Annotated in this window: 64 protein-coding genes, 26 tRNA genes, 3 rRNA genes and 1 other annotated feature (2 of these 94 running past the window's edge); of the genes, 11 read left to right on the top strand and 82 right to left on the bottom strand. The window is 35.9% G+C overall.

What is annotated here, in order from left to right:
* The 3 genes from H9L18_RS01285 to H9L18_RS01275 form a co-directional block, all read right to left on the bottom strand.
* Window positions 1-826 carry the 5' portion of a hypothetical protein gene (locus tag H9L18_RS01285; RefSeq protein WP_126795949.1) on the bottom strand. Its footprint begins 647 nt before the window's first position, so only the first 826 of its 1,473 coding nucleotides appear in the window; it begins with the start codon at window positions 824-826; its stop codon lies beyond the left edge, outside the window.
* A gap of 9 nt (window positions 827-835) precedes the next feature.
* Window positions 836-1,048: a preprotein translocase, SecE subunit domain protein gene (locus tag H9L18_RS01280; protein WP_126795951.1), complete on the bottom strand. Its 213-nt coding sequence runs from the start codon at window positions 1,046-1,048 to the stop codon at window positions 836-838.
* A gap of 194 nt (window positions 1,049-1,242) precedes the next feature.
* Window positions 1,243-1,830 (bottom strand): recombinase family protein, encoded by a 588-nt coding sequence (locus tag H9L18_RS01275; protein ID WP_126795953.1) that lies wholly within the window; start codon window positions 1,828-1,830, stop codon window positions 1,243-1,245.
* 246 nt (window positions 1,831-2,076) lie between these two features.
* Between H9L18_RS01275 and H9L18_RS01270 the strand changes: the two genes are divergently transcribed.
* Both H9L18_RS01270 and H9L18_RS01265 read left to right on the top strand, forming a co-directional pair.
* Window positions 2,077-2,832: a leucine-rich repeat protein gene (locus H9L18_RS01270; RefSeq protein ID WP_126795955.1), complete on the top strand. Its 756-nt coding sequence runs from the start codon at window positions 2,077-2,079 to the stop codon at window positions 2,830-2,832.
* 514 nt (window positions 2,833-3,346) lie between these two features.
* Entirely contained in the window at window positions 3,347-4,219 is an 873-nt protein-coding gene (locus H9L18_RS01265; RefSeq protein WP_126795957.1) for a hypothetical protein, read from the top strand.
* A 193-nt stretch (window positions 4,220-4,412) separates the two neighbouring features.
* Here H9L18_RS01265 and H9L18_RS01260 read toward each other — a convergent pair whose 3' ends face one another.
* From H9L18_RS01260 to H9L18_RS01245, 4 genes are all read right to left on the bottom strand, one after another.
* Window positions 4,413-5,417: an Abi family protein gene (locus H9L18_RS01260; protein WP_126795959.1), complete on the bottom strand. Its 1,005-nt coding sequence runs from the start codon at window positions 5,415-5,417 to the stop codon at window positions 4,413-4,415.
* Window positions 5,418-5,513: 96 nt separating this feature from the next.
* Complete coding sequence (locus H9L18_RS01255; RefSeq protein ID WP_126795961.1) at window positions 5,514-6,086, bottom strand: tyrosine-type recombinase/integrase; 573 nt, start codon at window positions 6,084-6,086, stop codon at window positions 5,514-5,516.
* A 184-nt stretch (window positions 6,087-6,270) separates the two neighbouring features.
* On the bottom strand, window positions 6,271-6,804 hold the full coding sequence (locus tag H9L18_RS01250; protein ID WP_126795963.1) for a hypothetical protein: 534 nt from the start codon (window positions 6,802-6,804) through the stop codon (window positions 6,271-6,273).
* Between the two features lie 34 nt (window positions 6,805-6,838).
* On the bottom strand, window positions 6,839-9,196 hold the full coding sequence (locus H9L18_RS01245; RefSeq protein WP_126795965.1) for an nSTAND3 domain-containing NTPase: 2,358 nt from the start codon (window positions 9,194-9,196) through the stop codon (window positions 6,839-6,841).
* Window positions 9,197-9,407: 211 nt separating this feature from the next.
* On the opposite strand from H9L18_RS01245, the gene H9L18_RS01240 reads away from it, so the two are divergent.
* Window positions 9,408-10,607 carry a tyrosine-type recombinase/integrase gene (locus H9L18_RS01240; RefSeq protein WP_126795967.1) on the top strand — a complete coding sequence of 400 codons (1,200 nt, stop codon included), beginning with the start codon at window positions 9,408-9,410 and terminating at the stop codon, window positions 10,605-10,607.
* A 104-nt stretch (window positions 10,608-10,711) separates the two neighbouring features.
* Here H9L18_RS01240 and rpsI read toward each other — a convergent pair whose 3' ends face one another.
* From rpsI to rpsL, 40 genes are all read right to left on the bottom strand, one after another.
* Window positions 10,712-11,104 carry a 30S ribosomal protein S9 gene (rpsI, locus tag H9L18_RS01235; protein ID WP_086340814.1) on the bottom strand — a complete coding sequence of 131 codons (393 nt, stop codon included), beginning with the start codon at window positions 11,102-11,104 and terminating at the stop codon, window positions 10,712-10,714.
* A 13-nt stretch (window positions 11,105-11,117) separates the two neighbouring features.
* Entirely contained in the window at window positions 11,118-11,561 is a 444-nt protein-coding gene (gene rplM, locus H9L18_RS01230; RefSeq protein WP_126795969.1) for a 50S ribosomal protein L13, read from the bottom strand.
* Between the two features lie 156 nt (window positions 11,562-11,717).
* Window positions 11,718-12,461, bottom strand: coding sequence for a tRNA pseudouridine(38-40) synthase TruA (gene truA / locus H9L18_RS01225; protein WP_126795971.1), 744 nt, complete (start codon window positions 12,459-12,461; stop codon window positions 11,718-11,720).
* A 76-nt stretch (window positions 12,462-12,537) separates the two neighbouring features.
* Complete coding sequence (locus H9L18_RS01220; protein WP_126795973.1) at window positions 12,538-13,335, bottom strand: energy-coupling factor transporter transmembrane component T family protein; 798 nt, start codon at window positions 13,333-13,335, stop codon at window positions 12,538-12,540.
* The gene (locus tag H9L18_RS01215) at window positions 13,325-14,197 is read right to left on the bottom strand and encodes an energy-coupling factor ABC transporter ATP-binding protein (RefSeq protein ID WP_126796042.1); all 873 of its coding nucleotides are present in this window, start codon (window positions 14,195-14,197) and stop codon (window positions 13,325-13,327) included. The genes H9L18_RS01220 and H9L18_RS01215 overlap by 11 nt, the downstream gene beginning before the upstream one ends.
* Window positions 14,173-15,015 carry an energy-coupling factor ABC transporter ATP-binding protein gene (locus tag H9L18_RS01210; RefSeq protein WP_126795975.1) on the bottom strand — a complete coding sequence of 281 codons (843 nt, stop codon included), beginning with the start codon at window positions 15,013-15,015 and terminating at the stop codon, window positions 14,173-14,175. The genes H9L18_RS01215 and H9L18_RS01210 overlap by 25 nt, the downstream gene beginning before the upstream one ends.
* A 292-nt stretch (window positions 15,016-15,307) precedes the next feature.
* The gene (gene rplQ / locus H9L18_RS01205; RefSeq protein WP_126795977.1) at window positions 15,308-15,694 is read right to left on the bottom strand and encodes a 50S ribosomal protein L17; all 387 of its coding nucleotides are present in this window, start codon (window positions 15,692-15,694) and stop codon (window positions 15,308-15,310) included.
* 30 nt (window positions 15,695-15,724) lie between these two features.
* Entirely contained in the window at window positions 15,725-16,663 is a 939-nt protein-coding gene (locus tag H9L18_RS01200) for a DNA-directed RNA polymerase subunit alpha (RefSeq protein ID WP_126795979.1), read from the bottom strand.
* Window positions 16,664-16,744: 81 nt separating this feature from the next.
* Window positions 16,745-17,134: a 30S ribosomal protein S11 gene (gene rpsK, locus H9L18_RS01195; protein ID WP_126795981.1), complete on the bottom strand. Its 390-nt coding sequence runs from the start codon at window positions 17,132-17,134 to the stop codon at window positions 16,745-16,747.
* Between the two features lie 29 nt (window positions 17,135-17,163).
* Entirely contained in the window at window positions 17,164-17,529 is a 366-nt protein-coding gene (gene rpsM / locus H9L18_RS01190; protein ID WP_126795983.1) for a 30S ribosomal protein S13, read from the bottom strand.
* Window positions 17,530-17,547: 18 nt separating this feature from the next.
* Window positions 17,548-17,661, bottom strand: coding sequence for a 50S ribosomal protein L36 (rpmJ, locus tag H9L18_RS01185; RefSeq protein ID WP_071457744.1), 114 nt, complete (start codon window positions 17,659-17,661; stop codon window positions 17,548-17,550).
* Between the two features lie 32 nt (window positions 17,662-17,693).
* A complete protein-coding gene (gene infA / locus H9L18_RS01180; protein ID WP_071457745.1) occupies window positions 17,694-17,912 on the bottom strand; it encodes a translation initiation factor IF-1 in 219 nt (72 codons plus the stop codon).
* Between the two features lie 205 nt (window positions 17,913-18,117).
* Window positions 18,118-18,771, bottom strand: coding sequence for an adenylate kinase (locus tag H9L18_RS01175; protein WP_126795985.1), 654 nt, complete (start codon window positions 18,769-18,771; stop codon window positions 18,118-18,120).
* A 57-nt stretch (window positions 18,772-18,828) separates the two neighbouring features.
* On the bottom strand, window positions 18,829-20,127 hold the full coding sequence (gene secY / locus H9L18_RS01170; protein ID WP_126795987.1) for a preprotein translocase subunit SecY: 1,299 nt from the start codon (window positions 20,125-20,127) through the stop codon (window positions 18,829-18,831).
* Window positions 20,127-20,567 (bottom strand): 50S ribosomal protein L15, encoded by a 441-nt coding sequence (gene rplO, locus H9L18_RS01165; RefSeq protein WP_126795989.1) that lies wholly within the window; start codon window positions 20,565-20,567, stop codon window positions 20,127-20,129. Before rplO ends, secY begins: the two co-directional genes overlap by 1 nt.
* A gap of 42 nt (window positions 20,568-20,609) precedes the next feature.
* Window positions 20,610-20,789, bottom strand: coding sequence for a 50S ribosomal protein L30 (rpmD, locus tag H9L18_RS01160; RefSeq protein ID WP_126795991.1), 180 nt, complete (start codon window positions 20,787-20,789; stop codon window positions 20,610-20,612).
* Window positions 20,790-20,800: 11 nt separating this feature from the next.
* A complete protein-coding gene (gene rpsE / locus H9L18_RS01155) occupies window positions 20,801-21,301 on the bottom strand; it encodes a 30S ribosomal protein S5 (RefSeq protein ID WP_126795993.1) in 501 nt (166 codons plus the stop codon).
* Between the two features lie 20 nt (window positions 21,302-21,321).
* Window positions 21,322-21,678, bottom strand: a complete 357-nt coding sequence (rplR, locus tag H9L18_RS01150) for a 50S ribosomal protein L18 (RefSeq protein WP_126795995.1) — start codon at window positions 21,676-21,678, stop codon at window positions 21,322-21,324.
* Window positions 21,679-21,705: 27 nt separating this feature from the next.
* Window positions 21,706-22,242, bottom strand: coding sequence for a 50S ribosomal protein L6 (gene rplF, locus H9L18_RS01145; protein ID WP_126795997.1), 537 nt, complete (start codon window positions 22,240-22,242; stop codon window positions 21,706-21,708).
* A gap of 29 nt (window positions 22,243-22,271) precedes the next feature.
* On the bottom strand, window positions 22,272-22,670 hold the full coding sequence (rpsH, locus tag H9L18_RS01140; RefSeq protein WP_126795999.1) for a 30S ribosomal protein S8: 399 nt from the start codon (window positions 22,668-22,670) through the stop codon (window positions 22,272-22,274).
* Window positions 22,671-22,704: 34 nt separating this feature from the next.
* A complete protein-coding gene (locus tag H9L18_RS01135; RefSeq protein ID WP_010754753.1) occupies window positions 22,705-22,890 on the bottom strand; it encodes a type Z 30S ribosomal protein S14 in 186 nt (61 codons plus the stop codon).
* A gap of 18 nt (window positions 22,891-22,908) precedes the next feature.
* Complete coding sequence (gene rplE, locus H9L18_RS01130; protein WP_126796001.1) at window positions 22,909-23,448, bottom strand: 50S ribosomal protein L5; 540 nt, start codon at window positions 23,446-23,448, stop codon at window positions 22,909-22,911.
* Window positions 23,449-23,474: 26 nt separating this feature from the next.
* The gene (gene rplX, locus H9L18_RS01125; protein ID WP_126796003.1) at window positions 23,475-23,786 is read right to left on the bottom strand and encodes a 50S ribosomal protein L24; all 312 of its coding nucleotides are present in this window, start codon (window positions 23,784-23,786) and stop codon (window positions 23,475-23,477) included.
* Between the two features lie 34 nt (window positions 23,787-23,820).
* Complete coding sequence (gene rplN, locus H9L18_RS01120) at window positions 23,821-24,189, bottom strand: 50S ribosomal protein L14 (protein ID WP_126796005.1); 369 nt, start codon at window positions 24,187-24,189, stop codon at window positions 23,821-23,823.
* 48 nt (window positions 24,190-24,237) lie between these two features.
* Window positions 24,238-24,504, bottom strand: coding sequence for a 30S ribosomal protein S17 (gene rpsQ, locus H9L18_RS01115; protein WP_126796007.1), 267 nt, complete (start codon window positions 24,502-24,504; stop codon window positions 24,238-24,240).
* Between the two features lie 23 nt (window positions 24,505-24,527).
* Window positions 24,528-24,719, bottom strand: coding sequence for a 50S ribosomal protein L29 (gene rpmC / locus H9L18_RS01110; protein WP_086340792.1), 192 nt, complete (start codon window positions 24,717-24,719; stop codon window positions 24,528-24,530).
* Window positions 24,709-25,143, bottom strand: coding sequence for a 50S ribosomal protein L16 (gene rplP / locus H9L18_RS01105; RefSeq protein ID WP_126796009.1), 435 nt, complete (start codon window positions 25,141-25,143; stop codon window positions 24,709-24,711). Before rplP ends, rpmC begins: the two co-directional genes overlap by 11 nt.
* 2 nt (window positions 25,144-25,145) lie before the next feature.
* Window positions 25,146-25,802, bottom strand: coding sequence for a 30S ribosomal protein S3 (rpsC, locus tag H9L18_RS01100; protein ID WP_126796011.1), 657 nt, complete (start codon window positions 25,800-25,802; stop codon window positions 25,146-25,148).
* A 13-nt stretch (window positions 25,803-25,815) separates the two neighbouring features.
* Window positions 25,816-26,163: a 50S ribosomal protein L22 gene (gene rplV, locus H9L18_RS01095; protein WP_126796013.1), complete on the bottom strand. Its 348-nt coding sequence runs from the start codon at window positions 26,161-26,163 to the stop codon at window positions 25,816-25,818.
* Between the two features lie 18 nt (window positions 26,164-26,181).
* Complete coding sequence (gene rpsS / locus H9L18_RS01090; RefSeq protein ID WP_126796015.1) at window positions 26,182-26,460, bottom strand: 30S ribosomal protein S19; 279 nt, start codon at window positions 26,458-26,460, stop codon at window positions 26,182-26,184.
* Window positions 26,461-26,505: 45 nt separating this feature from the next.
* Window positions 26,506-27,339, bottom strand: a complete 834-nt coding sequence (rplB, locus tag H9L18_RS01085; RefSeq protein WP_126796017.1) for a 50S ribosomal protein L2 — start codon at window positions 27,337-27,339, stop codon at window positions 26,506-26,508.
* Window positions 27,340-27,371: 32 nt separating this feature from the next.
* Complete coding sequence (gene rplW, locus H9L18_RS01080) at window positions 27,372-27,659, bottom strand: 50S ribosomal protein L23 (RefSeq protein WP_126796019.1); 288 nt, start codon at window positions 27,657-27,659, stop codon at window positions 27,372-27,374.
* Complete coding sequence (rplD, locus tag H9L18_RS01075; RefSeq protein WP_126796021.1) at window positions 27,659-28,282, bottom strand: 50S ribosomal protein L4; 624 nt, start codon at window positions 28,280-28,282, stop codon at window positions 27,659-27,661. The genes rplW and rplD overlap by 1 nt, the downstream gene beginning before the upstream one ends.
* Window positions 28,283-28,306: 24 nt before the next feature.
* Complete coding sequence (rplC, locus tag H9L18_RS01070) at window positions 28,307-28,942, bottom strand: 50S ribosomal protein L3 (protein ID WP_126796023.1); 636 nt, start codon at window positions 28,940-28,942, stop codon at window positions 28,307-28,309.
* Between the two features lie 20 nt (window positions 28,943-28,962).
* Window positions 28,963-29,271 carry a 30S ribosomal protein S10 gene (gene rpsJ / locus H9L18_RS01065; protein ID WP_126796025.1) on the bottom strand — a complete coding sequence of 103 codons (309 nt, stop codon included), beginning with the start codon at window positions 29,269-29,271 and terminating at the stop codon, window positions 28,963-28,965.
* A 220-nt stretch (window positions 29,272-29,491) separates the two neighbouring features.
* Window positions 29,492-30,202: a hypothetical protein gene (locus H9L18_RS01060; RefSeq protein WP_126796027.1), complete on the bottom strand. Its 711-nt coding sequence runs from the start codon at window positions 30,200-30,202 to the stop codon at window positions 29,492-29,494.
* A 155-nt stretch (window positions 30,203-30,357) separates the two neighbouring features.
* Complete coding sequence (gene tuf / locus H9L18_RS01055; protein WP_126796029.1) at window positions 30,358-31,545, bottom strand: elongation factor Tu; 1,188 nt, start codon at window positions 31,543-31,545, stop codon at window positions 30,358-30,360.
* Window positions 31,546-31,669: 124 nt separating this feature from the next.
* On the bottom strand, window positions 31,670-33,757 hold the full coding sequence (gene fusA, locus H9L18_RS01050) for an elongation factor G (RefSeq protein WP_126796031.1): 2,088 nt from the start codon (window positions 33,755-33,757) through the stop codon (window positions 31,670-31,672).
* Between the two features lie 86 nt (window positions 33,758-33,843).
* Entirely contained in the window at window positions 33,844-34,314 is a 471-nt protein-coding gene (gene rpsG / locus H9L18_RS01045; protein ID WP_126796034.1) for a 30S ribosomal protein S7, read from the bottom strand.
* A 48-nt stretch (window positions 34,315-34,362) separates the two neighbouring features.
* A complete protein-coding gene (gene rpsL / locus H9L18_RS01040; protein ID WP_126796035.1) occupies window positions 34,363-34,776 on the bottom strand; it encodes a 30S ribosomal protein S12 in 414 nt (137 codons plus the stop codon).
* Between the two features lie 280 nt (window positions 34,777-35,056).
* On the opposite strand from rpsL, the gene rpiA reads away from it, so the two are divergent.
* Both rpiA and gpmA read left to right on the top strand, forming a co-directional pair.
* The gene (gene rpiA, locus H9L18_RS01035) at window positions 35,057-35,737 is read left to right on the top strand and encodes a ribose-5-phosphate isomerase RpiA (protein ID WP_126796036.1); all 681 of its coding nucleotides are present in this window, start codon (window positions 35,057-35,059) and stop codon (window positions 35,735-35,737) included.
* Between the two features lie 19 nt (window positions 35,738-35,756).
* The gene (gene gpmA, locus H9L18_RS01030; RefSeq protein WP_126796038.1) at window positions 35,757-36,443 is read left to right on the top strand and encodes a 2,3-diphosphoglycerate-dependent phosphoglycerate mutase; all 687 of its coding nucleotides are present in this window, start codon (window positions 35,757-35,759) and stop codon (window positions 36,441-36,443) included.
* An 18-nt stretch (window positions 36,444-36,461) separates the two neighbouring features.
* Here the strand turns inward: gpmA and brnQ are convergent, their stop codons facing one another.
* From brnQ to H9L18_RS00880, 30 genes are all read right to left on the bottom strand, one after another.
* Entirely contained in the window at window positions 36,462-37,808 is a 1,347-nt protein-coding gene (gene brnQ, locus H9L18_RS01025; RefSeq protein WP_126796040.1) for a branched-chain amino acid transport system II carrier protein, read from the bottom strand.
* A 76-nt stretch (window positions 37,809-37,884) separates the two neighbouring features.
* Window positions 37,885-37,956, bottom strand: a tRNA-Glu gene (locus H9L18_RS01020).
* 20 nt (window positions 37,957-37,976) lie between these two features.
* Window positions 37,977-38,064, bottom strand: a tRNA-Ser gene (locus H9L18_RS01015).
* 14 nt (window positions 38,065-38,078) lie between these two features.
* A tRNA-Ile gene (locus H9L18_RS01010) sits at window positions 38,079-38,152 on the bottom strand.
* An 18-nt stretch (window positions 38,153-38,170) separates the two neighbouring features.
* Window positions 38,171-38,241: transfer RNA gene (locus tag H9L18_RS01005), tRNA-Gly, on the bottom strand.
* A gap of 14 nt (window positions 38,242-38,255) precedes the next feature.
* Window positions 38,256-38,328 (bottom strand) — tRNA-Phe (locus tag H9L18_RS01000).
* Window positions 38,329-38,336: 8 nt separating this feature from the next.
* Window positions 38,337-38,409, bottom strand: a tRNA-Asp gene (locus H9L18_RS00995).
* Window positions 38,410-38,412: 3 nt separating this feature from the next.
* Window positions 38,413-38,486, bottom strand: a tRNA-Met gene (locus H9L18_RS00990).
* Between the two features lie 11 nt (window positions 38,487-38,497).
* Window positions 38,498-38,587, bottom strand: a tRNA-Ser gene (locus H9L18_RS00985).
* A 12-nt stretch (window positions 38,588-38,599) separates the two neighbouring features.
* Window positions 38,600-38,671, bottom strand: a tRNA-Glu gene (locus tag H9L18_RS00980).
* A gap of 20 nt (window positions 38,672-38,691) precedes the next feature.
* Window positions 38,692-38,779, bottom strand: a tRNA-Ser gene (locus H9L18_RS00975).
* Window positions 38,780-38,793: 14 nt separating this feature from the next.
* A tRNA-Ile gene (locus H9L18_RS00970) sits at window positions 38,794-38,867 on the bottom strand.
* Between the two features lie 18 nt (window positions 38,868-38,885).
* Window positions 38,886-38,956: transfer RNA gene (locus H9L18_RS00965), tRNA-Gly, on the bottom strand.
* Window positions 38,957-38,970: 14 nt separating this feature from the next.
* Window positions 38,971-39,043: transfer RNA gene (locus H9L18_RS00960), tRNA-Asp, on the bottom strand.
* 3 nt (window positions 39,044-39,046) lie between these two features.
* Window positions 39,047-39,120 (bottom strand) — tRNA-Met (locus tag H9L18_RS00955).
* Between the two features lie 11 nt (window positions 39,121-39,131).
* Window positions 39,132-39,221 (bottom strand) — tRNA-Ser (locus tag H9L18_RS00950).
* 24 nt (window positions 39,222-39,245) lie between these two features.
* Window positions 39,246-39,319: transfer RNA gene (locus tag H9L18_RS00945), tRNA-Ile, on the bottom strand.
* Window positions 39,320-39,338: 19 nt separating this feature from the next.
* Window positions 39,339-39,412, bottom strand: a tRNA-Met gene (locus H9L18_RS00940).
* Between the two features lie 10 nt (window positions 39,413-39,422).
* Window positions 39,423-39,496: transfer RNA gene (locus H9L18_RS00935), tRNA-Pro, on the bottom strand.
* A gap of 14 nt (window positions 39,497-39,510) precedes the next feature.
* A tRNA-Arg gene (locus H9L18_RS00930) sits at window positions 39,511-39,584 on the bottom strand.
* A 17-nt stretch (window positions 39,585-39,601) separates the two neighbouring features.
* Window positions 39,602-39,687: transfer RNA gene (locus tag H9L18_RS00925), tRNA-Leu, on the bottom strand.
* An 11-nt stretch (window positions 39,688-39,698) separates the two neighbouring features.
* Window positions 39,699-39,770 (bottom strand) — tRNA-Gly (locus H9L18_RS00920).
* 9 nt (window positions 39,771-39,779) lie between these two features.
* Window positions 39,780-39,852: transfer RNA gene (locus H9L18_RS00915), tRNA-Thr, on the bottom strand.
* A 14-nt stretch (window positions 39,853-39,866) separates the two neighbouring features.
* A tRNA-Leu gene (locus H9L18_RS00910) sits at window positions 39,867-39,948 on the bottom strand.
* A 9-nt stretch (window positions 39,949-39,957) separates the two neighbouring features.
* Window positions 39,958-40,030, bottom strand: a tRNA-Lys gene (locus H9L18_RS00905).
* Window positions 40,031-40,039: 9 nt separating this feature from the next.
* Window positions 40,040-40,112, bottom strand: a tRNA-Val gene (locus tag H9L18_RS00900).
* 11 nt (window positions 40,113-40,123) lie between these two features.
* Window positions 40,124-40,239, bottom strand: a 5S ribosomal RNA gene (gene rrf, locus H9L18_RS00895).
* Window positions 40,240-40,320: 81 nt separating this feature from the next.
* Window positions 40,321-43,233, bottom strand: a 23S ribosomal RNA gene (locus H9L18_RS00890).
* A 187-nt stretch (window positions 43,234-43,420) separates the two neighbouring features.
* Window positions 43,421-43,493: transfer RNA gene (locus tag H9L18_RS00885), tRNA-Ala, on the bottom strand.
* Between the two features lie 84 nt (window positions 43,494-43,577).
* A 16S ribosomal RNA gene (locus H9L18_RS00880) occupies window positions 43,578-45,135 on the bottom strand.
* The 16S, 23S and 5S rRNA genes sit together here with 26 tRNA genes alongside, the layout of an rRNA operon.
* 462 nt (window positions 45,136-45,597) lie before the next feature.
* On the opposite strand from H9L18_RS00880, the gene croR reads away from it, so the two are divergent.
* The 6 genes from croR (at window position 45,598) to serS (ending at window position 52,104) form a co-directional block, all read left to right on the top strand.
* Window positions 45,598-46,287, top strand: a complete 690-nt coding sequence (croR, locus tag H9L18_RS00875; protein WP_126795775.1) for a response regulator transcription factor CroR — start codon at window positions 45,598-45,600, stop codon at window positions 46,285-46,287.
* Window positions 46,277-47,437, top strand: a complete 1,161-nt coding sequence (locus tag H9L18_RS00870; protein WP_126795777.1) for a sensor histidine kinase — start codon at window positions 46,277-46,279, stop codon at window positions 47,435-47,437. The genes croR and H9L18_RS00870 overlap by 11 nt, the downstream gene beginning before the upstream one ends.
* Window positions 47,438-47,534: 97 nt before the next feature.
* Window positions 47,535-48,797 (top strand): serine hydrolase, encoded by a 1,263-nt coding sequence (locus tag H9L18_RS00865; RefSeq protein WP_126795779.1) that lies wholly within the window; start codon window positions 47,535-47,537, stop codon window positions 48,795-48,797.
* A 91-nt stretch (window positions 48,798-48,888) separates the two neighbouring features.
* A complete protein-coding gene (locus tag H9L18_RS00860; protein WP_126795781.1) occupies window positions 48,889-50,184 on the top strand; it encodes a serine hydrolase domain-containing protein in 1,296 nt (431 codons plus the stop codon).
* 23 nt (window positions 50,185-50,207) lie between these two features.
* Window positions 50,208-50,507 (top strand): MazG-like family protein, encoded by a 300-nt coding sequence (locus H9L18_RS00855; protein ID WP_126795783.1) that lies wholly within the window; start codon window positions 50,208-50,210, stop codon window positions 50,505-50,507.
* A gap of 37 nt (window positions 50,508-50,544) precedes the next feature.
* Window positions 50,545-50,763 (top strand) — a binding site (T-box leader).
* Window positions 50,764-50,826: 63 nt separating this feature from the next.
* On the top strand, window positions 50,827-52,104 hold the full coding sequence (gene serS, locus H9L18_RS00850; RefSeq protein WP_126795785.1) for a serine--tRNA ligase: 1,278 nt from the start codon (window positions 50,827-50,829) through the stop codon (window positions 52,102-52,104).
* Window positions 52,105-52,209: 105 nt separating this feature from the next.
* On the opposite strand, the gene guaB is transcribed toward serS, so the two are convergent.
* The 5 genes from guaB to H9L18_RS00825 all read right to left on the bottom strand — a co-directional run.
* Window positions 52,210-53,694, bottom strand: coding sequence for an IMP dehydrogenase (guaB, locus tag H9L18_RS00845; protein WP_126795787.1), 1,485 nt, complete (start codon window positions 53,692-53,694; stop codon window positions 52,210-52,212).
* 124 nt (window positions 53,695-53,818) lie between these two features.
* Complete coding sequence (locus H9L18_RS00840) at window positions 53,819-54,517, bottom strand: DUF1129 domain-containing protein (protein ID WP_126795789.1); 699 nt, start codon at window positions 54,515-54,517, stop codon at window positions 53,819-53,821.
* Between the two features lie 24 nt (window positions 54,518-54,541).
* Window positions 54,542-55,642, bottom strand: coding sequence for a redox-regulated ATPase YchF (gene ychF / locus H9L18_RS00835; protein WP_126795791.1), 1,101 nt, complete (start codon window positions 55,640-55,642; stop codon window positions 54,542-54,544).
* A 19-nt stretch (window positions 55,643-55,661) separates the two neighbouring features.
* Window positions 55,662-55,853, bottom strand: coding sequence for a DUF951 domain-containing protein (locus H9L18_RS00830; protein WP_126795793.1), 192 nt, complete (start codon window positions 55,851-55,853; stop codon window positions 55,662-55,664).
* A gap of 187 nt (window positions 55,854-56,040) precedes the next feature.
* A protein-coding gene (locus tag H9L18_RS00825; protein WP_126795795.1) for a ParB/RepB/Spo0J family partition protein crosses the window boundary here: on the bottom strand, window positions 56,041-56,290 show its 3' portion. It continues 647 nt past the right edge of the window; only the last 250 of its 897 coding nucleotides appear in the window; its start codon lies beyond the right edge, outside the window; it ends in the stop codon at window positions 56,041-56,043.

Below are 56,290 nucleotides of genomic sequence, written 5' to 3'. Positions count from 1 at the left end.
TCATTAATTTAGTCGTTTCAATTTTCTTGAACTCTAGTTGACCATTATCATCTGTTACATTTCTAAGCCCTGCATCATAAATATTAACAAATGAGTCACCATATCTATTATCAGAATCTTTAATAACAGTAAAGTAACCATTTTGATTAATATCACTAACAGATGAACCAGTTTCTGTTTTATAGTTGCTTTCATGAAAGTCATTCGCTTTTAAATGAGCATAAGCTTGGTTTTGATTGTTAACAAATTCCGTTTGAGCAAATACATTATATTCATTAGCTACCTGAGTCATTAATCTTCTTCCATTTGTTTGACTTTCAGTCATTCCAATACTTATCGCATCTAGATATCCTTCACGATTAAAATAGGTCGCATAAATCGCATCTTCTTCATTCAAAGTAACGGCTGTTCCACTAATATGATTTTGTCTGTCGTGTGTTGTAGCTAATGATTCTTTAGCACTAGGAAAAGAATAAGTAGTTTCTAGCATATTTAACTCTCCATCAAATACATCTATATCATCAGCTCTATCTGCAACTAGTAGCCCATTTTGATAAAAAACTCTATCATAAGTAAAATCTGTAGTTTTAGAAATAATACTTTGTTTCTCTTCAACCTTAACTTCTTCACCAACTGGTTCACTTAACTTTCCTTCAGTCGTTTTCCCTTCTTTTTCCAACTCTGAAATACTCACTTCTTTGGGTTTTATTTCTTTGGCATTTATTTCTTTTTCACTTTTAGAAAAAGCGTAAACACTCCCACCAAGTAAGATTGTAGCAATACAACCACTAATAATCATTTGTTTCTTAGTCCATTTAATTTTCATTTTCACACACTACTTTCTCTTTATTAAATAAGTAATAACTGATAAAACAACCACGGCTAAAATAACCATTCCAATATTTTTTATTATTAGGTCAAGTATAAAAATGGTAAGTGATATTCCTGCAATGATTAAGATGACCCACAGAATACATCCACAGCCTTTTTCCTCTTCATCAGGCACTTCAATAATTTCTTGAAACATCCTTCCTGTTTTATAAGCCATATTACTGCTCCTCTCTTAGATAGTATCAGTAAAATACCAACGATTATTAAGGTACACAAAAATAGCCTCATTCATCAACTCTATTTGTTGATAAATCAGACTTTTGTCGTTGTTATTTTTTTATTTATTTAATCCGTAAAAATCGTTGGATACTTACATATTAATTTGTTATTCACTTAGCATTCTATCAATAGTTAATCGTCTTTGCAAGTGGCTTTACGACTCAAGTTATGCTTCTTTGCGATTGTATAAACTGTTTTTTCACTTACATCTGTTCTTAAGGCAATATCTTTAATTCTTAGTTTTTTATTTTTGTATAATCTCAATATTTGTCGTTCTTTCTGATAACTTATTTTAGGTCTTCCTAGTGGTTTATCAGTTCTTGCTAATGCCTCTTTCGTTCTAATACTGATATTCTCAGCTTCAAATTCAGCTATTCCTGCAAGAACAGTATAAAATAATCTTCCTGATGGTGAGCTCGTATCAATTGATTCTTGAATGCTTTTGAGATATATACCTTTCTCGCTTAGCTCACTCATTAGATTCACCAATTGTTTAGAAGACCTACTTAATCGTGACAGATTATAAATTAGTAAAGTATCTCCTTTTTCTAAAGAGCTTAAAGCTTTTTTCAATTCTGTTCTATCTTCTTTTCTTCCACTGATTTTTTCTGAATATACTTTATTTGGTTCATAATATTCAAACGCTTTTAATTGAACTTCCAATCCCAAATCTTGTCCCATCGTACTTGTTCTTGCATATCCTACCACTTTATTATTCATGTTAAAACACTCCTTTCATTGTTATTTTATTTATTCATTGTATTTACTGATTATTTTTTAACAACTACTTTACTTTTCTAAGAATAGGCTTTAATTAACTATTTCTATCTAACATATCAATCCTTTTATTAACCTTTATATGATATCCAAATTTTAATATAACTTTCATCGTTGTTATAATTAAAGTATAGTAACTTTCATATAATTAAGCAATTTTGAACAACATAAAAAATAAGGAGGTCATTTATGACAGAAGGAAGCAATCAAGGTTTGCTTGTCATCGTAGCCATTATTATATTTGGAATATTTGTAGCCATTAGCTATTTACTGTTTCAAGATAAATTACATGTTGGCTTATCAGAAATTTTCGAGGATGGATTAGAACAAGCTAGTGATACTTTAAATAATACTAGCAATATTAAATCTGAAAGAGAAGATGAGACGTATATCTACGCTAAAATTAGAGAAGCTAGTCCTGAAAAAAATGAAACTGAAATATGGGTACAGGCAGAAAAATTAAAAAATGGAACATTAGAAATTATCAAATCTAGTATTAAAGATGCCGATTATAGTTCTGGATTCAAAGAAATGACAGGTGATTTAATATTACCTGATAAAATTGACGGAAAAAAAATTACGATTATAGGTTATGGTGCCTTTAGATTTTCGAAATTCAACGGCAATTTAAAACTCCCTGTTAATTTGATTACTGTTGAAGAGATTGCATTTTATGATTCACTCTTTATTGGAACTCTCAGTTTACCAAACTCATTAAAAGGCATTGACAGACATTCTTTTACAAAGGCTTTATTTACAGGAACTTTTGATTTAAAGAATCTAAATTATATTCAAGCATATGCTTTTCTTGATACAAATTTTGATAGAGTCGTTAATGACAATATCGGAATATCTAATGACTCTAACGAAGAACGCCCTACAAAAGGAATACATAAAAAATCAATTAGAATGGTTAATGGTAGTTATTATCATGGAAAAAAATAGTATTACTATGAATTATCTGAATCAGAAATGGTTCAGATATTTTTAGAAAATATAAGATGGATACTTTAGTAGATTATCATTTTGAATGGATAGTTATGAGAGGGATAGTTTAAAGAAATCCAATTATTTTTTTATAATATTTTAACCCTACATCATCCCTACTTTCTATGTTACATTAATTTTTCACAGTCCATTCAGAAACCCTACACTTAAAAACAGTCTACTTTATAGACAGAATCATTTTAATTTGTGTATGAATAATTCAAATTGACAAATATTTGAGGTGGTTTCCCTAATGATAACTTTAGGCAAAACTTTTAAGATAACTTTCAACGAACTTTTCAAGTTTTTATCAAAAAGCTTAATACAGCAAGGGAAACCCTCATGAGTATCAAAAAAAATACAATACCCTATAAAAAATTAAAATTTTATCCTTATCATAATTTTCTAAATAAATGGATAGTTTGGTCTTCAACTAATCATGTGAGAGGGATAAAAAAATTGGAGGAAAGGAATGAAACATAAAACAAATATCAGAGCGATAAATAGTGAAGAACTTTTACAAATAATTGATAACTCTAGTGGAATCTATGAATCAACACTTGTAAAACTACTACAATGTAATCGCATCAGTTTAGAAAGTCGTTTAAATACCTTAGAAAAAAATGAATTAGTATCTAAAAAGAAAATCAATAAAAAATTTTACTACACTAAAAAATACGATATCAACAACATATTGAATTTTGATTTACAAGCAGATGCTACTCAAAACTTATTAGGTAGGTCATTATATACAGAGCATAACCAAATTATTGATGATAATAATGAAAAGAAATTATTTTTAGAATTATTTAGTTCCACTCATCAAAGAAACGAATCTATTATAAATAAAGCTAATGAATTATTAAATAAAACAAATTCTTCTAAACAAGATTATTTTCAACAATTCTTTTCGTTCTATACGTTCAAAGTTCCAATAATCATTTCAAGTATGATTAATACTAATGACTTTTATCGTACAGTAAGCCTAGATAATATTGAATTATTAGCTATTAAATCAGAAGAACAGATTCTAAAAGTAACTGAAAAGTTAAAAGATTTAACCTATGTCAGTAACTTTGAAAAGAACAACTTTATTAGAGAGGACATTCTTCTCTATGTTCAAGAGTTGAATAGTACTTATTATTTTTCTAAAAGTAATGGTAAGTATACTTTGAATGAAATAAAAGATATTATTGATTTTATTTACTACCTATCTAATTATTCTGTCTCTGAAAAAACTGTTTATTTCTCTAATAATAAGAAGAAATTTAAAGAAATGTACCACTTATATTTAAAAAGTAGTGAGAATAAAAAAAAGTTTGATACACGTAAGAAGTCTATTTAATTTTTTAAGAATACAAAAAAAGTAATTTACTAAAGATGACTAAGCACATCTTTGGTAAATTACTTTTAATTATATGCCATAACGCCTAAGTCACATAAATGATTCTTAGAACGCGATGTCTATGGGCTATAACCGACACCTTTCCTTTATTAATCTATCATATCATACTTAGAAAATATTCTAAAGTAAAAAATTAAATAGTATTTAAAGATTTTTCTAAAAATTTAAAAATCTTTTTTAATTTTTTATGATTATAATAATATTTTGAATTTAATTTTGCTCTACATAAAAAACTTTTTATTTCTTTTCTTCTAGAATACACCATCTTCTCACTATTAATATATTCTTTATATAAAATTACCAAACAAAAAATATCATGTATTTTAGTATGTTCTAGCAATGCAATATATTGCGAATGTTCTTTTCTATTACTTGGACTACTAATATTAAGTGAAGTTAAATATCCTTTAACATTAGAAGAAACAGTTAAACTACCAGAATGAATTTTATTAGAAATATTCATTATTATTGGTCTATTGTGGGAAGAAGCATTTCTAATTCTCTTAATCATAATTAGCAATTCATTAGCATTCTTATAATAAAGATAATTATTTTTGTGGGAAGTTACATAAAATTCAATAAAAGCAACAAGTTGACCAAAACTAAGTTTTTCAATCAAAACCCATGCAGGTACTCTACTTTTCTTAAAATACTTACTAGATAATTGATATTCATAATCATTTGAATCATGGACTTTAAATATTGTTCTTGAAAGAATATCATTATAAAATTTAGGTATGTATTTACTACCATAACGCTTTTGTAAAACTAATTGGTGCTGATTAAATTTTTTTCTCTCATAATTGTCAAACTCTGTAACTATTGAATATCCATCTTCTGTACTATCCGTGATATCATTTATTAATGATTTTTTTAAACTATGTTCTATATCAAGACATAATTTATTAAACAATTGTCTCATACGCATATCTATAATTGATAAATCATACAAATGAGCAAAATCTAAGTCTACATACTTATTGCTAGACGTTTTTCTAAAATTTCTTTTGTAGCAAGTTAATTTATAATAATAACTATTTTTTTCTAATATTTCATATGCTGCATCTTCAGATATGAAATTAAACTTTATGTCTTTCGTCTTTAAATGTGAAATTTGGTCTTTCCTAGCTAATTTCATTCCGATACCACCATCTTATTTATTACCAATAATTATACATGACGAAAACATATTTCTCAATTATATAAAATAGTGATTATACAAATCAACTCACTATCAATTTAATGGGTTAAAATCGTCTAAACTTTCCTTTATTTGCTCATCTTCAATCCCTATATATCTGAGAGTTATCGCTTGGCTGCTATGATTGAGAATAGTCATAAGTGTCGGTAAGTCCTTAGTTTTCTGATAGTAGGCATAGCCAAAAGTTTTCCGCATTGTATGAGTCCCTATATAATCAAGTTCTAAGTCTTTTGCAACCTTTTGCATGATTTTATAGTACTGATGTGTTGCAAGCGGTTTAGTGTTATCTCTAGGACTTGGAAACAACCATTCGCTCTCTCCATCATGTTCTTGCTTAAGATAAATAATAATTTGATTAGTTAATTGCATTAGATTCAACGTTCTCTTTTTATTGGTCTTAATCTCAATGATATTTGTCTCGACTCTATTCTGAACATCAGATACCTTTAAGTTTAGAATATCTGAAATCCTAAGCCCTGTGAAGATACCGATGCAAAATATTAAATAATCTCTCTCAGGATGTTTTGTTTGTCTCAGTTCTTCAGTAAATGTTTTTAAAATTTGTTTCTCTTTTATCGGTTTGACATTAATTATTTTTCGTGTCATAACACTCCTCCCTGTAACAATTTATTAAGGATACTTTTATATAGTTTTTACACCATACACTCCATTCACTTATCTACTCCACTTAGAACATTGGTGTATCAACATTCTAAATGGACAGAAAGAAAATTAGTATCCATAATTTCGTTATAGCAAGTATTTATATTAATTTCAAATTTGAGTATTTTTATTTAATATTATTTTTTAATTCGATTTCAAGTGACTTAAGTTTATTAGAACGAAAACCTGTTGCTAATTTAGCACGTTCCCAATCAAATTTCAATAAGTTCTCTAATGCTGATACTTGCTTAGAGATACTGGTGTCATTTTTAAATATATCTAATACTTTCTTATCAATACTATTATCAGATGGTAAAGGATTTAGATTGGCTAAAACAATACTTTTACACTTTTGATGCCTTTTCCCACCTTTTTCAAGGTCATTTTCCCTTAACGTAATTAATACTTTTCTTAAACTACTTCTCCATTCTCTCCTATCTTTCGATGTATACTCTAATTTTTTTGTATGAAAATATGAAAATATCGTCCAAGTTAATGTTAATATGGTTGCTAGACCTAAAAGTAATTTAACACTTTGTTCTAGTACTTTTGGATTAACTTTTAGTGAGTTAATAAATACACTAATAACAAGTAAAAATAAAGTTGCAAAAATCAATAGGAATGAACTAAATATAATTACACGTTTCATTTTAATTTCCACTAATTTCCCCCTCTTTTCCGATGAATAAATTTTTCTAATATGTTAATCTATTAAACATATCATCAATAACACCTTCATTATTATCTACATTATCAGTGTATCTTTCCTCGTACTCATATTCATATTCAGGTTCATTTACTTCATTTATTTCATACCTTATTCTTTCATACACTTCGTTTGAAATTTCATTTAATAATTCATCAACTACCTCTTCTTTTATTTGTTCTTTCTCCTCATCATTTTCAAAGAAAGAATCATTTATGAAAACAAAATATTTATCTACAGTTTCAGCAAGTATATCACTAGCTTCTGTTAGCATTACATCTTTTATTGCATCTATATTATCTTCGACAAGTAGATATTGAGGTTCTTCAAAGAACAAATTTCCATAAAGATTCCCCCATGATTCATCTATAATTGATTCATAATCAGAAGCTAATTCCCATTCTAGTGTAAGAGGTAATTCTTCAAAGAATACATTTTTAAGTTTGTGACTGTAAGGTGTTTTCTTTATTAATATACAAGCAGTTTTAAAATCAATAATTGTTATATAATTTTCAAAAAAATTTTCTTCCAATAAAATACTGTCAAGTTGATAAAATTCAAAAAACGACTCTGTTAGTAGTTTGGTCAATACCTCGCTAAATTTTTCAATTGACGGTATATCTGACACATCCTTTATACTACATAAAGAGAGATGTACATTTTCTATTAGAGATTCATCCAATATTTGGTTATTTATTAATTCTTCCAAATAATAATAATAGATACTCCCTTCCATACTTTTTAATTTATTGAATCCTTTGTTATATAAGAATTTACGAATTAAATCATTTTCTGTATCTAGTCTATTTATATTGCTAATTTGTTCATAATAATTAGAGTAATTAACAATGTTTGCTAACTCAATTGGATTCAAACTAATGCTTTTTTGAATATAATCATTAATTGAGGGGTTTAAAACAGATATAAAAATTTTCTTTCTTTTTTTAGAATATGATTGTATAAGCAATGATTTTGTGAGCCTAACTAACACAGTCTCAAAATTATTAATTGTTGTATCAATATTATCAAGTTTCTTTATCCTATTATTGAATGCAATTTTTAAAACTTCTTTATTAACTTTAGTATCACTCAACGAATATAAAGTATTCATAAAAATTCTGTCAATCTTATCTAATCTATTCTCAAATTCATCCTTCCATACATCTTCTGGATTGTCTAATCGCCCTATAATAAAGCTAAAATATTCATTAGGTTCTACAAATTCGAGATTTCTTGAATTCGTAACAAATTCCATAATACGTGGATTATAATTTTTATGGTTTATAATTTCTTTATACTGTTTGTTGTAATAAATAGTTTTACAATATTTTTTCCCTATATTATTAAAATACAAATGATTATACAGTATCTTAGCTTTTTCAAGTACAGTTATCTGATTTAAATCAATTGTATATTTTTTTAAGTCATAATTTTCAAAAGTATTTTGAAAAATTTGTGATTTGTAAAAAGCCTCATTAAATATTGTAATTCTAGAATTTAATATAATCTTTTTATTTTTACTTCTAATTATTTTTGACAATAACGTTTTCAACTCATTTGGCTGTTTATCATCTAATTTTAAATAGTGTTGTCCTAAAAAATCGTCTAATAAAATTACTTCAGAGGTACTTTTTTCATATAAGGATTGTTTAATTTTCCCAATATCATTACTAGAAACATAACGAATACTGTATCCTTTATTCACATAATACAATAGTAACATTTCAGAAATTGTACTCTTACCTACTCCTGGTGCTCCTAGTAGAATTAAAGCATTATATTTTTCAAATATTTTTAATGAATCATGAAAAGCCTTTGTATCAACGTAAAGCTCTTTCTTTTTTTCTATACTATCAAGAAGTTCTTCAGAGTCTACTAATATATCATTTTCCAACATCAGTTCCAAAACATTAGTAGCATTTAACCAAAGTTTAAAATTTTTTCTAACTATATCTGTATTATTTTCATCTGCTAAAAATTTATCTATATCTTCTTTCCCCCACACATGGGAAGTATCTAGCATATATTTTTTAAATATCTTTACAATATCCTGTTTATTTCTTAATGTCAGACTATTACTCGTCATTACATAGTATTTTTCAATTGTCTCTATTTTTTTTATTTTTTCCAACTCTTTATTTAAAGAAGTCATCAAGCTACTTGTAGAACTTTTAGAGTAATGCTTTACTTGAATTATTTCTTTTTTTTCTTTATCGCAAATATCTATACCACCATCACGTCCAGCTGAAAAGGTAAAATATTCACGTTTATTTCCTTTAAATTTTTGAAAAATATCTCTACAGAGTAGTTCAAATTCATAATCATTTAACATTGTATAATCAAACATTTTAACTTCCTCTTTCTAAACCTTATTTCTTTATTTTAATTAACCAAATAACCTACTAGTTAAAGTATAGTCCATAGATGTATTAATCGCTAGAATCATTACAGATAACTTTCTTCGTAATTTTTATAATCTTAGTTGTATATTTTTTTATTTTAAAGGTATACTGACTTCAGTATTGAACTCTAGCTCGCAAATCTAGGAGGAAATACGAATGGCAATAATTAAAACAAAGAATGGAACTTATAGGTTGAGAATGTACAGGTCGAAAGAAGTTCAAGAAATAACAAAAGAACCAAAACTATTTGAAAAAACATTTAAAACAAAAAGAGAAGCACGAGAAGCTGAAAAGAATTTTAATATAAACACTTTTAATATTCTAAATGATTATATAGAAGAAAATTCAGACGATATTCTTTTCAAAGATTTTTATAACGATATTTGGCTAGATGATTATATTGATGGTCACCTTTCAACTAGAACAACTGCTCCAACAATGGCGACTATCAAAGGAACTAAAGATATTTTTAGAATACATATACTTCCAATACTTGGGGACTATTCATTAAATGAGCTGAACGAAAATAAAAGTTTAGTTATAAAAAAGATGAAGAGAAAATCTATAGAATACGCTAACTTTAAAATTATTAGAAGCTACGTTAATTCGATTTTTGATTGGGCTGAAGAACTTGAGTATATTGATAGGAATAACTTAACTAAATCATTATCTAGAATTCGTTCAGTGAAGAAAGAGCATTTAAACTCAGCTAAAAAAGAAGAAGATTTATATTTAACGAAAACACAGTTACAGGAATGGGTTAAAGCTTTTGAATATGACTATAAAAACGACTTACTACCTATGCAAGACTATCTACTTTTTATTCTCACTTTAATTCTTGCAGATAGAAAATCAGAAACATATGCTTTAAAGTGGAAAAATATTAATTTTGAGACCTCTCAAATCACAATCAATAAAACACTTGATAAATTTGGAAATGAAAAAAATACAAAAGGTAATAAGAATACTATATTTTCAATGTCTAGAGATACCTTATCTTTACTAGAAAAATGGAAACAAGTTCAGCAAACAGTTTTAGGTGATTTAGGAATTAAGCAAAGTAAGGAACAATTATTATTTACCTTTAAAGACAATAAAGGTAACCTGAACCAACCATTACACATTGATTATTTAAATTATCGTATGAATTCAGTTAAAAGGAGACATCCTTACCTTGAAAAAGCTTCTCCTCATAAATTAAGACATACAGCTGCAACGCTTGCTAAGCAAGGTGGTATGTCTTTAAATGCGATTTCAGAAGCTTTAACTCATAGTGATACTAATGTTACAAAATTTTATATTAATGCTCCCGACATCATAAATGAGCCTTTAGGAGAGACTTTGATTGATTTTTAATGTTATTTAAAATCTGAATGGTGGCAATTTTTGTTTCAGAAAACAACAAAAAAACTCCCAGATATACACCTGAGAGTTCTTGAAAAACCACTTGTAACAAGGGTTTAACGTTTTGAGAATTGACTTGCTTTTCTTGCTTTTTTCAAGCCTGGTTTTTTACGTTCAACCATACGAGCGTCACGAGTTAACAATCCTGCACGTTTAAGAGCTGGACGGAAATCTGGATCTACTTGTAAAAGAGCACGAGAAATACCGTGGCGAGTTGCGCCAGCTTGTCCTGCGTATCCACCACCGTTAACGTTAACTAATACGTCATATGCGCCTTTAGTTTCTGTTAATACTAGTGGTTGCATGATTACTTCACGTAAATCAGCATGTGGAATATATTCTTCAATGTCTTTATTGTTCATAACGATTTTTCCTGTACCTGGTACTAAGCGTACGCGAGCTACAGATTTTTTACGACGGCCTGTGCCTAAATATTGTACTTTAGCCAATGAAATTCCCTCCTTAAATTAAGTTAGTGATATCTAATACTTCTGGTTGTTGTGCTGCGTGTTTGTGTTCTGCTTCACCGTATACGAATAATTTAGAACCTTGTTTACGTCCTAACGTATTTTTTGGTAACATTCCTTTGATAGAAGTCTCAACTAAACGACGAGAGTTTTTATCGCGTAATTCACCAGCAGTAATTGATTTTAAACCACCTGGGTATTGGCTGTGACGGTAATAAATCTTGTCACTTTCTTTATTTCCAGTTAATTTGATTTTGTCAGCATTGATTACAATGACATAATCACCAGTGTCTACGTGTGGTGTGAATGTTGGTTTATTTTTTCCACGTAAAATTGATGCTACTACAGTAGATAGACGACCTAAAGGAATATCTGTCGCATCTACTACATACCATTTACGATCGATTTCGCCAGCTTTGGCCATATATGTTGTACGCATGGTTTTTTTCCTCCAATTTATGTTCTTGATGTTTGGCATTACATAATAAGTTTCCGGGGCTCACCATGTTGTGGTCAAACAATACCATCTAACATATTATCGTGATTCCCTTGATATGTCAATAAAATTCATCACATTTTTTCAATTTTCTTCAAATTAATCATAGGAGACATTCATTAGGAAAAGCCCTTCAGGATGCGCAGTTGGTCCTGTCATTTTCTTGTCTTGATTCTCTAAAGCAATCTTTATCGCATCTACGGGTAACTGTCCATTACCGATTTTTAGAAGCGTTCCGACAAGCATTCGAACCATTTTGTATAAAAAGCCATTTCCTCTAAAAATAAAACGCAGCTCTGTCTCACTCACTTCTTCGATGATTACTTCATAAACATTTCTTGTTTTATCTTCGACTGAGCTACCAGTTGCGCAAAACACGCTAAAATCGTGCTCTCCTTCAATATCTTTTGCTGCTTGCCTCATTATCCCTAAATCCAAATCATAGCGGTAATGAGCCGAATAGAGGCGTTTAAATGGATCTCTCGTATGACCAATATCTAAATGATAGTGATAAATCTTTTCTTTTGCCAAATATCTGGCATGGAATGTTTCTTCTACCTCTTCTACTGACAGAAAACAAATATCATCTGGTGTTTGAGTATCTAAAGCAAAACGAAACTTTTCAGCCTCTCTTTTATGAGGATAATCAAAGTGAATAACTTGTCCCTTCGCATGAACGCCAGAGTCTGTTCGACCTGATGGGTGAATCGTAATTGGTTTTCCCCCATTCAACCGTTTTAAGGTTTTTTCAATCGCTTCTTGAATTGTATGGGCATTATTTTGTACTTGAAACCCCGCATAGTTAGTTCCGTCATAGCTAATTACTGCTTTATATCTTGGCATAATCTTTCCTCATTTCTTTAAAAAAGAGGTTAGGACACTTTCCTTTAAGAAAATGCGCCAACCTCTTGTCTTATTCTTATGATCTTACAAATACTAATAGGGCTGTTAGTAAAGCAAATGTTATGACAACCATTGTGTCTTTGCCTTGCCAATGAAGCACACGGTATTTTGTTCTACCGTCTCCTCCTTGATACCCTCTTGCTTCCATTGCAATCGCTAAATCTTCTGCACGGTTAAAACTGCTAACAAATAACGGAATTAATAACGGCACGATTGCTTTCATTTTTTGCATTAAGTTTCCTTCACCAAAATCTACACCACGAGCACGTTGCGCATTCATAATCTTTTCTGTTTCATCCATCAACGTTGGGACAAAACGTAAAGCAATTGAAAGCATCAAAGAAATTTCATGAGCTGGGAATTTAACAACTTTTAACGGGCGAAGTAAATACTCAATCGCATCAGCCAATGATAATGGCGGTGTCGTTAAAGTTAGCAAGGTTGACATGAAAATAATCAATACAAAGCGAATAAAGATGTACGCACCATTTTGTACGCCGAATTCACTAATTGTAAATATTCCCCATTTGAAATACACTTCTCCCCCTTGAGAAAAGAGCACTTGAAGAATAACCGTAAAAAGAATCAACCAAATTAAAGGTTTAACTCCCTTGATAAAAAACTTCAAACTAATTTTTGATAGAAAAATAGCAAATAATGTAAAAGCAAACATCACACCAAAAGATAGGAAGTTATTACACAAGAAGATAATACCAATAAAATAGAAACTGGCAACTAACTTAGATCTTGGGTCTAAATTATGAACAAAAGAATCTCCTGGAATGTAACGACCTAAAATCAGTTTATTCATCATGAGCGTCACCTGCTTTCAAATCACGAGCTAGCTCATCAGCTAATTCACTTGCCGTTAATGGTAATTGAGAAAACTCGTAACCTTTTCCCATTAATTCAAATGCAAAATTAGTAGCTGTTGGAACGCCTAACTGTTTTTCTTTTAGCCAAGTCACATCAGAGAAAATTTCTCGCGGATGACCTTTTTTATGAATTTTTCCTTTTTCAAGAACAACCATATAATCAGCATACTCTGCTACGTCATCCATTAAATGAGTCACTAGGATAATGTTGATTCCTTTTTCCTTATGTAGACGGTAAAACATATCCATCATGTCTTTTCGACCACGAGGATCAAGTCCTGCTGTTGGTTCATCAAGGATAACCACTTCTGGTTCCATCGCAAGGACTCCTGCAATCGCCACACGACGCATTTGTCCTCCTGATAAGTCAAAAGGCGACTTTTCCATATAAGATTCATCTAAGCCAACTAAATCAAGCATATCTTTGGCTAATTTTAAGCTTTCTTCTTCAGACACACCAAAGTTTTTTGGCCCAAAGGCGATATCTAAAGCAACTGTTTCTTCAAATAATTGAGACTCTGGAAATTGAAATACGATACCCACTTTTTTTCGAATAGGTTTCAAATTTTTATTATTGGTTTCCGGTGTAATCACGCGATCCCCAATCGTCACACTTCCCTTAGTCGGTTTTAATAATGCATTTAAATGTTGTAAAAGTGTGGATTTACCACTCCCTGTATGCCCAACAATGGCTGTATAACTATTAGAAGGAATTTCTAAATTGATATCAAATAAAACACGTTGTTCAAATGGGCTATTAGGTTGGTAGGTAAAATCTACTTGTTCAAACCGGATGTCCATAACCAATCAACCATTCCTTCCTCTGTTAAATAAGTTGCGGGAACGTCAATTCCACGCTCATTTAAAGCTGCTTTTAATTTTTCAGGAAAAGGAACGTCCAATCCTAATTCAATCAGCTCTTCTCCACGAGAAAAAATAGTTGCTGGTGTTCCTTCTTGAATAATCTCACCTTCACGCATCACTAAAACACGATTAGCATGAGCTGCCTCATCAATATCATGTGTAATGGAAATAACAGTCAGATTAGAATCCTCTTTGATTTTTCGAATCGTTTCGATTACTTCTTGTCTACCTTGAGGGTCTAACATCGAAGTCGCTTCATCTAGAATAATCACGTCTGGTCTTAAAGCAATAACGCCTGCAATCGCCACACGTTGTTTTTGTCCACCAGACAGTCTTGCAGGTTCTTTCACCGCAAAGTCACTCATACGAACCTTTTCTAGAGCATCCTTCACACGATTAACCATATCCTCACGAGGAACTCCCTGATTCTCTAATCCAAAAGCCACATCATCTTCAACGGTTGAGCCAACAAATTGATTATCTGGGTTTTGAAAAACCATACCAATCATTTTTCTGACATCCCACAAAGTTTTTTCAGTTACCTTTTCACCTTTAACGAAAATCTCACCTTCATTAGGCATAATTAGACCATTAATCGTTTTGGCTAATGTTGATTTACCAGAACCATTATGGCCAATAAGAGCTACCCATTCCCCAGGGTAGATGTTTAAAGAGACATTACTCAAAGCATTCTTAGTCTCTTCACTGCTATATTTAAATGTTATGTTTTTTAATTCAATTAAAGGAGTCTCCATAAAGCCTCTTCCCTTTTATGTTTATTTTAAAAAAATGTTTCATTCTATTCTTAAATCACTTTAAAAATACAAGGAAACATTTTGTCTTAAGATAAATCCTCATTTATCTTAATCTATATTCAACTAAATAACAATTAAAGCACATTTATCAAGGTATAAAAAAAGCACTTTATATGATGAGCGCATGCCCTCTGTAATGAAACAGAGGACTGCACCGAGCTAGACTCGGAAAAATAAATTTCCAACATCATAACACTCTAAAAGAATCATCTATAAAGTGATGCAACATATATTAAACTAATTCAATAATTACCATTGGTGCTGCGTCTCCGCGACGTTGTCCTTTTTTAAGGATACGTGTGTAACCACCTTGGCGATCTTGGTAACGAGGTCCCAAGTCGTTGAATAGTTTTTGTAAAGCTGTTTCTTGGATGATTGTTTCTTCTGATTCGTCTAAACGAGCTTCTAAGTATTCATTTCTCACAAAAGCTGCAGCTTGACGACGAGCATGAAGATCTCCGCGTTTGCCTAAAGTAATCATTTTTTCAGTAGTTGAACGGATTTCTTTGGCACGAGCTTCAGTTGTTTCAATGCGTTCGTTGATAATTAAATCTGTTGTCAAATCACGTAGCATTGCTTTTCTTTGGCTGCTTGTGCGACCTAATTTACGATAACTCACGTCGTGTTCCTCCTTTAGTCAATTAAATGATTAGTCATCTTGACGTAAGCCTAGTTCTAAATCAGCTAATTTAGCTTTTACTTCTTCAAGTGATTTACGACCTAAGTTACGAACTTTAATCATTTCTGCTTCAGATTTATTAGTTAATTCTTGTAATGTATTGATGCCTGCGCGTTTCAAACAGTTATAAGAACGTACGGATAAATCTAATTCTTCAATTGTTGTTTCCAACATTTTTTCTTTTTGTGTTTCTTCTTTTTCGATCATAATTTCAGCATTTTTAGCTTCGTCAGTTAAGTTAACAAAGATGTCTAAATGCTCAGTCAAGATTTTAGCAGATAAACTGATAGCCTCTTGAGGTGCAATAGAACCGTCTGTCCATACATCCAAAGTTAATTTATCAAAATCATCACGATGTCCCACACGTGTGTTTTCTACTTGGTAGTTTACACGCTTAACAGGTGTGTAGATTGAGTCAACTGGTAAAACACCAATCGGCATATCTTCACTTTTATTTTCATCAGCTTGTACATAACCACGGCCTGGTTTAACAGTTAAACTAGCGCGGAATGTTGCACCTTCAGATACGCTACAGATGAATAAATCTTTGTTCATGATTTCAACATCACTATCAGTAATAATGTCACCTGCAGTCACATTAGCTGGTCCAGTAATATCAATCTCTAAAGTTTTTTCTTCCTCAGCATACAATTTAAGTGCTAAGCCTTTGATGTTTAAAATTATTTGAGTGACATCTTCACGCACTCCTTTGACAGTAGAAAACTCATGTAATACACCATCAATTTGAAGATTTGTGATCGCAGCACCTGGAAGAGATGACAATAAAATACGGCGTAAAGAATTACCTAATGTAGTTCCATAGCCTCTTTCAAGTGGCTCGATGACGAACTTGCCATAATCTCTATCTTCATCAATCTTTGTGATTCTTGGTTTCTCAAATTCAATCATTCTTGTCTATACCCCTTTCAAAACGAAAAGTGTCCTGCTCAATGTCGCTAAAAGTTCTTATCATAAGAATGAACTCACTCACTAAACACGACGGCGTTTTGGAGGGCGGCATCCATTATGAGGAACTGGAGTAACGTCACGAATTGCTGTCACTTCTAAGCCTGTTGCTTGTAATGAACGAATTGCTGCTTCACGACCAGATCCTGGTCCTTTAACAGTTACGTCAACAGTTTTTAAACCATGTTCCATTGCTGCTTTAGCTGCTACTTCTGCTGCCATTTGAGCTGCGAATGGTGTTGATTTTTTACTTCCTTTAAAACCTAATGATCCTGCTGATGACCATGCAATAGCGTTACCATGCACATCTGTCAACATAACGATTGTGTTATTGAAAGTAGAATGAATGTGTGCAATACCAGCTTCGATATTCTTTTTCACACGACGTTTTCTAGATACTTTTTTTGCTACCATGAAGCTTTATACCTCCTTCACTTTAATTCTTATTTTTTCTTGCCAGCGATTGAACGAGCTGGGCCTTTTCTTGTACGAGCATTGTTTTTCGTGTTTTGTCCACGAGTTGGCAATCCACGACGATGACGCATACCTCTGTATGAACCAATTTCCATCAAACGTTTGATGTTTAAGTTCACTTCACGACGTAAGTCACCTTCAACTTTTAATTTATCAATTGCTGCACGAATTGAATCTGTTTGTTCGTTAGTTAAATCGCGTACACGGATTTCTTCTGAAACTCCTGCTTCAGCTAAGACTTGTTGAGAAGTTTTCTTTCCAATTCCGTAAATATAAGTAAGCGAAATAACAACACGTTTATCACGAGGAATATCTACACCTGCAATACGAGCCATACTTCGTTACACCTCCTTTTATCCTTGACGTTGTTTATGTTTTGGGTTTTCACAGATAACCATAACTCGACCTTTACGGCGAATTATTTTACATTTTTCACAAATGGGTTTTACTGATGGTCTTACTTTCATGATTATACCTCCTTGAATTTTACGGAGTACAACTATTTAAAGCGGTAAGTAATACGACCACGTGTTAAATCATACGGAGATAACTCAACCGTTACTTTATCACCTGGTAAAATACGAATGTAATGCATTCTAATTTTTCCAGAAACGTGTGCTAAAATAACATGGCCATTTTCTAACTCGACTTTAAACATTGCATTCGGCAAAGTTTCGACGACTGTACCTTCAATTTCAATCATATCTTCTTTCGCCACAACTAGTACCTCCTTATACATTGTTTGCATCTGACATATGCGACAAATTGACAAAAATAGAACTCAACCTATTTCTTTCCAACTTTTGTATTATAGCATAACTGCATTACAAAATAAAGTTAACTGTGGTATTTTACCATAGTTTAACCTATTCAGCAAGAAAAGGCTTGAGCCTCATAGAATAAATAGATAGCTAGCTTAATGACTAGTTTTGTTTACCAATAATTTTTTCGATGTCAGTAAACACATCTGCAATATCACGATTACCATCAACAGTGTGCATAACACCTTGATTTTCGTAATAAGCTAAAATTGGCTCAGAGTTTTTAATGTTAACTGATAAACGATTTTTAACCGTTTCAGGTTTGTCATCTTCTCTTTGATAAAAATTATGGCCTCCACAACGATCACAAGTTCCTTCCACTTTTGGTGGATTGAATAATTTATGATAAGTTGCACCACAATCTTTACAGATAAAACGACCAGCTAATCGGTCAATTAACACTTCTGATTCGACATGAATGTTTAATACATTGTCAACTTTTTTACCTAAGTCCTCTAAAATTTTATCTAATTCTTCTGCTTGAGCTAGTGTACGAGGGAAACCATCTAACAAGAAACCTTTGTCCGTATCGTCTTGAGATAGACGATCTTTAACAATGCCGTTTGTTACTTCATCTGGTACTAACTCACCTTTGTCAATGTAAGACTTAGCAAGTAAACCTAATTCAGTTTCATTTTTCATTGCATCACGGAACATGTCTCCAGTAGATATATGTGGAATACCATAAGCATCAATTATTCTTTCTGCTTGGGTTCCCTTACCTGCTCCGGGCAATCCCATTAGGATGAGATTCATTTGTTTTCCTCCTTAAGTTCGAGAAAAGTGCTGAGGATAATCCTCAACACAACACTCTTACTCTCTGATAAAACCAGTGTACTGACGTTTTAATAATAACCCTTCAAGCTGTTTATTCGTTTCAAGAGCCACACTAATGACAATCAGTAAACTTGTCCCACCTAATCCAATTGATTGCGGTAGGTTCCAAACATTAGCTGCAATGATTGGAAGAATTGCCACTAATCCTAAAAAGACAGAACCAACAGTGCTTAGTCTCATTAAAAGACTAGAGATAAATTGTTCTGTTTCTTTACCAGGTCGTACACTTGGAATATAGCTTCCTTGCTTCTGCAAATTCTCAGCCACTTTTTCAGGATTAACCTGAACAAATGCATAGAAGAATGTAAAAGCAATAATCAGAATTGTGTATACTATCCCGCCAGGAATAGTTGAATAGTCAAATATTTGTTCTAATACTTTGAACCAAGATTCTCCACCTTTGGTTACTTTAAATGCACTTAAAATAGCTTGTGGTGTCGCAATAAATGAGCTGGCAAAGATTACAGGAATAACTCCTGCCGCATTTACTTTTAATGGTAAATAACTACTTTGTGGTGCTCCTGCAACACGTTTTGTATATTGAATCGGGATTTTTTTCTCAGCTTGTTGTACGTAAGTTACAAGTGTAACGATTAGTAAAATAGCTACGATTAAAATTACCACGAAGATGATTGATTTAACAATGTCATCTTGATTAATATTAACAAAATAAGCTTGATAAATTTCTTTGATGCTTCCTGGGAATCTAGCAATAATACCTGCAAAGATAATCATTGATACCCCATTACCAATACCTTTTTCAGAAATTTGTTCACCCATCCAAGTAACAAGCATTGTACCGGCAGTTAATATAATACCAATACTAATGTATGTCATTGCATTAGGTGTTTTAACAAGTCCTGCATTTGAGAAATGATTAAAACTTGCTGTAATCGCAATGGATTGTACAAAACCTAACACTAATGTTAAGTAGCGAGTTGCTTGGTTCAACTTACGTCTACCAACCTCACCTTGTTTTGACCACTCTACAAACTTAGGAACAATGTCCATCTGAAGTAATTGAATAATGATTGAAGCAGTAATATATGGGGAAACACCCATTGCGAACAATGAGAATCTTTCCATAGCATTACCACTTACTTGATTAAACATTGCAACAAGTGCTAGTTCATTAAGATCTAGCAATGCTTTTGCATCGACTCCTGGAACCGTGATATGGGCACCAAATCTAAACGCGAAGAGAATGAATAGTGTGAAAAATATTTTATTACGAATATTTTGCACTTTAAACGAATCCTTCAACAGTTTAAACATTAGATCACCTCTACTGATCCACCAGCTGCTTCAATTGCAGTTTGTGCAGATTTTGAGAATTTAGCAGCTTTCACTGATAATTTTTTAGTTAACTCACCGTTACCTAAAATTTTAATTCCCGCTTTAGCATCTTTCACAATACCCGCTTCAATTAAAGTAGTTGGTGTTACTTCGGCACCATCTTCAAATCGGTTTAAAACGTCTAAATTGACGATTGCGTATTCTTTACGGTTAATGTTAGTGAATCCACGTTTTGGTAAACGCATGAATAATGGTGTTTGTCCACCTTCAAAACCTAAACGTACGCCACCACCTGAACGTGATTTTTGACCTTTTTGTCCACGACCAGATGTTTTACCGTTACCAGATGATGATCCACGTCCTACACGATTGCGTACATGTCTTGATCCTTCTGCCGGATGTAACTCATGAAGTTTCATTAGCTCGGCACCTCCTTAAACTAGTTTTAAATCTCTGTATCTCTAAATTTCTTCTACGTCCACTAAATGTGAAACAGTATTAACCATGCCTTTAATAGCAACGTTGTTAGGTTTAATTACAGTTGCGTGTAATTTGTTTAAACCTAAAGCTTTAACTGTATCACGTTGGTTTTGAGGACGTCCAATGATACTGCGTTTTAATGTAATTTTTAATTCGCTCATTTTTTGTCCTCCTATCCGATTAATTTATCTACAGAAATGCCTCTTAATTCAGCAACTTCTTCTGCTTTTTTTAATCTACTTAATCCTTCAACTGTTGCGCGAACAACGTTTACTGGAGTATTAGATCCTAAAGATTTACTTGTAATATCTGAAATACCTGATAACTCAAGTACGGCACGAACTGGTCCTCCAGCTGCTACCCCAGAACCGGCTACGGCTGGTTTCATTAAAATGCGACCACCACAGAAAGATCCGATAACTTCGTGAGGAATTGTTGAACCTACCATTGGTACTTCGATTAAGTTCTTTTTAGCATCTTCAACTGCTTTACGGATTGCTTCTGGTACTTCTTGAGCTTTACCAGTTCCAAATCCAACATGTCCGTTTCTGTCGCCAACTACTACTAAAGCAGCAAAACGTAAACGACGTCCACCTTTAACAACTTTAGAAACGCGGTTAATTGCAACTACGCGGTCTTCTAAATCGAATTGTCTAGCATCAATATTAGCCATGAATGGTGTTCCTCCTTTTCCTAAAATTCTAGTCCATTTTCACGTGCTGCTTCAGCTAACGCAGCTACACGTCCATGGTAAAGGTATCCACCACGGTCAAAGACTACTTCTTTAATACCTTTTTCTGTTGCTTTTTTAGCAATTGATGTACCTACAGCAGTTGCTAATTCAGTTTTGTTTTCTCCTGAGATATCTTTATCTACAGTAGAGGCACTTGCAAGTGTCACACCCGCTACGTCATCAATTAATTGAGCGTAGATGTTTTTGTTAGAACGAAAAACGTTCAAGCGTGGGCACTCAGCAGTACCAGAGATTTTACTACGCACGCGAGCATGTCTCTTTTGGCGAGTTTTATTTTTATCTGGTTTTGTAATCACACTTGTCACCTCGAATTTTTTTATTTATTATTTACCTGTTTTACCTTCTTTACGTCTTACGTGTTCGCCAACATAGCGAATACCTTTGCCTTTGTAAGGCTCTGGTGGACGTGTTCCACGAATATTAGCTGCTAATTCTCCAACAACTTCTTTGTTAGATCCTTTAACAATAATAGATGTGTTTGAAGGAACTTCGATTTCGATACCTTCTGGCGTTTCGAATTCAACTGGATGAGAATAACCAACGCTTAATACAAGTTTTTTACCTTGTAATTGCGCACGGTATCCAACCCCGATTAATTCTAAAGCTTTTGAAAAGCCTTCGCTAACACCAACAACCATGTTGTTTAAGTTAGCACGCATAGTACCATGTAAAGTTTTGTTTTCTTTTTCATCGTTAGGACGTGTTAATGTCACAACGCCTTCTTCAATGTTTAAAGTGATATTTGGTGAAAACTCACGAGTTAATTCACCTTTTGGTCCTTTAACAGTAACTGTTGTTCCGTTTTGTGCAATAGTTACACCTGCAGGAATAACGACTGGTTTATTTCCAATACGACTCATTCTAGGACACCTCCTCGTTTAAATATTTTTTACCAAACGTATGCTAATACTTCTCCACCGATGTTACGCTCTCTAGCTTCTTTATCAGTTAAGATACCTTCTGAAGTTGAGATAATAGCGATACCTAAACCATTTAATACTTTAGGTACTTCATTTGCTTTTACATAAGCACGTAAACCTGGTTTTGAGATACGTTTTAAGTTAGTAATAACGCGTTCTTCGTTTTTACCATATTTTAAGAAAACACGGATGATGCCTTGTTTGTCATCTTCGATGAATTCTACGTCACGCACGAAACCTTCACGTTGTAAGATTTTTGCGACTTCAAGTTTGATTGTTGAAGCAGGCACTTCTAATGATTCGTGTTTTACGATGTTCGCATTACGAATACGAGTTAGAAAATCTGCAATTGGATCTGTCATCACCATTGATTTATTTACCTCCTTTTAGCGGTTTACTTTTTTACCAGCTTGCTTTCTTCACGCCGGGAATTTGTCCTTTATAGGCAAGTTCACGGAAGCAAATACGGCAAAGTTTGAATTTACGATAAACTGAATGTGGGCGTCCACAACGTTCACATCGAGTATATTCTTGAGATGAGAATTTTGCAGGACGTTTATTTTTAGCAATCATTGATTTTTTAGCCACGTAGTTCGCCTCCTTAAATTATTTTTGGAATGGCATTCCAAGTTGTGATAATAGTTCACGGCCTTCTTCGTCAGTGTTAGCTGTTGTAACGATAACGATATCCATTCCTCGAACTTTATCTACTAAATCGTAATCTACTTCAGGGAAGATTAATTGTTCTTTAACACCTAAAGTATAGTTACCACGACCGTCAAATGATTTGTTACTGATACCATGGAAGTCACGTACACGAGGTAAAGAGACAGATACTAATTTATCTAAAAATTCGTACATTCTTTCTCCACGTAAAGTTACTTTACAACCAATTGGCATACCTTCACGTAAACGGAAACCTGCGATAGATTTCTTAGCTTTTGTGATGATTGGTTTTTGACCTGTGATTAAAGCTAATTCTTCAACAGCTTTATCTAGGTTTTTACTATTTGAAACAGCATCACCAACACCCATGTTAACAACGATTTTGTCAACTTTTGGTGTTTGCATTACTGATGAGTAGTTAAATTTTTCCATCAATGAAGGTGTTACTTCACTAATATACTTTTCTTTTAAGCGGTTCATTCAGATTTGTCCTCCTTCCTCACGACTTATTTATCTAAAACTTCGCCAGTTTTCTTAGAAATACGTACTTTCTTACCATCTACCTCTTTATATCCTACACGTGTTGGTTCTCCGTTTGACGGATCAATCACCATTACATTAGAAACGTGAATAGATGCTTCCATTTCGATAATTCCTCCTTGAGGAGCAGTCGCGCTAGGTTTTTGGTGTTTTTTCATTACGTTAACACCTTCAACGATGACGCGATCTTTTTTCGGAAATGCTTGGAGTACGATTCCCTCTTTGTTTTTATCTTTACCTGTGATAATTTTTACTTTATCGCCTTTTTTAACGAACATCTTGTTTCGCACCTCCTTTAAACATAAGTATGTATTATAACACTTCTGGTGCTAGTGAGACTATCTTCATGAAGTTGTTGTCACGTAATTCACGAGCAACTGGTCCAAAGATACGAGTACCACGTGGACTCTTATCATCACGAATAATCACACATGCATTTTCATCAAATTTAATATATGAACCGTCAGGACGACGAGCTCCAGATTTAGTACGAACGATTACGGCTTTAACAACTTCACCTTTTTTGACAACTCCACCAGGTGTTGCTTGTTTAACAGTACAAGTAACGATATCACCGATGTTAGCTGTTTTACGTCCAGAACCACCAAGTACTTTAATAGTTAATACTTCACGAGCACCTGAGTTATCAGCTACTTTCATACGACTTTCTTGTTGGATCACTTGAGTATCCTCCTTTCAAACTTTCAGTTTCTTATAGGAAAATTCGAATTAAATAATTACTGCTTCTTCAACAACTTCTAATAAACGGAAGCGTTTCTTCGCAGACAATGGACGAGTTTCCATAATTTTAACGATGTCCCCCGTTTTAGCAACGTTGTTTTCGTCATGTGCGTAATATTTTTTAGAATATTTAACACGTTTACCATAAATCTTGTGAACTTTTTTAGTTTCTACAACAACGACGATAGTTTTATCCATCTTGTCTGAAACCACACGTCCAGTGTAAACTTTACGTTCATTTCTCTCTTGAGTCATCTATAAATGGCCTCCTTCCACTATTACTTAGCAGCTTCTTCACGCAAAACTGTTTTAATGCGTGCAATCGATTTACGAACTTCAGAAATTCGCGCTGTATTTTCTAATTGACCTGTTGCTAATTGGAATCGTAAGTTGAATAATTCTTCTTTAAATTCTTTTTCTTTAGCGATCATTTCGGTAGTGGTTAATTCTCTGATATCTTTAACCTTCATTCGATTCACCACCCATTTCTTCACGTTTTACAATTTTTGTTTTCACAGGTAATTTGTGAGAAGCAAGTCTTAACGCTTCACGAGCAACTTCTTCCGGTACGCCTGCAACTTCAAACATGATTTTTCCACGTTTTACTGGAGCAACCCATCCTTCTGGAGCACCTTTACCTGAACCCATACGAACACCAATAGCTTTTGATGTGTATGATTTGTGAGGGAAAATTTTAATCCATACTTTCCCACCACGTTTCATGTAACGAGTCATAGCAATACGAGAAGCTTCAATTTGGCGGTTAGTAATCCAGTGAGATTCTACAGCTTGTAAACCGTACTCTCCAAAAGATACTTCTTTACCACCTTTAGCTTCACCACGCATTTTACCTCTAAATTCACGACGGTGTTTCACACGTTTAGGTACTAACATGATTATTTCCCTCCTTTCTCAGTGTTTTTCTTTTCTGGAAGAATTTCTCCACGATAAATCCACACTTTAACTCCTAGTTTTCCGTATGTTGTATCTGCTTCTTCCCAAGCATAATCGATGTCTGCTCTTAAAGTATGTAAAGGAACAGTTCCTTCAGAGTAACCTTCAGAACGAGCCATATCTGCACCATTTAAACGACCAGAAACTTGAGTTTTGATCCCTTGAGCTCCTGCTCTCATAGTACGTTGGATAGCTTGTTTTTGTGCACGACGGAATGCCACACGATTTTCTAATTGACGTGCGATTCCTTCGCCTACTAATTTAGCATCTAAATCTGGTTTTTTGATTTCAACAATGTTAATGTGAACTCTTTTACCAGTTAATTTGTTTAATTCTTTTCTTAAAGCTTCAACTTCAGATCCACCTTTACCAATTACCATACCTGGTTTAGCAGTATGAATTGATACGTTCACGCGATTTGCAGCACGTTCGATTTCAATGGTAGAAACAGAAGCGTCAGCCAATCTAGTCGCAATAAACTTACGGATTTTTAAATCTTCATGTAGGTATTCTGCAAAATCTTTTTCTGCATACCATTTAGCGTTCCAGTCACGGATGACTCCGACACGCATTCCAATTGGATGTACTTTTTGACCCACTAGTTGTCCCTCCTTATCTTTCTGATACTACTACTGTAATGTGACTTGTACGTTTGTTGATTGGTGAAGCAGATCCTTTTGCACGAGGACGGAAACGTTTCATTGTTGGTCCTTCGTTAACAAAAGCTTCTGATACAACTAAATCTTCAACATCTAAGTCAAAATTATTTTCTGCATTTGCAATAGCTGATAATAATACTTTTTCGATTATACCAGCTGCTTTATTTGGTGAGAATTTCAAAATTGAAACAGCTTCACCAACGCTTTTACCTCTAATTAAGTCAATCACTAATCTTGATTTACGAGGTGAAACGCGAATTGTTTTAGCAGTTGCTTTTGCTGAAGTAATTCTTTCTGTCATGTTCGTTGCCTCCCTCAATTAGCGTTTTGTTTTCTTGTCGTCATTAGCATGACCACGATAAGTTCTTGTTGGTGCAAATTCACCCAATTTATGTCCTACCATATCTTCTTGGATATAAACAGGTACATGTTTTCTACCATCATAAACTGCGATGGTATATCCTATGAAGTTAGGGAAAATTGTTGAACGTCGAGACCATGTTTTAATAACTTTTTTCTTTGAAAGATCTTTTTGAGCTTCCACTTTATTCATTAAGTGTTCATCTACAAAAGGTCCTTTTTTTAAGCTGCGACCCATGGTGAACCTCCTCTCAAGATTTCAAACTCTTTATAGAGTTTATATTTATTTAGTTTTACGACGACGAACGATAAGTTTGTCAGATTTTGCTTTTTTACTACGTGTTTTGTATCCAAGTGTTGGTTTGCCCCATGGACTCATTGGTGATGGACGTCCGATTGGTGCTTTACCTTCACCACCACCGTGTGGGTGATCGTTAGGGTTCATTACGCTACCACGTACTGTTGGGCGTTTACCTAACCAACGACTACGTCCAGCTTTACCACTGTTGATTAATTCGTGTTGTTCATTACCAACAGTACCGATTGTTGCACGACAAGTTCCTAAAATCATACGAACTTCGCCTGAGTTCAAACGAACTAATGTATATTTACCTTCGTTACCAAGTACTTGTGCACTTGTACCAGCAGAACGAATTAATTGTCCACCTTTTCCAGGTTTTAATTCGATGTTATGGATAACTGTACCCACTGGAATGTTGTTTAATGGTAATGCATTACCAATTTTGATATCAGCATTTTCGCCTGATTCGATTACATCTCCAACCTTAATACCTTTTGGTGCTAAGATATAAGCTTTAACTCCATCAGTGTAATGAATCAATGCAATATTAGCAGATCTATTTGGATCATATTCAACTGTTTTAACAGTTCCGACCACATTATCTTTATTACGCTTGAAATCGATCAAACGATATTGGCGTTTGTGTCCACCCGCTTGATGACGAACAGTAATTTTACCTTGGTTGTTACGTCCAGCGTTTTTTTTCAATGGTTGTAACAAAGTTTTTTCTGGTGTTGAAGTTGTGATTTCAGCAAAATCTGAACCAGTCATGTTACGACGACCATTTGTGGTAGGTTTGTACTTTTTAATCGCCACGTGATTCCCTCCTACTTTAGTTGATGTCTGAATTATTCAGCATCAAAAATTTGAATTTCTTTTGAGTCTTCTGTTAATTGTACGATAGCTTTACGACGTTTTTTAGTGTATCCAGCGTATTTACCCATTCTCTTGAATTTCGGTTTTACGTTCATGATATTCACTTTTTTAACTTTTACGTCGAAAACAGCTTCTACAGCTTGCTTAACTAATGTTTTGTTGGCTCTTGTGTCCACTTCAAACGTGTATTTTTTTTCGTCCATTGCTTCTACAGACATTTCTGTAATAACTGGGCGTTTGATTACATCGATTAATTCCATTATGCAAGCACCTCCTCTACTTGAGTCAGAGCTGTTTTAGTGATTAACATTTTGTCAGCTGATACTACATCAAGAACACTTACGTTATCTGATTCAACGATTGAAACGTTTGGTAAGTTACGTCCTGATAATGCTGCAAAATCATTGCCACTTTCTAAAACAACTAATACCTTTGTATCTACGTTTAAGTTAGTTAAAACTTCTTTAAATTCTTTTGTTTTTGGTGCGTCAAATGATAATCCTTCAACAACAACCAATTTGTTCTCAGCAACTTTTTCAGATAATACTGATTTAATTGCTAAACGACGAACTTTTTTAGGTAATTTGTAGCTATATGAACGTGGTGTAGGTCCAAAGACGATACCACCTCCGCGCCATTGTGGTGAGCGGATAGATCCTTGACGTGCACGACCAGTTCCTTTTTGACGCCATGGTTTACGTCCACCACCGCGTACTGCGCTACGATTTTTAACAGCGTGAGTTCCTTGTCTTAATGAAGCACGTTGCATGATGATTGCATCAAACACAACATTTTCGTTTGGTTCAATTCCAAAGATTGCTTCGTTTAAAGTAACTTCGCCATTTTGAGTTCCATCTTGTTTAAATAATGCTACAGATGTCATTCTTTAGTTCCTCCTCTCCCGCAATTATTTAGCAGCCTTAACTGCTGTTTTTATTTCTACTAATGATTTTTTAACGCCAGGTACATTACCTTTGATTAAAATAACATTTTTATCAGTGTCAACTTTTACGATTTCTAAGTTTTGAATCGTTACACGATCTCCACCCATACGTCCTGCAAGTTTTTTACCTTTGAATACACGTGATGGATCTGATGCAGCACCCATTGACCCAGGTCCACGATGGTAACGAGAACCGTGTGTCATTGGTCCACGTGATTGGTTATGGCGTTTAATTGGCCCTTGGAAACCATGTCCTTTAGTCGTACCTGTAACATCAACGATGTCTCCAGCTTGAAATACATCAACCTTAATTTCTTTACCTACTTCGTATTCTCCAAGCTCAACATCATTGAATTCTTTAATGAAGCGCTTAGGAGCAGTATTTGCTTTTGCAACATGACCTTTAGCAGGTTTGTTAGATAAAACTTCACGTTTATCTTGGAAGCCCACTTGAACAGCTTCGTAACCGTCAGTTTCTACTGTTTTAACTTGTAAAACAACGTTTGGTGTTGCTTCAATTACAGTAACTGGGATTAACTCACCATTTTCAGTGAAGACTTGTGTCATTCCTACTTTTTTCCCTAAGATTCCTTTAGTCATGAGTACACCTCCATGATTTATTATAATTTAATTTCAATATTTACACCGCTTGGCAAGTCTAGCTTCATTAAAGCATCAACTGTCTTAGGTGTTGGACTCACGATGTCGATTAAACGTTTGTGAGTACGCATTTCGAATTGTTCGCGTGAATCTTTGTATTTATGAGTCGCGCGGATAACTGTATACACTGAACGGTCTGTTGGTAATGGAATTGGTCCAGAAACTTCAGCCCCTGTTCTTTTTGCTGTTTCTACAATTTTCTCTGCAGATTGATCTAATACACGATGTTCATACGCTTTTAAACGGATACGAATTTTTTGATTTGCCATTTTGTTCCCTCCTTCGCCTATTGTTGTTAGTAGACATAGCTCCACGAAAATCTCCAACACACCACCATGGCAATGCTCCCTGGCGTGTCGCAACCTCTCGTTTCAACGCCGCAGTAATCTCTTTGAGATACCTACATACTTTTTTTATTTCAGCACTTTTAAAAGTATACTAAAAAAAAAGCCTGATGACAAGCTTTTTTCAATAGTTTTTTTATTTTTTTTAATAGGTGATTCCCATATTCGTTAAAGCTGTTTGAATTTGAGTAATTTGTTGCATCAATTCAGTTTTTTCAGCACCTTCAGGTAGTCCATCCACTTCTTGTTTAGCTGCATAATATTGCTCTAACGTAAAATCAGATTGTACTGCTCCATCAACAATAATCATATTGATTATCTCTTGTGCCTTTTGTGCGTTTCCTGATTTTTCAGTATGAGTCGTTTCTTTTCCTTCTGAGCCACCTGCTGTTGCTAGATAAGTTAAGACACCTTCATAAAAAGGATCCTCTTTTTTATTTAATGAACTAGCATCACTAACAAGATTATCAATGTCTTCTTTTTTGTTATCGTTTTTCATTGATACTTTTTCTTTAAATTTATTGCCTACTAATACCGGCTCTTCAAATAAATCGTTAAATCTTGTTTGAATTTCAATTCTTTGTTTCAAATCTTTAACCATTTTTTTGTCTTCATCGTTCTTCGCTGATTTTTCCATTGTATTAATTTTTTGCTCTGTTGTTCCTTTAGCTAAAAATACTTTACTTTTATCAAAATACAATGAAGATAAAGTCATTTCTTTTGAACCCTCTTCAACGCCTACTTCTTTAACTAAATCTTCTTTTTTCTTATTGTCATACATACTACCAACAACAATCGCTCCAACAGCAAAGGCTATCGAAAGAAAAAGCCAGATCAATTTATTTCCTTTGTTCATTCACTATTGCTCCTTTTTACTATTTTACATTATATAATGGTACCCTAACTAACCATATTTCTCAAGACAAAAAAACATTACATTAAAAAAAGGTTGAAAACTTGCGTTTTCAACCTTACGTCCGAACATATAATACATATTTGATAGATAATAAATTATGCGATGATTGAAGTTACAACGCCTGAACCAACAGTACGTCCACCTTCACGAATTGAGAAACGAGTTCCTTCTTCGATAGCGATTGGGTGAATTAAATCCACTTCCATAGCTACGTTATCACCAGGCATTACCATTTCAGTACCTTCTGGTAATTGACAAACGCCAGTTACGTCAGTTGTACGGAAATAGAATTGTGGGCGGTAGTTAGTGAAGAATGGAGTATGACGTCCACCTTCTTCTTTAGATAAAACATAAACTTCCGCATTAAATTTTGTATGTGGTGTAATTGATCCTGGAGCTGATAATACTTGTCCACGTTGGATATCTTCACGAGCTACCCCACGTAATAAAGCACCAATGTTGTCTCCAGCTTCAGCGTAATCTAATAATTTACGGAACATTTCAACACCAGTTACAGTTGTTTTAGAAGTTGCTTCAGCAATACCAACTAATTCAACTTCGTCACCAACACGTACTTGTCCACGTTCAACACGGCCTGTAGCAACAGTACCACGTCCAGTGATTGAGAATACGTCCTCAACTGGCATCATGAATGGTTTGTCTGTTTGACGTTCTGGAGTTGGGATATATTCGTCAACTGCAGCCATCAATTCTAAGATTTTTTCTTCGTAAGAAGCATCGCCTTCTAAAGCTTTAAGAGCTGAACCTGCAACGATTGGAGTATCATCGCCTGGGAAGTCGTATTCTGTTAATAAGTCACGAACTTCCATTTCAACTAATTCTAATAATTCTTCGTCATCAACCATATCCATTTTGTTTAAGAAAACAACGATGTATGGTACACCAACGTTACGAGATAATAAGATATGCTCGCGAGTTTGTGGCATTGGGCCGTCAGCTGCAGATACTACTAAGATAGCACCGTCCATTTGAGCAGCACCAGTGATCATGTTTTTAACGTAGTCCGCATGTCCTGGACAGTCCACATGAGCGTAGTGACGAGTTGCTGTTTCATACTCGATATGAGATGTGTTAATTGTGATTCCACGTTCTTTTTCTTCTGGAGCGTTATCGATATCAGCATAGTTTTGAGCTTCACCGAAACCATTTTTAGCTAATACTGTAGCGATTGCTGCAGATAATGTTGTTTTACCGTGGTCAACGTGTCCGATTGTTCCGATGTTTACATGGGATTTCGAACGGTCAAATTTTTCTTTTGCCATTTTGTATAATTCCTCCTAAAATATAAAAGTCATTTATTATAATATATTGAAGAAGGAATAAAATCAATATTTATTCCTTCAACTACTCATTTTACATGAATTCTAAGCAAATGCCTAGTAAATTCTATTCAGCAGAGCCACCATTTTTCTTGATGATTTCTTCTTGAATAGATTTTGGTACGTCTTCGTAATGATCAAATACCATCATAAATGTACCACGTCCTTGTGTTGCAGAACGTAATGTTGTTGCATATCCAAACATTTCAGCTAATGGCACAAGTGCGTTAACAATTTGTGAATTTCCATGAGCTTCCATTCCTTCAACGCGTCCACGACGACTTGTTACATGTCCCATGATATCTCCTAAATATTCTTCAGGAACTGTTACAGTAACTTTCATCATTGGTTCTAAGATTGCTGGTTGAGCTTTCTTAGCTGCGGCACGTAATGCCATAGATGCTGCCACACGGAATGCCGTTTCATTTGAATCGACATCATGGTATGAACCATCATAAAGTTTTGCTTTAATATCTACTAATGGATAGCCAGCAAGAACACCATTATTCATAGAGTCTGCTAATCCTTTTTCAACTGCTGGAATGTATTCACGAGGAACCACACCACCAACGATTGCGTTTTCGAATTCAAAGCCTTTTCCTTCTTCGTTAGGTGTAAATTCAACCCATACGTGACCGTATTGTCCTTTACCACCTGATTGACGTACGAATTTACCTTCAGCTTGAGTAACTGGCGCTCTAAATGTTTCACGGTATGAAACTTGAGGCGCACCTACGTTAGCGTCTACTCTAAATTCACGTCTCATTCTATCTACTAAAACGTCTAAGTGAAGCTCACCCATACCAGAGATAACTGTTTCTCCAGTTTCAACGTTTGTTTCAACTCGGAATGAAGGATCTTCTTCAGCAAGTTTTTGTAAAGCAACACCCATTTTATCTTGGTCTGCTTTAGATTTAGGTTCAACAGCTACTTGAATAACTGGATCTGGGAATTCAATAGATTCCAAGATAACTGGTGCATCAAGAGCACATAAAGTATCACCTGTTGTAGTATCTTTAAGTCCAACAGCTGCTGCGATATCACCTGAATAAACTGTATTAATTTCTTCACGGCTGTTCGCATGCATTTGTAGGATACGTCCGATACGTTCTTTTTTATCTTTAGAAGCGTTCAATACATATGAACCACTTTCTAAAGTACCAGAATAAACACGGAAGAATGTTAAACGACCTACGAATGGGTCAGTCATAACTTTAAACGCTAATGATGAGAACGGTGCGTTATCATCAGAAGGACGTGTAGTTTCTTCTTCTGTTTTAGTATCTGTACCTTTAATTGCTTCAACGTCTGTTGGAGCAGGTAAGTAGTCAAGAACTGCATCAAGCATTAACTGAACACCTTTGTTTTTAAAGGCAGATCCAGCCATTACTGGGAAGAACTCAACATTAATAGTTGCGCGACGAATTCCTGCTTTCAATTCTTCAATAGAGATTTCCTCTCCATCCAAGTATTTCATCATTAATTCTTCATCAGTTTCAGCTACAGCTTCAACTAATTTTTCACGCCATTCAATAGCTTGTTCCATATACTCTTCAGGGATTTCTTCCTCACGGATATCTGTTCCTAAATCGTTAGTATAGATTTCAGCTTTCATTGTAATTAAGTCAATGATTCCTGTGAAGTTATCTTCAGAACCGATTGGTAATTGAATTGGATGAGCATTTGCTTGTAAACGATCATGTAAAGTTTTTACTGAGTACAAGAAGTCTGCACCAATTTTATCCATTTTATTACAGAAAACAACACGTGGAACTTTGTAGTCAGTTGCTTGACGCCAAACTGTTTCAGTTTGAGGCTCAACACCTGATTGTGAATCAAGAACTGTAACAGCACCATCTAATACACGTAGTGAACGTTGAACTTCAATAGTGAAATCCACGTGACCTGGTGTATCGATAATGTTTACACGATATCCTTTCCACTGTGCAGTTGTTGCTGCAGAAGTGATTGTGATACCACGTTCTTGCTCTTGTTCCATCCAGTCCATTTGTGAAGCTCCTTCGTGAGTTTCACCAAGCTTATGGATTTTACCAGTATAATACAAGATACGCTCTGTTGTTGTAGTTTTACCCGCATCAACATGGGCCATGATACCGATATTACGAGTGTTTTCTAACGAAAATTCTCTTGCCATCTTAAAATATTTCTCCTCTCTTATTGTAGTTCGTAGTTATATACATTCACTTGCCAGTTAATTAGTATTAACTGGCTAAGAGGATTTTACCAACGGTAGTGAGCGAATGCTCTGTTGGCTTCAGCCATTTTATGGACATCTTCACGTTTTTTAACAGAAGCGCCTGAGTTGTTAGCTGCATCCATGATTTCTTTAGCTAAACGTTGTTCCATAGTATGCTCTCCGCGTAAACGAGAGTAATTTACTAACCAACGTAAGCCTAATGTTGAACGACGCTCTGGGCGAACTTCAACTGGTACTTGGTAGTTAGAACCACCAACACGGCGAGCTTTAACTTCAAGAACAGGCATAACATTTTCCATAGCTTGTTCGAAAACTTCTAATGGATCGTTCCCTGTAGATTCTTTAATAATATCAAATGCATCATAAATAATGCTTGAAGCAACACCACGCTTACCATCAATCATCACACGGTTGATTAAACGAGTAACTAATTTAGAATTATAAATCGGATCTGGTAAAACATCACGTTTTGTAACAGGACCTTTTCGAGGCATGTGTAACTCCTCCTTCCAAGAATTTTTTTATCATCAATTTAATTTGAATTATTTTTTAGGTTTTTTAGTTCCGTATTTAGAACGGCTTTGTTTACGATCTGTAACACCAGCAGTATCTAAAGCACCACGAACGATATGATAACGTACCCCAGGTAAGTCTTTCACACGTCCACCACGGATTAAAACAACACTATGCTCTTGCAAGTTATGTCCAATACCAGGAATGTAAGCTGTCACTTCAATTAAGTTTGACAAACGAACACGGGCATATTTACGTAACGCAGAGTTAGGTTTTTTAGGTGTCATAGTCCCAACACGTGTACAAACACCACGTTTTTGTGGAGAGTTCACATTTGTTTGAGATTTTTTGAAACTATTATAACTCTTTCCTAAAGCAGGAGAGTCAGATTTAGTCATTTTAGATTTACGAGACTTACGTACCAATTGATTAATTGTAGGCATGATAGTTCCTCCTTCCTTAAAACTTTTTATAGACCCACACATCCAGGTGGTTCTTTTTTTGATTTAAAAAATTAATGCAAGAATTCCTGCATTGACATTGCGCTCTTTTACAGTCAGCACGTCTCCATGAGACCTGTCCCAAGCACCTTTGTAACTATAGCACAAAAAAACAAAATTAGTCAATACCCTTTTTATATTTTTTTCTAAGTTTCTCCCTTTCTTTTTCGATTGGTTATGATTACAATTATCTTGATAACAAATATAATTTTGGAGGCTTAACATGAACTTAAAACAATTAGTTGGGATTGAATCTGCAAAGTACATTAAAGATGGAATGACGGTAGGTCTTGGAACTGGATCAACTGCTTACTTTATGGTTGAAGAAATCGGACGACGAATGAAAGAAGAAGGTCTAAATATTGTAGGGGTGACAACTTCACACGCTACAGAAGAACAAGCTCGCGCTTTAGGTATTCCTTTAAAAAGTATTGATGAGGTCGATCATGTAGATATTACAATTGATGGAGCAGACGAAATCTCTGCTGACTACCAAGGAACAAAGGGAGGCGGTGCTGCTCTTCTTTTTGAAAAAATAGTTGCAACTTATTCTAATGAAAACATTTGGATTGTAGACGAGTCAAAAATGGTTGAAAAGTTAGGTGCTTTCCCACTACCTGTTGAAGTTATTCCATATGGAAGCGATCAACTACTTAGACTATTTACTAAAAAAGAGTTAAATCCTAAAATCAGAACTACTGCCGATGGTAATCCTTTGCTAACTGACAGTAAAAATTATATTATTGACTTGTATTTAAAAGAAATAAATGATCCAAAAGAGCTAGCTACATGGCTTGACCACCAAGTTGGCGTTGTCGAACACGGCTTGTTCTTGGATATCACGACACGTGTCATCATAGGCACCTCTGAAAGTGGCGTTAAAACCATCGAAGTGTCTAGATAACCTAGAAAGGATGGATTACATGAAAAAATTAGTTTTTGTACGACATGGATTAAGTGAGTGGAATGCTCTTAATTTATTTACTGGATGGGAAGATGTCGATTTAAGTGACAAAGGAATTGAAGAAGCAAAAGAAGCTGGGAAAAAAATTAAACAAGCAAATATTTATTTTGATGTTGCCTACACGTCTTATTTAAAACGTGCTATCAAAACTTGCCATTTTGTTCTGGAAGAATCCAATCAACTTTGGATTCCTGAAATAAAATCTTGGCGATTAAATGAACGTCATTACGGAGCTCTCCAAGGATTGAATAAAAAGGAGACAGCTGATAAGTATGGAGCTGATCAAGTTCAACAATGGCGTCGCTCTTATGATACTTTACCTCCACTAATTAGTGAAGATGATCCAAAATCAGCAACAAAAGAACTTAAATACTCACATCTTGATAAAAGAAGTATTCCAGGAGGCGAAAATCTAAAAGTTACTTTAGAGAGGGCTCTCCCTTTTTGGGAAGACGAAATCGCTCCATCCTTGTTAAAAGGAGAAACAGTTCTTGTTGCAGCTCATGGAAATTCACTTAGAGCACTTGCTAAACATATTGAGGGAATTTCAGATGACGATATCATGGCTTTAGAAATTCCAACAGGACAACCTCTTGTTTACGAACTAAATGATGATCTATCTTTAATAAAAAAATATTATTTATAAGAAAAAGGAGACTATCCCTTAAACGGATAATCTCCTTTTTTTATCGACCAATAGTCCGACAATAAGACCTAGAATCGCAACGGTAATCCAACCCATTCCAATATTAAAGAATGGAACAAACTCTCTAGCAAAGCCTAGTAATGATGACACTATATTAGAATCCTTAATATTTTTAGGCAAACTATTTAACGCATCAAAAAACGAAGCAATCATTGTAAAATAAGTAACATATTGATAAATACTTTTTTTATCACCAATCCATTGACTACAAAGTCCCATTATGATTAAAGTCATTGCTAATGGATAAATAAACATCAAAACTGGAGTTGAAATTTGAATTATTTCATTCAAACCAACGTTAGCAATTAAAGCTGCCAACAAAATACAACCAACTGTGAAAAATGTATAAGATTTAGACGGATACAACTCATTAAAAGTTCTTCCAAAAGAAGTGCTTAATCCAATAGCTGTTTTTAAACAAGCAACAATAACTATTGCCGCTAGTAAGACACTACCAACAGTTCCCAAATAATGGTCTGCAATTTGGGCAAGAGTAATACCGCCATTTTTATTTAAGTTTAATGTGCCTAAACTCATTGTTCCAACAAATGAAAGTAGAGTGTAAATAATTCCCATTAGCACAATACCAAATAGTCCGGATTTAGTTGTCTCTTTCGCAACTAAAACGGGATCTTTAATCCCCAAAGCTTGAACATTTTCAATAATTATCATTCCAAAAGCAAGTGCTGCTAAAGCATCTAACGTATTATACCCATCTGTAAAACCTTTAAAAAAAGCTCCATTTGAATACGCCGGCTGGACAGCAGCAGATGAAACAGAACCCAGTGGTGATATAAACGCCATTGCCAATAAAATAAATAATAATAACAAAAATAATGGTGTTAAAAATTTCCCAATGTAGTCTAGAATTTTACTCGGTTTACGTGAAAAAAACCATACAATAATAAAGAAAACAGCACTAAAAAATAATAGATACATCTTCTGTTTAGACTCTGGTAAAAAAGGGGCTAGCGCAATTTCAAAAGAAGTGCTAGCTAAACGGGGCATCGCAAAAAAAGGCCCTATTACCAAATACAAAACACTAGTAAATATCATTCCATATTTTTTATTCACCTTGCTCGAAAGTTCACATAAATCCTTACTCATAGACAATCCGAACGCAATGATACCTAAAAATGGTAATCCAATTCCAGTAGTTAAAAATCCTAGATTTGCACTTACAATATTAGCTCCTGCTTCTTGTCCCATTTGAATAGGAAAAATCAAATTTCCTGCACCAAAAAATAAACCAAAAATAAGTGAACCAATGAAAAGACTTTCTTTTAATTCAAGTCGCTTTTTCATTCAACCAACACTCCTTTTTTCTTTAAATAAAAGAAAAAAAGCTTAAAATTGAATTAATCAATTTTAAGCTTTTTTATGACCCGTACGGGACTCGAACCCGTGTTACCGCCGTGAAAGGGCGGTGTCTTAACCGCTTGACCAACGGGCCTGATTAAAAAAATACTACTATGGAGAAGGAGGGATTTGAACCCTCGCGCCAGTTACCCGACCTACACCCTTAGCAGGGGCGCCTCTTCAGCCACTTGAGTACTTCTCCATCCTAAAAATTAATGGGCCTAAATGGACTCGAACCATCGACCTCACGCTTATCAGGCGTGCGCTCTAACCAGCTGAGCTATAGGCCCCTTTTCTTTTTAAGAAAAAGCGGGTGACGAGAATCGAACTCGCGACAACAGCTTGGAAGGCTGTAGTTTTACCACTAAACTACACCCGCGAGTGGTAAAAAAGTGGCGCAAGACAGAATCGAACTGCCGACACACGGAGCTTCAATCCGTTGCTCTACCAACTGAGCTACTGCGCCAAAAAAAACGGTCCCGACGGGATTTGAACCCGCGATCTCCTGCGTGACAGGCAGGCATGTTAACCCCTACACCACGGAACCTAATTGCGGAGGCAGGATTTGAACCTACGACCTTCGGGTTATGAGCCCGACGAGCTACCTGACTGCTCCACTCCGCGATATTATTATAAGGAGGATAAGGGATTCGAACCCTTGCGTGCTTTTACACACCTGACGGTTTTCAAGACCGTTCCCTTCAGCCGAACTTGGGTAATCCTCCAAAAAAAAACAATGACCCGTACGGGACTCGAACCCGTGTTACCGCCGTGAAAGGGCGGTGTCTTAACCGCTTGACCAACGGGCCTGATTAAAAAAATACTACTATGGAGAAGGAGGGATTTGAACCCTCGCGCCAGTTACCCGACCTACACCCTTAGCAGGGGCGCCTCTTCAGCCACTTGAGTACTTCTCCATCCTAAAAATTAATGGGCCTAAATGGACTCGAACCATCGACCTCACGCTTATCAGGCGTGCGCTCTAACCAGCTGAGCTATAGGCCCCTTTTCTTTTTAAGAAAAAGCGGGTGACGAGAATCGAACTCGCGACAACAGCTTGGAAGGCTGTAGTTTTACCACTAAACTACACCCGCGGTAAAATTAAAAACGGTCCCGACGGGATTTGAACCCGCGATCTCCTGCGTGACAGGCAGGCATGTTAACCCCTACACCACGGAACCTAATTGCGGAGGCAGGATTTGAACCTACGACCTTCGGGTTATGAGCCCGACGAGCTACCTAACTGCTCCACTCCGCGATATTATTATAAGGAGGATAAGGGATTCGAACCCTTGCGTGCTTTTACACACCTGACGGTTTTCAAGACCGTTCCCTTCAGCCGGACTTGGGTAATCCTCCAAATTATGATTTTTGTCTCCACAATGGACCTTGTAGGACTCGAACCTACGACCGCCCGGTTATGAGCCGGGAGCTCTAACCAACTGAGCTAAAGGTCCAAGTTCCGAATAAAAACAATCGCGGCGGAGGGGATCGAACCCCCGACCTCCCGGGTATGAACCGGACGCTCTAGCCAGCTGAGCTACACCGCGAAAATAATAATCGGGAAGACAGGATTCGAACCTGCGACCCCTTGGTCCCAAACCAAGTGCTCTACCAAGCTGAGCTACTTCCCGTATTATCTTTTAAACGCGCCCAAGAGGAGTCGAACCCCTAACCTTCTGATCCGTAGTCAGACACTCTATCCAATTGAGCTATGGGCGCTTAAATATATTTAACTATGCCGAGGACCGGAATCGAACCGGTACGGAGATCACTCTCCGCAGGATTTTAAGTCCTGTGCGTCTGCCAGTTCCGCCACCCCGGCTGGAACATAAAAGCGGAAGACGGGGTTCGAACCCGCGACCCCCACCTTGGCAAGGTGATGTTCTACCACTGAACTACTTCCGCTTAAAGAAGTGCCGGCTAAAGGACTTGAACCCTCGACCCTCTGATTACAAATCAGATGCTCTACCAACTGAGCTAAGCCGGCTTTTAAATTTTAAGTGCGGGTGAAGGGACTTGAACCCCCACGCCGTTAGGCGCTAGATCCTAAATCTAGTGCGTCTGCCAATTCCGCCACACCCGCATATAAAAATGACCCGTACTGGGCTCGAACCAGTGACCCTCTGATTAAAAGTCAGATGCTCTACCAACTGAGCTAACGAGTCTTTTTAGAATGGAGGTTAACGGGATCGAACCGCTGACCCCCTGCTTGTAAGGCAGGTGCTCTCCCAGCTGAGCTAAACCTCCAAAACGCATTTGCATGGCGACGTCCTACTCTCACAAAGGGAAACCCTTCACTACCCTCGGCGCTAAAAAGCTTAACTTCTGTGTTCGGCATGGGAACAGGTGTATCCTTCTTGCCATCATCGCCACACTTACGTGCGTTATATTCTATTGAGTGATTATTCACTCAAAACTGGATGTTTTAGTTATATTCAACATTGTCACCGATATTTTGGTTAAGTCCTCGACCGATTAGTACTAGTCCGCTCCGTACATCGCTGCACTTCCACTCCTAGCCTATCTACCTGATCATCTTTCAGGGGTCTTACTTTCTTAAAGAAATGGGAAATCTCATCTTGAGGGGGGCTTCACGCTTAGATGCTTTCAGCGTTTATCCCGTCCATACATAGCTACCCAGCAATGCCCTTGGCAGAACAACTGGTACACCAGAGGTATGTCCATCCCGGTCCTCTCGTACTAAGGACAGCTCCTCTCAAATTTCCAACGCCCGCGACGGATAGGGACCGAACTGTCTCACGACGTTCTGAACCCAGCTCGCGTGCCGCTTTAATGGGCGAACAGCCCAACCCTTGGGACCGACTACAGCCCCAGGATGCGACGAGCCGACATCGAGGTGCCAAACCTCCCCGTCGATGTGAACTCTTGGGGGAGATAAGCCTGTTATCCCCAGGGTAGCTTTTATCCGTTGAGCGATGGCCCTTCCATGCGGAACCACCGGATCACTAAGCCCGACTTTCGTCCCTGCTCGAGTTGTAGCTCTCGCAGTCAAGCTCCCTTCTGCCTTTGCACTCTACGAATGATTTCCAACCATTCTGAGGGAACCTTTGGGCGCCTCCGTTACATTTTAGGAGGCGACCGCCCCAGTCAAACTGTCCATCTGACACTGTCTCCCGCCACGATAAGTGGCGCGGGTTAGAATGGTCATAACACAAGGGTAGTATCCCACCAATGCCTCCCTCGAGACTAGCGTCCCGAGCTCTACGGCTCCTACCTATCCTGTACATGTGTCACAAACATTCAATATCAAACTACAGTAAAGCTCCATGGGGTCTTTCCGTCCTGTCGCGGGTAACCTGCATCTTCACAGGTACTAAAATTTCACCGAGTCTCTCGTTGAGACAGTGCCCAAATCGTTACGCCTTTCGTGCGGGTCGGAACTTACCCGACAAGGAATTTCGCTACCTTAGGACCGTTATAGTTACGGCCGCCGTTTACTGGGGCTTCAATTCTGAGCTTCGCTATTGCTAACCCATCCTCTTAACCTTCCAGCACCGGGCAGGCGTCAGCCCCTATACGTCATCTTTCGATTTTGCAGAGACCTGTGTTTTTGATAAACAGTCGCTTGGGCCTATTCACTGCGGCTGAACTTGCGTTCAGCACCCCTTCTCCCTAAGTTACGGGGTCATTTTGCCGAGTTCCTTAACGAGAGTTCTCTCGCTCACCTTAGGATTCTCTCCTCGACTACCTGTGTCGGTTTGCGGTACGGGCCGTTTGTTTCTAACTAGAAGCTTTTCTTGGCAGTGTGATATTAAGACTTCGGTACTAAATTTCCCTCCTCATCACAACTTGTCCTTAGAGATAAAAGCATTTGACTCTTATCAAGACTTATTGCTTGAACGCACATATCCAACAGTGCGAACTTGTAACCTACTGCGTCCCTCCATTGTTCAAACAAAACAAACGGGTACAGGAATCTCAACCTGTTATCCATCGCCTACGCCTATCGGCCTCGGCTTAGGTCCCGACTAACCCTGGGAGGACGAGCCTTCCCCAGGAAACCTTAGTCATTCGGTGGACAGGATTCTCACCTGTCTTTCGCTACTCATACCGGCATTCTCACTTCTAAGCGCTCCACCAGTCCTTACGATCTAGCTTCGACGCCCTTAGAACGCTCTCCTACCATAGAACCAAAAGGTTCTATCCACAGCTTCGGTAATATGTTTAGCCCCGGTACATTTTCGGCGCAAGGGCACTCGACTAGTGAGCTATTACGCACTCTTTAAATGATGGCTGCTTCTGAGCCAACATCCTAGTTGTTTGTGCACCCTCACATCCTTTTCCACTTAACATATATTTGGGGACCTTAGCTGGTGGTCTGGGCTGTTTCCCTTTCGACAATGGATCTTATCACTCACTGTCTGACTCCCGGACATAAATGAATGGCATTCGGAGTTTATCTGAATTCGGTAACCCAAGACGGGCCCCTAGTCCAAACAGTGCTCTACCTCCATCATTCTTAATTCCGAGGCTAGCCCTAAAGCTATTTCGGAGAGAACCAGCTATCTCCAAGTTCGTTTGGAATTTCTCCGCTACCCACACCTCATCCCCGCACTTTTCAACGTACGTGGGTTCGGTCCTCCAGTGCGTTTTACCGCACCTTCAACCTGGACATGGGTAGGTCACATGGTTTCGGGTCTACGACTACATACTCACTCGCCCTATTCAGACTCGCTTTCGCTACGGCTCCGCTTCTTCAGCTTAACCTCGCATGCAATCGTAACTCGCCGGTTCATTCTGCAAAAGGCACGCCATCACCCATTAACGGGCTCTGACTTGTTGTAGGCACACGGTTTCAGGTTCTATTTCACTCCCCTTCCGGGGTGCTTTTCACCTTTCCCTCACGGTACTGGTTCACTATCGGTCACTAGAGAGTATTTAGCCTTGGGAGATGGTCCTCCCGGATTCCGACGGAATTTCTCGTGTTCCGCCGTACTCAGGATACTCATAGGTGTGTTGTCGATTTCGTCTACGGGGCTTTTACCCGCTCCGGCTGATCTTTCCAGATCGATTCAACTATCCACAACAGCTACCACAGCTGAGTCCTACAACCCCAAGAAGCAAGCTTCTTGGTTTGGGCTGTTTCCGTTTCGCTCGCCGCTACTAAGGAAATCGAATTTTCTTTCTCTTCCTGCAGGTACTTAGATGTTTCAGTTCTCTGCGTCTACCTCTAACAAGCTATGTATTCACTTGAAAGTAACATCCTATAAAAGATGCTGGGTTCCCCCATTCGGAAATCTCTGGATCATAGCTTACTTACAGCTCCCCAAAGCATATCGGAGTTAGTCCCGTCCTTCATCGGCTTCTAGTGCCAAGGCATCCACCGTGCGCCCTTATTCACTTAACCTTTTCTAACTATATATGAGTTAGATGTTTCTGATTTTACTTAAATAGCGATATTCAAGTAAAACTATTTATGTATCACAATTTTACTAATAAAACTGATCAACTCGGTGTGTTAAAAATTAATGTTGATGTCTAACTTCAACTATCCAGTTTTCAATGAACAATACAATTGGTGTCAAAGACACCAATGGAGCCTAGCGGGATCGAACCGCTGACCTCCTGCGTGCAAGGCAGGCGCTCTCCCAGCTGAGCTAAGGCCCCTATTTAGATATATATAAACAAGAGAATAAATCTCTCAAAACTGAACAAAGTAAGTACCAATGTGTTTTCCGTAATATTCCTTAGAAAGGAGGTGATCCAGCCGCACCTTCCGATACGGCTACCTTGTTACGACTTCACCCCAATCATCTATCCCACCTTAGGCGGCTGGCTCCAAAAGGTTACCTCACCGACTTTGGGTGTTACAAACTCTCGTGGTGTGACGGGCGGTGTGTACAAGGCCCGGGAACGTATTCACCGTGGCGTGCTGATCCACGATTACTAGCGATTCCGGCTTCATGTAGGCGAGTTGCAGCCTACAATCCGAACTGAGAACGGCTTTAAGAGATTAGCTAAACCTCGCGGTCTTGCGACTCATTGTACCGTCCATTGTAGCACGTGTGTAGCCCAGGTCATAAGGGGCATGATGATTTGACGTCATCCCCACCTTCCTCCGGTTTGTCACCGGCAGTCTCGCTAGAGTGCCCAACTGAATGATGGCAACTAACAATAAGGGTTGCGCTCGTTGCGGGACTTAACCCAACATCTCACGACACGAGCTGACGACAACCATGCACCACCTGTCACTTTGTCCCCGAAGGGAAAGCTCTATCTCTAGAGTGGTCAAAGGATGTCAAGACCTGGTAAGGTTCTTCGCGTTGCTTCGAATTAAACCACATGCTCCACCGCTTGTGCGGGCCCCCGTCAATTCCTTTGAGTTTCAGCCTTGCGGCCGTACTCCCCAGGCGGAGTGCTTAATGCGTTAACTGCAGCACTGAAGGGCGGAAACCCTCCAACACTTAGCACTCATCGTTTACGGCGTGGACTACCAGGGTATCTAATCCTGTTTGCTCCCCACGCTTTCGAGCCTCAGCGTCAGTTACAGACCAGAGAGTCGCCTTCGCCACTGGTGTTCCTCCATATATCTACGCATTTCACCGCTACACATGGAATTCCACTCTCCTCTTCTGCACTCAAGTTCCCCAGTTTCCAATGACCTTCCTCGGTTGAGCCGAGGGCTTTCACATCAGACTTAAGAAACCGCCTGCGCTCGCTTTACGCCCAATAAATCCGGACAACGCTTGCCACCTACGTATTACCGCGGCTGCTGGCACGTAGTTAGCCGTGGCTTTCTGGTTAGATACCGTCAAGGTGAGAACAGTAACTCTCTCACTTGTTCTTCTCTAACAACAGAGTTTTACGATCCGAAAACCTTCTTCACTCACGCGGCGTTGCTCGGTCAGACTTTCGTCCATTGCCGAAGATTCCCTACTGCTGCCTCCCGTAGGAGTCTGGGCCGTGTCTCAGTCCCAGTGTGGCCGATCACCCTCTCAGGTCGGCTATGCATCATGGTCTTGGTAGGCCGTTACCCCACCAACTAACTAATGCAGCGCGGGCCCATCCAACAGTGACACCGAAGCGTCTTTTATTATTCTTCCATGCGGAAAAACAAATTATGCGGTATTAGCACCTGTTTCCAAGTGTTATCCCCCTCTGTTGGGCAGGTTGCCCACGTGTTACTCACCCGTCCGCCACTCTTTGATTTTCGGTGGAGCAAGCTCCGGTGAAAATCAAAGCGTTCGACTTGCATGTATTAGGCACGCCGCCAGCGTTCGTCCTGAGCCAGGATCAAACTCTCAATAAAAGTTGATTAACATCTTGCGATGTTTAGCTCATTAATTTTAAAACTTGCTAGCGAATGTTATTCACTAAATATGGTTTGTTTTTACTAAAAGTAAAAACGCCCTACACATTTGGTTTGTCTTACTTTGTTCAGTTTTCAAAGATCTATTTCTTCGTTGCCGTAACAACTTTTTAATAATAACAAAGTTGTTTCGTTTTGTCAACAACTTTTTTTATTTTTTTAATTGTTGAATCAACAAGAATCGGTGGTTTCGATCAACCTCAAAAATAATAACATAACTTCCAAAAGGTTGTCAACAACTAATTTCAAATTATTTTATATTGCTTTTTTCTAAAACAGCAATGAAAATAATATACTACTTTTTTAAATATTTGTAAACATCTTTTTAAAATTATTTTTTCTTTACCAACTTTTGGTACAATATAATTATACACTATTAAATTAGAAGCGGAGGATTTATTTATGAAGATACTTGTTGTAGATGATGATAAAGAAATTGTTGAGCTATTAAATATATACATAAAAAACGAAGGCTACGATGTGATTAAAGCTTATAACGGAAAAGAGGCCTTAATTAAAATTACAGCTAACCCTGATATTGATTTGATGATTCTAGACATTATGATGCCTGAAATGGATGGTATGGAAGTTGTCAAAGAGCTTCGAAAAACTTCTCAAATCCCTATTATTATGTTAACTGCAAAAACAACAGACATGGATAAAATACAAGGTTTAATTGCAGGTGCTGACGATTACGTTACAAAGCCATTTAATCCATTAGAAATTATGGCACGTGTCAAATCGTTATTAAGACGAACAAATATGCAACAAGTTCAAACCGAAGTTCCAGATATTTTAGAGATTGGCCCTTTAAAAATAAAAAAAGAATCTCATGAAGTTACTACTGATAAAAATGTAAACATCCAATTAACAGCTCTTGAATTTGGTATTCTATATTTATTAGCTAGTCATCCTAATCGTGTTTTTAGCGCGGATGAAATATTTGAAAGAGTTTGGCAACAGGAAAGTTTAGTTTCAGCTAAAACTGTTATGGTTCATGTTAGTCACTTGAGAGATAAAATTGAAGAAGCCACAAATGGAGAAAAAGTAATCCAAACAGTTTGGGGTGTTGGCTATAAAATTGAGAGATAAACAAAAAAAACATAATCGAATTGTTCTAACCTCAAAAGAAAAAAGCGAGCTTCTTATAGAAGGTATTGTAACTATTATTTTATTAATTTTATTAAATTTAGCAATGTACATGTTATTAATACAAATTGTTCAGTCAAGTTTATCTATTGAAAGTATGATTAGCAATATCAGCACTTCTATCTATGATACTTTTTATAGTCCTACTTCTTACGCTTGGAAAAAACCAATTTTTTTCTTACTTGGAATTATCGACTTATCTATCCTTTATTGGCGACTAATTAGACGGTACAGACAAATGCAGCAACGCCATATTATTAGTGAACTTCACTATATCTCTAACGGGCACTATGACCACCGTATTCCTTTTGATCTCAACGGGGACTCTGGAAAGTTAATTCGAAGTATCAATGCTTTGGTCGACAGTACTGTAGAAGCCATTGAGGAAGAACGGCGTATTGAACAATCAAAAGATGAATTAATTACAAATGTTAGTCATGATATTAGAACACCTCTAACTTCAATTATCGGCTATCTCGGCTTAATTGAAGAAAAAAAATATTCTAGTGATGAGGAACTTTTAAAATATACTCATACAGCCTATATGAAAGCCAGACAAATGAAAGTGTTAGTAGATGATTTATTTGAGTATACTAAGGTTCGGCAATCTAACACACCTCTTAGCATTATGACTTTTGATATGCAACAATTAATTGGTCAAGTTGTTGTTGATTTCGAATTAGAAGCCTCTAAAAAAAATGTGACAGTCGACTTTGAAGCATCACCTTCTTCTCTTATGATGGAGGGTGACACAGAAAAATTAGTTCGAGTTTTTGATAATCTACTATCTAATGCTTTAAAATATGGAGTTAATGGTAAACAAATTATTATCCACTCTGAAAAAATTGGTTCAGAGGTTGTTATTACGGTGAAAAATGATGGTAAAGAAATTCCTAAACAATCACTTGATTTATTATTTGATCGCTTTTACCGAGTGGAAGAATCCAGATCACAACAAACTGGAGGTACAGGTTTAGGTTTGGCTATAGCTCAAAGTATAGTTACTCTACATAACGGCTATATTTATGCAACATCAGAAAATGGGTGGACCTCTTTTGTCATTCATTTACCTTTAAAATCAACAGAATTATAATTATCTTAAAAGAAGCCGACTCATTATTTGCTTTGGCCTCTTTTTTTTGATAAATTTTAACTGGTAATAAATTCGCTCGTTAAGAAAGGATTTTTTTATGAAACAAATGAAACAACGGTTAGGTATTTTCCTATTAGTAATTACAGCTATTATTCCACTACCTATCCATACTTTAGCAGCAGAAAATGACTTTTCATCTCCTGCTAGTGCCGCCTTTGCCGTTGATTATGACACAGGAAAAGTTTTTTATAACCAAAACGCTGACGAACCTTTAGGTATTGCCTCTATGACAAAACTTATTACTGCTTATATTGTTTTCGATGAAATAGAAAAAGGTACTATTTCTTGGGAAGACAAAGTACCCGTCAGTGATAAATTAAAAAAAATGAGTAAAAATCCAGATTTATCTAATATACCTATCAAAGATAAACATGATTACACTGTAAAAGATGCTCTGGAAGCTTCCTTAATTTCTTCAGCCAACTCATTAACGTCTGCATTAGCTGAACTTATCTCTGGTTCTGAAATTAAGTTTGTTGATCGCATGTACAAACAACTTGATGATTGGAATATAAAAGATGGCTATTTAGTAACAGCCTCTGGGTTGGGAAATGAAGATATGGGAAAAGATATTTATCCAGGCTCTAAAAAAACAGACGAAAACTTACTTAGTGCCAGAAGTATGGCGATTGTTGCTAGAGAGATTATCACAGACTTTCCTGAAGTTTTAGAAATTGCTTCATCTCCAAGTAGAGCTATTTCAGACGGAACAACTATTTGGAATTCAAATGAGATGTTACCGGATTTTGATTATTACACTGAAGGTGTCGATGGATTAAAAACCGGAACTACTCCACTTGCTGGTGCCTGTTTTGTTGGTACTGCTAAAAGAGGAGATCAGAGAATTATCACGGTGGTTATGGATGTTGATCCTGAATACAGTCGTTTCCAAGAAACCGCCAATTTAATGAATTACGTTTATGACAATTGGTCATATAAAACAGTGCTAAAAAAAGGTGAGCCATCAAGCCAAAGTACTATTAGTATCAATAAGGGAAAAAAAGATAAAGCTTCTATTGTCCTTACCGAAGACTTATCTGTTTGGACTAAAAACGATAATCAGAACATCAAACTATTTTTCGAACCAAATAAAAAGCAATTAACAAAAAAGAAAAAAGTTAATGCTCCTAAGAAAAAAGGTTATATTGTTGGGAGTGAACATGTTTATAACACGACTGACACCCTTGGTTATTTAACAAAAGAAGAAGAAATACATGATGTTTCTAAAGTTGCTTTAAAAACTGATATTGAAAGAGCTAATTTTTTCATTCAAATTTGGCAGAGTATAACAAAACGTTAATACGAAAAGTATTAACGTTTTTTCATTTTTTGTTCACATCTTTGTGATAAAATGATTCATAAATTTATCTAATAGAAAGAGAGGTTGCATTATGGAACCTTCTAAAGTCACCACTAATTTACTTAGGAAAAGACTTAAAAGGCAAAGAAGAAAAACTGTTATTCTTTTTTTTATTGGTTTGTTACTAGGTGGCGCTATTGCGTTTAATGTTTATTTCTGGTTTCCTATATTAAAAAAGGAATTTGATTTACCTGAAATTAAACAATACGGCTTAAACACAACTCAATCATCCATAAGTTCAACAGATACTACGTCAAGTTCTACTGAGACTGAACAAACAACTGAGTCATCAATTGAGATGGAAGAGAATCAATTCATCCCTCGAGTTAGTACTGCTAATTATCAAGATATTTCTTCTCTTCATACTGATTTATCAAAACAACTTGATCAAAAAATCAGCCAAACTAATAGCTCTGGTACCTTTTTAGTAATAAAAAATAACCAAGTAGTTTTAATGGATAACTACGGAAATACAAAAGACTATTCGAATAATCCTATAGATAGTACTTACATGTTAGGCTCTGTCCAAAAATTAGTGACAGCAACTTTACTTATGTCATTAATTGAAGAAGGAAAAATTGAGTTAGAAACCACTCTTGATACTTACTATCCTGATATTCCAAATAGTAAAAATATAACTATTGATCAAATGTTGTCGATGACATCTGGTTTAGTTTTAAAAGAAAAACTTAGTTCAACTAAATCAAAAGATGAGAGTATTGCTTATGTATTAAAAAATGTTACCTATGAAAAACAAACTAAGTGGCATTATTCTGACGTCAACTTTTTCTTATTGGCAGCAATTATTGAAAAAATAACTCATACATCTTATGAACAATATTTCGATGAAATTATAAAAACGCCACTTAACTTAGAGCACTCAGGATTTTATAATCATGTTCAACAAGAAACCCATTTAATTCCTTCTTATTACAAAGAAGACGACGGTACTGTAAAAAGAGAACCTGTGAAAATTTCTGAAGCAACCTATATTAACGAATTAGGAACCGGCAATATGTACACCTCTGTTTCAGATTTATTAACACTAATTCAAGCGGTTATCGATGGTAGGGTCATCTCTCAAGAAACCTTACAAAAAACTCTTGAAAAGAAACCTGGACCTTATTTCTATGATTATAAAGCAGGTATCTACGATCGAGAAAACAATTATTATGCTCACGGTGTATTCAGAGGATATGAATCTACTCTTTTCTTTAACAAAGATGCTAGCAATATGGTTATTTTCTTAAGTAACATCAATGAAAAAGATAGAAGCAGTATCGCCCTATCAAAAGAACTCTTTCAACAAATTAATCAAATACAATAATTTTAATGGAGGTTAATTCCTTAATGGACAAAACACTTCAAGCAATCAAACAATTAGCTATACTTGAGCCAAAAACACTAGAACAAATGGCCTTAAAATTATCTGAAGAATCTGGTGAAGTCGCTCAAGCTGTGTTAAGTCAAACTAAAGCCAGTGGTAATCAATATAAGTCATTACAAACAGAGGATATCAAAGAAGAATGTATTGATACTATTTTAGTTGCCACTGCTCTTTACTACAAATTAGAAGGCAGCAGCGATGAAGAATTTATTACGCTTTTGACAGAAAAAATGACAAAATGGAAGCAGCACCTCCACAACTAATTTGACAGACTAAAAAAAAGTAGCTATACTCTATCTAATAAATAGTCAAAAAAAGATTAGTACTTACTTTACTTGTTTTAGAGAGTTGACGGTTGGTGAAAGTCAATACAAAAAGATAAGGAATCCACTTTTTAATGATATGTAGCGAAAACCATTAGGATTAAGCTACATCGGATGCAAACCGTTAACTTGCTTAATGAAGACACACATGTGTAAATCTGGGTGGTACCGCGAAATTCAACCTTTCGCCCCAAAAGGAATATTTATTCTTTTTGGGGTGGAAGGTTTTTTTATTTTAAAAATTTAAGGAGGATGTATTATGTTAGATGTAAAATTTATGAGACAAAACTTTGACATTGTCAAAGAAAAATTATTAACCCGTGGAGTTAACGTTGAGATTTTAAATGATTTCATGGCTCTTGATAAGGACAGACGTGAACATTTAGTTCAAGTGGAAACTTTGAAAAAAACTAAAAATGATGTTTCTCAAGAAATCTCTACACTAAAACGCAACAAAGAAAATGCAGATGATAAAATTGTTGAAATGAAAGAATTAGGAGAAAAAATTAAAGGGTTAGACGATACAATTCGCGGTATCGACGAAAAACTACAAACTATTTCTCACACTTTACCAAACCTACCTCATGAAGATGTTCCAGTTGGAGAAGACGAAGATGACAATGTGGAAGTTAGACGTTGGGAAACTCCTAGAAAATTTGATTTCGAAGCAAAACCTCATTGGGAAGTAGCTGAAAATTTAGGAATTTTAGATTTTGAACGTGGTGCTAAGGTTTCTGGTAGTCGCTTTGTCTTCTACAAAGGATTAGGCGCTCGTTTAGAAAGAGCTATTTACAATTTAATGCTTGATACTCATATCTATGAACATGGATATACTGAAATGATTACACCATACATTGTTAACGAAGATTCTATGTTTGGTACAGGTCAATTTCCTAAATTTAAAGAAGATGTTTTCCAATTAGAAAACAGTAACTATACATTAATTCCTACAGCAGAAGTTCCTTTAACTAACTACTACCGTGATGAAATTTTATCACCTGAACAATTACCTGTTTACTTTACAGCCCTAAGCCCTTCTTTCCGTTCAGAAGCTGGAAGTGCAGGACGTGACACAAGAGGTTTAATCAGATTACACCAATTCAACAAAGTTGAGATGGTAAAATTAAGTAAACCAGAAACTTCTTATGAAGAATTAGAAAAAATGACTAATAATGCAGAAGCTATTCTACAAAAATTAAACTTACCATACCGAGTAATTACTCTTTGTACAGGAGACATGGGCTTTTCTGCTGCTAAAACTTATGACATTGAAGTTTGGATTCCAGCTCAAGATACTTATCGTGAAATCAGTTCTTGTTCTAACTGTGAGAACTTCCAAGCAAGACGTGCTAAAATCCGTTACCGTAACGAAGAAGGTAAAACTGACTTCGTGCATACTTTAAACGGATCTGGATTAGCTGTTGGTAGAACTGTTGCGGCTATCTTAGAAAACTATCAAAATGAAGACGGTAGTGTAACAATTCCTGAAGTTTTAGTTCCTTACATGGGTGGTTTAACAAAAATTACTAAAGATTAATTCATTTATTTAATAGAGACTGACTTACGTGTCGGTCTCTTTTTTTAGCAAACGACCTTAATAAAGCAAAAAAAGAAGGCCTCAGTAGCCTTCCTTTTAAAAGTTTTAAGATTCAATTGAATAGTTTGGTGCTTCTTTTGTGATTTGGACATCATGAGGATGAGATTCACGTAACCCTGCTCCACTCATTTGAACAAACTGAGCGTTGTCACGTAGTTCTTGTAAGTTACCTGCACCTACATAACCCATACCTGCACGTAAGCCACCTGTCATTTGGAAGACAATATCTTGTGCGCTACCTTTATAGGCAACACGACCTTCAATACCTTCTGGAACTAACTTGTTAGCTTCGTTTACTGAACTTTGGAAGTAACGATCGCTTGATCCTTTTTCCATCGCTCCAAGAGAACCCATACCACGATATGTTTTAAAACGACGACCTTGATAAATTTCAAATTCACCTGGTGATTCATCTGTTCCAGCTAACATTGAGCCTAACATAACAACATGCCCACCTGCTGCTAAAGCTTTAACGATATCTCCTGAATATTTAATACCACCATCAGCAATAATTGTTCTTCCGTATTCACGAGCCACACCTGCAGCGTCATAAATAGCTGTTAATTGAGGAACACCAACACCTGCAACTACACGTGTAGTACAAATTGAACCTGGTCCAATTCCCACCTTAACCACATCAACACCAACATCATACAATGCTTTAGTGCCTTCTGCTGTTGCAACGTTTCCTGCAATAATCGTTACATTTTGGAATGTATCACGAATTTCTTTGATTTTTCTAATAACACCTGCACTATGACCATGAGCTGTATCAATAATCAAAGCATCAACACCAGCGTCTACTAATGCTTCTGCACGTTCAAACGTGTCACTTGTTACACCAACTGCTGCTGCTACTAAAAGACGTCCATGCTCATCTTTTGCTGCATTCGGGAATTCAATTACTTTCTCAATATCTTTGATTGTAATTAAACCACTTAAACGACCTTTATCATCAACGATTGGTAATTTTTCAATTTTATGTTGTTGTAAAATATTTTCAGCATCTTTTAAAGATGTTCCAACAGGTGCTGTTACTAAATCTTCTTTAGTCATTACATCAATAATCGGTTGTTGGTAATCTGTAATAAAACGTAAATCACGATTTGTTAAAATACCAACTAATTTTCTATTTTCTAACGTTTCTACAATCGGTACACCACTGATACGGTATTTAGACATTAATTGTTCTGCTTCAGCAACTAGACTATCAGGTGTTAAGAAGAACGGATCAATGATAACACCACTTTCAGAACGTTTAACTTTTTTTACTTCATCAGCTTGTTGCTCGATTGACATGTTTTTATGAATAACCCCTAATCCACCTTGTCTTGCCATTGCAATAGCCATCTTACTGTCAGTAACAGTATCCATACTAGCACTCATAATTGGAATATTTAGTTTTAAATTGGGCGCCAGCTCCACAGATAAATCCACATCATTTGGTAACACGTGGCTTTCAGCTGGAATTAATAAGACGTCATCAAAAGTAAAACCTTTTTTTGAAAATTTTGTTTCCCAATTTGTCATTAGAAAATAGCACTCCCTTATTTTTATTTTACTTACAAACTTACCAAAAAAAAGTAAATTCGTCAATTTATTCCGCTAATTAAAAAAAAATCTAATCAAGTTCTTTGATTAGATTTAGTAATTATTAACGTTTAGCAAACATGACACTCTCAAATCTAAATTTTTTCTTCAACCAATAACGAATTCCATAAGTGGCTACCCCTAAAGAAATAGTCAACATTGGATCTAGTACCGGATTCACATTGGCTGGTAAGAAGCTAGCTAATGCAAATACGATAAACCAAGGAATAAAACTTAATGCCATAATTCCCGATGTTTTTAGGAATCCTGGACGCTTACTTGCATCTGCTCCTGGTTGGTCATAGACATAGATATAGCGGTAAATCAGGTAGAATGAAAAAGCACCTGAAGCTGCACCTAATACAATTGCTGTGATTCCTTGAGTTGTTTGTTGACCTGTTCTAGAAAACATACCGAATAGGGAAACCATCACACTTAAAATAGTGAATAATAGTAAAAAGTTATCTAACATAATTTTACCAAAAGTCATCTCTGGAGCTGGTTCTGGTGCATTAATAATTGCATCAGCTGCTTCAGTTGGTGTGCCATATAATTGTTTAGCCGTCACACCTGTTTTTTGACCTTCTACTAAGGCAACTAACATTGTGTTGAGTTCTCTTACTTTTTTTTCTTCTTCTAACTGACTTGTTTCTAAAACTTTATTAATATCAAAAATAAATTGGTCATTTTTTTTCGTTAATTGTGTCATTAACTCACGATTTTGAGCTACTTTTTGTTGTAGTTCTTCTCTAGTTTCTTCCAATAGTCTCACCTTTATTTTCTAATTTTAAACGTTGAATCTAAACAGCATAACGTCGCCATCTTTTACGATGTACTCTTTACCTTCTAATCGAACACGTCCCACTTCCTTAGCCGCTGACATACTTCCATGTTCTTTCAAGTCATCATAAGAAACTGTTTCAGCACGAATAAATCCGCGTTCAAAATCAGTATGAATAATTCCCGCGCACTCAGGAGCCTTCATTCCATTTTTAAATGTCCATGCCCTTACTTCTTGCTCACCTGCTGTAAAATAAGTTGCTAAACCTAACAAGTGGTATGCTGCACGAATCAATTTATCTAATCCTGATTCTTCAATCCCTAAAGCTTCTAAAAATTCCATCTTATCTTCATCATCTAATTCAGCAATTTCTTCTTCAGCTTTAGCACAAACTGTAATAACTTCTGCATTTTCAGTTGCCGCAAATTCTTTTACTTGTTGTACGTACTCATTACCTTCTTCATCAGCCACTTCGTCTTCTGCAACGTTAGCTACATAAAGAACTGGTTTTGTTGTTAAAAGGAATAAACCTTTTACAATTGGTAATTCATCATCAGAGAATTCAATCGATCTTGCTGATTTCCCTTCTTCTAAAACAGGTTTAATTTTTTCTAAAACTGCTAATTCAGCAACCGCTTCTTTGTCTTTTGTTTTAGCGATTTTAGCTACACGGCTCAAACGCTTATCAACAGATTCTAAGTCAGCAAAGATAAGTTCTAAATTAATAATTTCGATATCTTCTAACGGGTTCACACGACCTTCTACGTGAGTGATATTTTCATCATCAAAACAACGAACCACATGACAAATAGCATCTACTTGACGAATGTTGCTTAAAAATTTATTTCCTAAACCTTCACCTTTACTAGCACCCTTTACAATTCCTGCAATATCTGTAAATTCAAATGTTGCTGGTACTGTTTTCTTAGGTTTTACTAATTTTGTTAATTCGTCTAAACGAAAATCTGGTACTTCTACCATTCCTACGTTAGGATCAATTGTCGCAAATGGATAGTTTGCCGCTTCTACTCCTGCTTTTGTTATTGCATTGAATAACGTTGATTTACCAACGTTTGGTAATCCAACAATTCCTGCTGTTAATGCCATCTAATGATCACTCTTTCTTTTAATTTTCTACGTTTTTCATCTCTAGAATCTTTTTCATTTTTTTATCAAATTCACGTCTTGGCATCATCACAATATGCTCGCAGTTAAGACATTTTATCTTAATATCCATTCCCATACGGACAATTTCCCAACGATTGGTTTGACATGCGTGAGGTTTTTTCATCTCTACCACATCGCCTAATTCATACATATTAAATACCGTCCTTTACGTTCAAAAGTCGCCTATGCACAAGCTATATCTTAACATAAAATAGAATGTGTTTGCGGGGTTAATTCTAAAATTTTTTCGAATTATTTTTAGCTTCAATTTCAACTTTTATAATATATCAGGATAAAAAAGAGGTTCAGAAAATATATTTTCTCCCTCTCTTCTCCTCTTACATATCTGAGTCAAACTGTATTTCTAAAATATCTAAAATTCGAGTCAAATCAGCTTGAGATAAATATTCGATTTCAATTTTACCTTTACCATCTTTTTCTTGGATAGCAACACTTGTTCCAAATTTATCCATTAAACGATCTTCACTCGTTCTAATATAATAAGGTTTAGCTTGTGGTTTCTTTTTCACTTTTTTTAGAGGTGGCCCTTGTGTTTCATTCATTTCTGAAACAATTTGTTCCAGTTGA

It is taken from the genome of Vagococcus carniphilus (assembly GCF_014397115.1).
GTDB lineage: Bacteria > Bacillota > Bacilli > Lactobacillales > Vagococcaceae > Vagococcus > Vagococcus carniphilus.
The sequence above is the reverse complement of the archived record's forward strand: the minus strand, read 5'-3'. Positions and strand labels throughout refer to the sequence as shown.

Bases quoted from the DNA above. Each gene is read 5' to 3' on its own strand.
- H9L18_RS00830 (WP_126795793.1), bottom strand. From the start codon at position 55,853: ATGTATGAATTAGGCGATGTGGTAGAGATGAAAAAACCTCACGCATGT.
- rplP (WP_126796009.1), bottom strand. From the start codon at position 25,143: ATGTTAGTACCTAAACGTGTGAAACACCGTCGTGAATTTAGAGGTAAA.
- gpmA (WP_126796038.1), top strand. From the start codon at position 35,757: ATGAAAAAATTAGTTTTTGTACGACATGGATTAAGTGAGTGGAATGCT.
- secY (WP_126795987.1), bottom strand. From the start codon at position 20,127: ATGTTTAAACTGTTGAAGGATTCGTTTAAAGTGCAAAATATTCGTAAT.
- rpsH (WP_126795999.1), bottom strand. From the start codon at position 22,670: ATGGTGATGACAGATCCAATTGCAGATTTTCTAACTCGTATTCGTAAT.
- H9L18_RS01240 (WP_126795967.1), top strand. From the start codon at position 9,408: ATGGCAATAATTAAAACAAAGAATGGAACTTATAGGTTGAGAATGTAC.
- rplC (WP_126796023.1), bottom strand. From the start codon at position 28,942: ATGACTAAAGGAATCTTAGGGAAAAAAGTAGGAATGACACAAGTCTTC.
- rpsM (WP_126795983.1), bottom strand. From the start codon at position 17,529: ATGGCTCGTATTGCAGGTGTAGATATTCCTCGTGATAAACGTGTTGTT.
- H9L18_RS01275 (WP_126795953.1), bottom strand. From the start codon at position 1,830: ATGAATAATAAAGTGGTAGGATATGCAAGAACAAGTACGATGGGACAA.
- truA (WP_126795971.1), bottom strand. From the start codon at position 12,461: ATGCCAAGATATAAAGCAGTAATTAGCTATGACGGAACTAACTATGCG.
- H9L18_RS01255 (WP_126795961.1), bottom strand. From the start codon at position 6,086: ATGACACGAAAAATAATTAATGTCAAACCGATAAAAGAGAAACAAATT.
- rplF (WP_126795997.1), bottom strand. From the start codon at position 22,242: ATGAGTCGTATTGGAAATAAACCAGTCGTTATTCCTGCAGGTGTAACT.
- H9L18_RS00855 (WP_126795783.1), top strand. From the start codon at position 50,208: ATGGACAAAACACTTCAAGCAATCAAACAATTAGCTATACTTGAGCCA.
- rpmJ (WP_071457744.1), bottom strand. From the start codon at position 17,661: ATGAAAGTAAGACCATCAGTAAAACCCATTTGTGAAAAATGTAAAATA.
- H9L18_RS01060 (WP_126796027.1), bottom strand. From the start codon at position 30,202: ATGAACAAAGGAAATAAATTGATCTGGCTTTTTCTTTCGATAGCCTTT.
- rpsG (WP_126796034.1), bottom strand. From the start codon at position 34,314: ATGCCTCGAAAAGGTCCTGTTACAAAACGTGATGTTTTACCAGATCCG.
- rplE (WP_126796001.1), bottom strand. From the start codon at position 23,448: ATGAACCGCTTAAAAGAAAAGTATATTAGTGAAGTAACACCTTCATTG.
- rplX (WP_126796003.1), bottom strand. From the start codon at position 23,786: ATGTTCGTTAAAAAAGGCGATAAAGTAAAAATTATCACAGGTAAAGAT.
- fusA (WP_126796031.1), bottom strand. From the start codon at position 33,757: ATGGCAAGAGAATTTTCGTTAGAAAACACTCGTAATATCGGTATCATG.
- H9L18_RS00865 (WP_126795779.1), top strand. From the start codon at position 47,535: ATGAAACAAATGAAACAACGGTTAGGTATTTTCCTATTAGTAATTACA.
- tuf (WP_126796029.1), bottom strand. From the start codon at position 31,545: ATGGCAAAAGAAAAATTTGACCGTTCGAAATCCCATGTAAACATCGGA.
- rpmD (WP_126795991.1), bottom strand. From the start codon at position 20,789: ATGAGCGAATTAAAAATTACATTAAAACGCAGTATCATTGGACGTCCT.
- H9L18_RS01220 (WP_126795973.1), bottom strand. From the start codon at position 13,335: ATGATGAATAAACTGATTTTAGGTCGTTACATTCCAGGAGATTCTTTT.
- rpsJ (WP_126796025.1), bottom strand. From the start codon at position 29,271: ATGGCAAATCAAAAAATTCGTATCCGTTTAAAAGCGTATGAACATCGT.
- rpsK (WP_126795981.1), bottom strand. From the start codon at position 17,134: ATGGTAGCAAAAAAAGTATCTAGAAAACGTCGTGTGAAAAAGAATATC.
- rplW (WP_126796019.1), bottom strand. From the start codon at position 27,659: ATGGAATTAATCGATGTAATCAAACGCCCAGTTATTACAGAAATGTCT.
- guaB (WP_126795787.1), bottom strand. From the start codon at position 53,694: ATGACAAATTGGGAAACAAAATTTTCAAAAAAAGGTTTTACTTTTGAT.
- serS (WP_126795785.1), top strand. From the start codon at position 50,827: ATGTTAGATGTAAAATTTATGAGACAAAACTTTGACATTGTCAAAGAA.
- H9L18_RS01175 (WP_126795985.1), bottom strand. From the start codon at position 18,771: ATGAATCTCATCCTAATGGGATTGCCCGGAGCAGGTAAGGGAACCCAA.
- rpmC (WP_086340792.1), bottom strand. From the start codon at position 24,719: ATGAAGGTTAAAGATATCAGAGAATTAACCACTACCGAAATGATCGCT.
- brnQ (WP_126796040.1), bottom strand. From the start codon at position 37,808: ATGAAAAAGCGACTTGAATTAAAAGAAAGTCTTTTCATTGGTTCACTT.
- croR (WP_126795775.1), top strand. From the start codon at position 45,598: ATGAAGATACTTGTTGTAGATGATGATAAAGAAATTGTTGAGCTATTA.
- rplV (WP_126796013.1), bottom strand. From the start codon at position 26,163: ATGACAGAAAGAATTACTTCAGCAAAAGCAACTGCTAAAACAATTCGC.
- rpiA (WP_126796036.1), top strand. From the start codon at position 35,057: ATGAACTTAAAACAATTAGTTGGGATTGAATCTGCAAAGTACATTAAA.
- H9L18_RS01215 (WP_126796042.1), bottom strand. From the start codon at position 14,197: ATGGACATCCGGTTTGAACAAGTAGATTTTACCTACCAACCTAATAGC.
- rplO (WP_126795989.1), bottom strand. From the start codon at position 20,567: ATGAAACTTCATGAGTTACATCCGGCAGAAGGATCAAGACATGTACGC.
- rplM (WP_126795969.1), bottom strand. From the start codon at position 11,561: ATGCGTACAACATATATGGCCAAAGCTGGCGAAATCGATCGTAAATGG.
- H9L18_RS01245 (WP_126795965.1), bottom strand. From the start codon at position 9,196: ATGTTTGATTATACAATGTTAAATGATTATGAATTTGAACTACTCTGT.
- ychF (WP_126795791.1), bottom strand. From the start codon at position 55,642: ATGGCATTAACAGCAGGAATTGTTGGATTACCAAACGTTGGTAAATCA.
- H9L18_RS00860 (WP_126795781.1), top strand. From the start codon at position 48,889: ATGGAACCTTCTAAAGTCACCACTAATTTACTTAGGAAAAGACTTAAA.
- H9L18_RS01200 (WP_126795979.1), bottom strand. From the start codon at position 16,663: ATGATTGAATTTGAGAAACCAAGAATCACAAAGATTGATGAAGATAGA.
- H9L18_RS01280 (WP_126795951.1), bottom strand. From the start codon at position 1,048: ATGGCTTATAAAACAGGAAGGATGTTTCAAGAAATTATTGAAGTGCCT.
- H9L18_RS01265 (WP_126795957.1), top strand. From the start codon at position 3,347: ATGAAACATAAAACAAATATCAGAGCGATAAATAGTGAAGAACTTTTA.
- rplD (WP_126796021.1), bottom strand. From the start codon at position 28,282: ATGACATCTGTAGCATTATTTAAACAAGATGGAACTCAAAATGGCGAA.
- rpsS (WP_126796015.1), bottom strand. From the start codon at position 26,460: ATGGGTCGCAGCTTAAAAAAAGGACCTTTTGTAGATGAACACTTAATG.
- H9L18_RS01270 (WP_126795955.1), top strand. From the start codon at position 2,077: ATGACAGAAGGAAGCAATCAAGGTTTGCTTGTCATCGTAGCCATTATT.
- rpsQ (WP_126796007.1), bottom strand. From the start codon at position 24,504: ATGACTCAAGAGAGAAATGAACGTAAAGTTTACACTGGACGTGTGGTT.
- H9L18_RS01260 (WP_126795959.1), bottom strand. From the start codon at position 5,417: ATGAAATTAGCTAGGAAAGACCAAATTTCACATTTAAAGACGAAAGAC.
- H9L18_RS01210 (WP_126795975.1), bottom strand. From the start codon at position 15,015: ATGGAGACTCCTTTAATTGAATTAAAAAACATAACATTTAAATATAGC.
- rpsL (WP_126796035.1), bottom strand. From the start codon at position 34,776: ATGCCTACAATTAATCAATTGGTACGTAAGTCTCGTAAATCTAAAATG.
- rpsE (WP_126795993.1), bottom strand. From the start codon at position 21,301: ATGGCTAATATTGATGCTAGACAATTCGATTTAGAAGACCGCGTAGTT.